Source organism: Mesomycoplasma hyorhinis ATCC 17981 (assembly GCF_000383515.1).
In the GTDB taxonomy this organism is placed as follows: domain Bacteria; phylum Bacillota_I; class Bacilli_A; order Mycoplasmatales; family Metamycoplasmataceae; genus Mesomycoplasma; species Mesomycoplasma hyorhinis.
The window spans coordinates 1-57,671 of the sequence record NZ_KB911486.1 but is presented as its reverse complement, the minus strand read 5'-3'; the positions used below and the strand labels follow the sequence as shown (position 1 = coordinate 57,671).

The following is a 57,671-nucleotide window of genomic DNA, read 5'->3' as shown; positions in this document are numbered from 1 at the left end:
TTATTTATAAAATATGCTTCCACATTTAATGTGGATGACAATAATTTTAGTATAACTAACTTACTAAAACAATTTTTAACAACTAAAAAAGATGAAATTAAAAAAGCATTCAAAGAGTTTACTTTAGAAAATATTAAACAACCTTATATTCATTCACTAATTAATTCAATTATTCACAAAAACTTTAAATCTTTAGGTATTGATTTTAGTGATGATAATGTTCAAACAATACTAGATGTAATTAGAGCTTTACTACAAAAAGATGTTGATAATGAAGTCCATAAAAATGATAGTAGCTACAGACCGTTAAAAACTGTAAATTTAATTTTAGATGAAATTCATAAGTTTTTAATTGCTTATTTAGATAATAAAAAAGATTTTAAAGTAGATTTTAAAACCTCAGATATTATTAATTTAATTCTTGATTTTGCACAAATTGTTGACAATAATGAGTTCAAATCTAGTAATTATGAAAAATTAGCAAGTGTAGTTAGAAAATTATTAAAAAGCGATATTGCCAAAAACCAACTTAAACAATCAATTTCTAGTTTTTCGCAAAAATATAATTCATTATTAAGTAAAGAACTTTATACTTTAGTTGATAAATTAATTGATTCTAATAGAATAAATGATGTTATTAAATTAGTTTTTGATTACCTTAAAAATAACAAACAAGATTTACAAAATGAAGCAGATCATCCAACTGGCCAATCATTTTCTTCTTTATTTGTGAAGTTTTTAACCAACAAAAAAGAAGATCTAAAAAAGATAGTAAAACAATTAATTGAAGAAAATATTGATACAAATGAAGTTAGAAATCTATTTAGAAAAGTCTTTGAAGTAGAACTAAAAGTTCAAATTAGCCCAACAGAAACAGATTTTTTAATTTATACTATTAAAGAATTAATTTCTGGAAAACATAAATTTATAGATGTTAATTCTGCTCTTTCTAACAAAAGTTCTTTTGATATTGTTTTAGATAAAATTTTTGATTTAGTAATCACAAAACTTTCTAATAAACCAGATGCAAAAATTAGTTTTACTTCACAAGAAATGCTTCATTTCTTGAAGGAACTTTTATTAATTATTAATCAAACAAGTTCAACTCAGCAGAAAAATAATTTAGTTTCTTTAGTTAACAAATTACTAAAATCTGAGTTTGTAGATCAACAAATTGCAAAACTAGATTTAAGTTTCTTAGATAAAAACAAATATACAAAAAATACACTATCTCAGACTCAAATTAGACCAATAATTAAAGATATTATTTCTTGAGATAGAACAGCCAAATTTGTTGATTCATTAGTAAGATCAATGAATTTAACTAATCAAGAAATTTCTTCTTTAAAATCTGTTCAAGAATTAATTCCTATACTTATAAGAAAACATAAGCAACTTTTTAAAGACTATTTATATGATTTATTAGCTAAAATTTCAGATTATGATCAAGTTGGAAATGTTTTTGTAAATCTTATAAAAGATCAATTAAAACTTACTCAATTAACAAGAAGCGAAGATAAACAAAAAATCAAAGATTTTGTTAAAAATATAGCTCATGCAGCAAGAGATATCAAACTAGTTAGTTCAATAATTGATAAATTAGTTGTTGAATTTTCAAAAAATAATCAAGAAATTAGTATTTCTAAAATTTCTTCAATATTATCTTCAATTTTTGCTGATAAAAACTTCTTAAGCACAGAAAAAATATTCTCTTTAATTGATGCAATTGAAAATCCGCACCATCCAGATCCTAAAAACCCAAAAATTAAAATTCAAACATTAGTTAATTTCTTAGATTTAATTTTTATAACAGCTTCTGATTGAAACAATCAAAATAACACTAAAAAAGAAAATATTTCGCCAATTTTAAATCACTTTAATACTTTAAATCCAAAACACCAAGCTATTTCTTGAACAGGTCAATTACCTCCAGGAGATTTTGGTAGCGGAACAAAAATAAATCTTAATAAAATTGGAATATTTGTTAAATATATTTATGATGATTTCAAACTCAGACACGTTGGACAGCAAATTAGAAAAGATAACTACCGACGTTATCCAGAAGGTAGAATGATTTACCGACTAACAGCTATTTTATTATTAACTGTTTGAGAAGAATTGTTTAGAGATGCATCTTCAATTGTGCAAGTAAATGGATTTTGAAAAGAAGATTTAAATGCAAAAACAGGTATAGCTGAAGTTTATAAATATCTAACGTCTTCACATGATAATGATATTAAAAATTTAATTAAAGCATTTTATGGAAAATATACACCAACAGGTGGTTGATTATTTAAAAGTTGAAGAAATAACACCAATTATCTAAAAGATGATTTAGTTCCTATGGTGTATTGATCAGGTTCTGCAGATCGTTTTGAGCGTCATGTATATCCAAGAATTAAAGATAGAATAATCCATCAAATTAGAAATGGTCATGATGATAATCATTAGTAATTAAATAATTTTATTTTGCAAAAAATAATATAAAATTAAAAGATATGAAATTTAAATTTATAAATAAAAAGAAAAACTCGCGAGATGATGAACAATTAAAAGATGAATCAACTCCAGTAAAAGAAAACTTCGATGATATCAAGCTCGATGATGACTCTCAAGATTATCAACAAAGACCAACTAATGATTTATACAGACAAAATCTTGATTTTTTATTAGAAAATGATGAAAAAGAAGATTACACAGAACAACAAGATGAAGATATTTTAATTGAACAACCAAATAACATACCCCAAATTTCTGATGAAGAAAGAGAAAAATGATTCAATAATGAATTAGAAGCTCAAATAACAAAAGAAATTGAATGAGATGAACATCAAAAAACCTTAGATGCACATGAGCAAAAACACAACGAGTCTCAACCAACTCATACCCATAATTCCTTTCCACAAACACATACTCATTTAGAATTTGAAAATCATCCAACTTCAGAAAAAGAAGCAAAAGCAGAAGCTAAAAAAGAAAATTGATTAGCTAAAATATTTTCAAAAACTAAAAAGAAAAAAACAGAAATTCAAAACGATATTAATTTATCAAAAGAAGAGCAAGAATTTTTATCAGAAATGTCTAAAATCAATTCTATCGAACATCTAGAAGACGTTGATTCTAAAAAAGACTATAAAGAAAAATTAGTAGCTTGAAGTTCAAACTTTAAAATTTTAAATAGTGATATTATTGCTAATTTAGAAAAATCTGAAAAAAATCCTTCAACAAAACAAGATAGTGGTGACAACCTTTGAGATAAAATGTCATTTTTGTCAAGATCAATTTACAAAACTTTAGCTATCTTATTTGTTTCATTGTTTTGGTTTTTATTTTGAACAATTATGGGTGGATTTCAAAACTATAGAGTAGAAAATTATGTTATTTATATTTCCATTTTATCTATAATTCTGCTTGTTATTCTATTAGGAATTTATATTAACACCATCAAAAACAAAGGTGATCATAGCAAATTAGTTGCTTATTATATTTGGAATTCGATATTTACATTTATTAACTTACTAATTAGAATCTTATTTATCTTTACTCCTTTGTTTATTAATGCATTTATTCAAGTACCAAAATTCCCTAGCGAAGATGCTATTAAATTAATTGGTAAACTTGAAGTTTCAACTTTTGCTCCTTCATTTTGTTTGGTAGTTATTGGTATTTTCTATATTCCTGTTAACTGAAATAGAACATTTAAAAAAGTTATAAACAGCACAGGTATTATTGTTTTAATTACTCATTTATATTTACTCAAAAACTACAAAAATAATCCAAATAAAATTGTTTATACAAGATTAAGAGATAGTTGAATTAGATTAAATAAAGTTTTTGAAAAACCTTTAGGTATTGGTTATCATCCTGCTTTTATTAAAATGACACAGGATTTCAAAGCGCAAAACCTTTCTTTTGAAGAAAAAAGAGCAAAAATAGACCAAGTTAAAAAGATAATTGAAGATGATTTAAAATAACAAAAAAAAACACTTGCAAGTGTATTTTTTTGTTATTTTTTATAGTAAATTAAAGATTTGATTAAGTGCTTGTTTTGCACCATTTTTGATGTTGTTATTTACTAGTTCATAAGATAAATTTTTAGCTATAAAATCAGAAACATATTTTAGAGTTTTGAAACTAATTTTGTTTTTAAAACAAACATGAGCAAGCGCAAAAGCTTCCATATCAAAAATACTTACATTGATGTGTTTTTTAATAAAATTTAATCTATCTAAATCATAAATAAAAGCATTTGAAGAACCTAAGTTGATGTTTTTATTAGTAAAATCAAAATCATTTGTGTAAAACTTTTTTTCTTTAGGAGTTTGTCCAAAATCATATCAAGGAGTTTGTGCATCACAAAGATAAATTTTATCTGGATAAAGAATTGAACCTAAGTCTAAATAAATATCATTACTTCCAACTGCGCCGTAATTATACACTTGAGTAATTTTGTATTTATCAATTAAATATTGACAGGCTGCAGCTGCATTAATTAAACCAATTGCTACTTGGAAGTAATGAATTTTATATTGTTTGTAGTTAAAAATATAACCAATTCCATAAGGTGTTGTAACTTTGTTTGCTTGATTTATGAAGCTAAATTGTTTTAAATCTACAAATTCTAATTCATCTGCAAATAAAATAGCAATATTAACTATTGATTCAGAATTTGTAGATTTGTTGTTGTTCTTCATCAATTTTTCCTTCAGATTGTAATAACTTTAAATTAGCTTCTAAAACGGATTTAAATCCTTGATAAAAGTCTTTTTTTGCTAGTTCTCTAAGTTTTTGCACCCCAGGATATTTTCTACCTCTTGCTAATTTGTCGGCCATATAAACGATTTTGGCATAATCATCCATATCATAAGCTAAAGATGTATGAGACGCAATTGAGTTAGCAATAGTTTTTTTTGCTATTTTATATTTTTTAGTTAACCAAAAATAAGCACTAAGTTGGTGGAGTTTGTAATCAGGGACCTTAGATTGGTCTACATCACATTGTGCTAAAAACTCTCTATGTTTTTCTTTAGATCATGTTTTAGTAATATCATGTAATAATCCACCATAATAAGCTATTTTGGCATCTTTTTTAAGTTGTTTTGCATATTCAGCTGCTAATTGTGCTGTAGCATAACAATGTTTTAAACGTTCTCCATTATTGATATGAAATTTTAATAAATCTTCTATATATAAAAAGTTAGAAGAAATGTATTTGTGTACAGCAGGAAACAATCCACTAAAATCAGAATGACGAATATTAGTTGAAGAAAAATCGTATATTTTGTTATCAAATAAGACTGCGTTATATTTTTTAAGATTTTTCTTATTTATTTTTTTATCTCTTTTAAAAACAATTATTTGACTAAGTTGACAAATTAAATCAATGTCTTTTCATTTGTGAAGTTTTTCTAAATTATCAGAGCCTATTATGAAGTAAAGTTGTGCATTTTTAAATCTGTGTTTGAAAAATTTGATTGTATCAATTGTGTAGCTAATACCCTTTTTGTTAATTTCAAATTCACAAACTTTGGCTTTTTCAGGTAATACTAATTTAATCATATTGTACCGATGTTCACCGCTAACGTAGGATTGTTGCTTGTTTTTGAAAGGATTTTGGTAATTTGGTACAAAGTATAAAGAATCTAAACCAAGCTTTTTAATAGCAAGCTTAGCGATTTTAATATGTCCTTTATGAATAGGATTAAATGTACCTCCAAAGACGGCAATTTTTTGTGGCAGTTCCATATTATTGTCCTCCAATAGCTTCAATATCTAAAGCTAAAGAAGACTTTAAAGACTTCATTTTCTTTGATTTTTCAATTTCTTTTTCAGGATTTTTTAAAAACTTTTTAATATAATAACCAACTCCACCTTCTTTGTTGGTTTTTTTAAGCACAACAGTTGCTTTTCTTTTTAAATCCTGATCTGAGTTTTTCATTGCCACAGAAACTGTTGCTATTTCAAACATCCCAAGGTCGTTAAATCCATCGCCAATTGAAACAACATTATCTAGTTCAATATTGTAATAACGTGTTAGCATAGAAACAACTTTTGATTTATTAACTCCAACTGATGTTATATCAAAAACATAAGATTGACCTTCACCTTTTGATCAAGCGGAAAATTCACCTAAATCTCCATATTTTCTTTCTAGATATGATTTAAGTTCTGCAACATTTGTAGTTAATTTAGTATCTAAAATTACACCTGTTGGTTTAAGAGGAATTTTTTTAAGATCAATTCCAGCTTTTAAGTTAGGAATTTCATTAAATCCAAAAACTTTTTCAAGATTTTCATCTCTTTTTTGAATTTTAGCTCATCCTGGACCTTCAATTGCTAAATTAGTTATTTCTGATCTTAATTTTTTATCACCTAGAATATAAAGCATTTCATTAAGATTTAAATATTTGATTTCAGGAATAAAATTATAGTTTTTTGGATTATGAACATAAGCTCCATTAAAATTTCCAACAATAGTATCCAAACCTAATTGATCATAAATTTTTTTAGTTGATCTTCAAGGTCTACCTGTGATAATGCACACTTTGTGTCCTAATGCTGTTGCTCTTTTGATTTCTCTTTCAGTTTCTTCGTGAATTTCTCCAGTTGCTGAATTAGACAATACAGTCCCATCTAGGTCTAAAACAAACAAGTATATTGATTTATTTGACATAATTTCCTTTATTTTTCTTCATTTTTTATTATTAATTTTATCTCTGGTTGTTTTTTAAAATAAAATTTGTATATTTCGTCTACTAAATTATAACGTTCTGTGTGAAGAACAACTCCTCCTGATAAGAAAGTGTTTAAGTTTGAATCTAGATAAAAAAGATTTGAAATTGGTTTATTAGTTTGGGGATCTTTACCTTCAAATAAAAAGCCAAAAGAGTTTATAAATGCAAGTGAACCATCTCGATTAAAAATACCAGCTCCAGAAGCTCCATGTCCATTGTTTGCATAATAAAATACATTTAGATATTTTTCATCTTTTCCAAAAATAGGTACTGAACTAATTTTTATCCCTTTAAAAGCATTTTTAAACGCAACTTTTTTAGGTCAGAATAAACCTATTTTTAAACTATCATCAAATTCATTTTCTTTTCAAATTTTATCATCTATTTTTACTGAATTTAACTTAGACATATGATCTCAGTATGTTTGAAAATGTTAAAATTTTCTATTTCATTTTTGATTTGTTCTTTTCCTTTAGCACTTAATACTAATTTGGTTTTTGTAATATTGTAATTATTTTCATTATTGGATTTAGTTGATTGTGAGCTTGTGAAGTAATTTTTACTTCTTTTTCCTTCTTTAGTTTGAATAATGCCATTTAATGATCCACTCATATCGAAGAATTTAGGTAGCCAACTTTGTGTTGTTAGTTTTTGTTGCTGATTATTTGTGTTCTTATCTTGATCATTAACAATAGTTGGTAAATTTTCATCAGTGTAAAAAGATAAAATTCATTTAATAATGTCTTCTCAGTCTTTGATATATTGCTTGTAATTGAAGTAATATAAAGAAATATCTTGGTTTTTATTATCAAAATTAGTTATAACTTTAAAATATTTATTAAATAAATTAATTTCAAAATCTAAGGCTTCTTCTTCGGTGAAGGTTTTTTTAGTATTTTTTGTATTTTTTGTATTGTTTTGATTTGAATTAAAAATAATGTTGTACTTATATTTTTCTCATTCTCAAGCAATAAATAAATCATTTGATATTGTATAGAATTTATTTTTAAAGTAAATTTTGAAAAAATCTTTTAATATGTAGTTATAAAATCTTAAATTTTCTTTATTTTTAATATTAAGTGAAGCAAGTTTGGGATCAACATCTTGAAGTTTCATTGCTCGAGTTACGTGTTTGTTAGTAACTAAAAGTGCACTGTTTCCATCTGTGTCTAAAATTGTTGAAGTTCCTATAGAAATTCTTAAATTTCTTTCGTAAATATCTTCAAAGCGAGTATCTTCACTTGGTAATGATTCAAAAGCGATTTTTTCTACTTTGTTTCATATTTTATTATCTTGTGTATGGAAAATAGAATAGAATTCATTATTAATTTCTTTGTTTAAGTTAAAGTATGAATCTTTTTCTTGTTCTGTGTAGGATTTTGCAAGGATTTGCTCTTTATTTGCAGATTTTTTTAGATCATAAACAAATAATTTATCATTTTGTTTTCCTAAAAATGCTTTGTCATTTTCTTGTTCTATAAAACCGGATTCGTAATTAGCTTTTATTTTTTTGTATTCTTCAGGAAAAGTGATGTTTTTATTTATTTGATCAAGACTAACTTTTGAAAAATTACCTTCGTAATGCTTTGTTTCAACAAGTTTTTCAACTGGTTTTTCTTCAGAGTTTTTTTGATTATCAGATGTATTTACTTTGAAGGAATTGTTTTGTGATGTATTGTTGTTTGAATCATTATTTTGATTATCATTTATTTGCGTATTTGCTTGATTTTGTTTGTTTTTTTCTTTTTCTGGCTCTGTTTTAGTTTCTGGTTGTGGTTGTTGCTTAGTTTCTTGAGTTGGTTCAGTTCTTTTTGTTGATTCGCTATCTTTAGTTGTTGAATCATTTGAAATAGAATCTTGATTAGTTGGATTGTTTAGTTTATTTTTTTTTTTTTTTTTGTAGCTTCCTCTTTTGTTGTTGGAGTTTGGTTGTTAGTTTGCTTTTTAGTATCATCTTCGGAAGTAGGTTGCTTAATTATTGGTTCTTTTGAATTAGTATTTTGGTTATTATTAGTTTTTTGCTCAGGATTTTGTTGTTTTGATGCTGAAGCATCTGTTTTTGTTGGTTGAGTTTGGGTGTTTAAAGTATTTAAGGAAGTATTAAAAGAACAACTAGCAAGAACTAGTGCTGGAGATAAAAAAAGAGCTAGGGCTATTTTCTTGAGTTTCATTAACTTAAAATTTTACTATTTTTATTAATTTTTTCAGTATTTTTGAGGATTTATATAAATATCTAGTTTTTCGAAGTGTTCTGGATCGCTCTCAGCTTTTTGTTTTAATCAAGAACCAAATGTATTTGGATTGTTTTTATCATAGGAAATAACATCTCTTAAATGACTTATAAAAGGGTATGCAACATCGGTAGCATTGTTGAATTCATATGAACTACCAAAAGTATCTAATGCTAAACTATGAATTGCTTGAATATAACCTTTTTGATCAACAATTAATGAACCTGAAGCTCCACCTATTAATCCATTTCCACGTGCTGGCCCAGGTTGGTTTAAATCTGGTTTGCCATCGGGTCCGAGAATGTTTAAATAATAATCATTATGATAAGAAATTCTAGATTCTAAAAAGTTAATTTTGTTAATTTTGTAAACAACATTTGTTCTTTGTCTTGGATAAGCTGAAATGTAAAAATTAGTTAAATAATCACCGTTGTTTAGATTTGCAAAATCATTACCAAATTTAAGTGGTTTGAGGTTTTTTCATTTTTCTAAATCTTCTTTGGTTCCTGTTAATCAATCAATAATGTTTTGTTTTTCTTGTTTTTTAGCTGGATCAGTTATGTAAGGAAGTGAAGAAGTTTGATCAAATAAAGCTCTATCGAGAAGTTTAAAAACAACTTTTAAATCAATGGTGGAAATTGCAATATCGATTGTGTCATTAGTGTTGTTTTCTTCTGGATTATCCTTGAATTGTGCAGGTTTTGTTTTGATACTATTAGGAACTCAAACAACTTTTAAAAAACTATCAAAGAAATTAGAAGTTGAGACATTATATTTAGTTTCAAATTCTGTTTTTCCATACAAAGGTCTTTTACTTCATTGTTTTAAAGGTACTTTATAAATTAAATTATTAGTTAATTCTTCGCCATTTTTTAGTGGTCAATTATAAGTTGAGGTTTTTGCCCTTTTTAATTTTTCCTCTCTTGTTTCTTTTGGTTCATTATAATCAACATCAGATCAAATAGAATCAACAACATGTCTATTGGATAAGACATAGTATCTTTGATCATTGTCATCATTTGGTTTTACTTTGGAAATCATTGTATAAGTTCCACGATTTCCAAAACTTCTTATTTGTAAATCATTAATTTCTGGATCGAATTTATTATAAGGAAGAATTCTTTCTAATGAGTTGACAAAGTTATTATCTAATTTTCTAGTTAAAGGATGATCAAAAGAAATTTCTGCTTCTTGAGTGGATTTATCAAATGCATTTGGGTTCTTTTTGAAGGTTTTTGAAGGATCTGGATCAACTAAACTAACTCAATCATCTGGAAAAATATCCACTGTTTTTGGTAATCATTGGTATCTTTTATCGTCATTTGGAATTATTTTATCCTCTTTGTCATATTTAATAGTTTCTTGATTGTATTGACTAGGATAAACATATTTTTGCAAAGTCTTATTTTCTTTGTTATCTGTTATATAAGACAAAGACACAAAGGAATTATTTGGCATTATAAGTTTTGTGTTGGGTTTTTCAACATTGTTTTCTTGTTCAGATTGTGAATCGTTTGTGTTTGAATTTGTTTCTTTTTTGTTATTATCTAATTGATTTTGATAATTTTGATAAAGATTTCTAACATAAGTTATATCGTCACTAAGTTCTGATTTTGAATTATTTAGATAAAAATTTATCTCGTTATTTTCTAGTTTTGCTTCAATTTCATAATTATTTTTAAGTTCAAATTTTGCATATTTTTGTTTTAAAAATTCTTCAAAATTAAAGCTAATTCCTATAGAAAAAGATAATGAATTATATTTATTTTGACTTCCAAATGGCATATAATTTAATTGATTTTTAAACTCAAATTTAGGAACACCTGAAAAAACAGCTCTATCAGTTGCAGAAGTGTGAAATTTATCTAAATCTTCAATATTATCTCGTACATCAACATAGAATCATAAAGTAGGATTTTCAACATTTTTGTCTTTGTTTAAAACTTTTTCAATTTCATTAATATCAATTGTTCAGTAGAATTTGTTGTTCTTTTTTCTTCATTTATCTTCATAAATAAAGTTATAAAATCTATAAAATTTTTCGAATTTATTATTTTCTAGTTTTTTAGTAAAGAAATTTTTATGAACAAATCCATTATTAGGTTCAATAAAGTCTTTAAAATTATAAAATCCTTTAAATTCCACATTTTTTTGCTGAACTATTGGAGTTGAATTAGCAGCATTTGATTCACTAGATTCTGCTGATTTTTTAGAATTTGTTGCATTTGTTGATTCTTGTGTTTGTTTGTTTGTTTGTTGAGTTTGTGTTTGACAAGCAATCAATGTTGTTATACTCAATGGAGCTAAAGCTAGCAAGAGAAGTTTGAATTTATATTTCATTAATTTTTTACATTTCCTTTTAAAAATTCACTAAATTTTGCTTAAATTTTAAATAAAATTGTAAAAAAGGCAATAAAAAAATGGCGATCACGAGAGGATTCGAACCTCTGACCACAAGCTTAGAAGGCTCGTGCTCTATCCAACTGAGCTACGCGACCACGCTCCTATATAATACCACAAAAATTAACATTTAAAAATTTATTTATTTTTATTTTATCTTGTTGAATTTTTAAACATAAAACTTTTTTAATTTATAATTTAAATTAATTTTTTACATTTTTAAAGGACAATTATGAGTTATCAAAAAGAATTAGAAAATTTAGTTTTATCAAATCAAAAATTATCAGGTGTTAAAAAAATCCTAATAATTGATGGAAAAGATCCAAGAGCTATTAAAGCGGCAAAAAATTTAAAATCTCAAGGATTAGTTCATCCAATTCTTCTTTCTGAAACACAGTTTGATTCAGAAGGTGTTGAATTAGAAGTATTATCAGAAGAAAAGATTCAATTATTTGCAAAGGAATTTTTTGAATTTAGAAAAGGAAAAGAAACAGAAGAAGGTGCATTAAAAGCAATGAAAACCCTTCCTTTTTATGCATGTATGTTATTAAGAAAAGGTTTGGTTGACGGAGTAATTGGAGGGCTTGAATTTCCTACAGCAGATATTTTAAGAGCAGCTTTTAAAGTTATCGGTCCAGTTAAAGGAATTAAAACAATTTCTTCAGTTATGATTATGCACAAAAATAATGAAAAATTTATTTTTAGTGATATATCAGTAAATATTTCTCCTAGTTCAGAACAATTAGCTGAAATAGGACATAATGCTACTTTATTTGCTAAAAATTTAGGTTTTAATCCAAATGTTGCCTTTTTATCATTTTCAACTTCAGGTTCAGGTAAAAGCTTAGAAGCAGAAGCAGTAGAAACAGCTACAAAGCTTTATAATGAAAATGCTTCAACAAAAGCTCTAGGTGAAATTCAGTTCGATGCAGCAATGGATTTAGAAATTAGAAAAGCAAAATACAAAGGTGAAATGAATTTAGATCCAGTAAATGTCTTGATTTTCCCTAATTTAAATGCAGGAAATATAGGATATAAAATTGCTCAGCGTCTAGGTGGTTTTGGAGCTATTGGACCAATTATTACAGGCATAGCAAAACCAATAAATGATTTATCTAGAGGTTCAACAGTTGAAGATATTTTCAACACAGCATTAATTACAGCACTACAAGCAGAAGGAACAAAATAATGTCAAGTAAAATTTTAGTTATCAATGCAGGATCATCTTCTATTAAATGATCTATGTTTTCTAAAGAAAATATGCAATTACACTCAAGCGGAATTGTTGAAAGAATTGGAATAGCAGGTTCATTTTTTAAAACAAAATTAGGAAATCAAAGCTGATTAAAAGATCAAGATGTAGTAGATCATAAAGAAGCAATGTCAATTTTAATTAAGATTTGATTACAAAATGCAATTATTCAAGATGTTAATGATATCGAAATTGCAGGATTTAGAGTGGTGCACGGAGGTAGTGAATTTACAGGTCCAACTGCACTTACATCTAAAGAAATTCAAATTATTGAAGATCTTTCAAAATTTGCTCCGCTACATAATCCAGGAGCTGTGCAAACCATTAAAGCAATTCAAAAAATTTTACCTAAAGTAAAAATTTCAGCTAATTTTGATACAGCATTTCACACAAGTATTCCAGCTGTAAACCACACATATCCAATTAACTCACGTTTTGCAAAAGATCATGGCATCAAAAAATATGGTTTTCACGGAATTAGTCATAAATTCATAACTAACAAAATGGAAGAAATATTTAAAAGAGACAAAGTAAATTTTGTTAATTTACACATAGGAAATGGTGCTTCATTATGTGCTATTAAAGAATCAAAATCACTTGATACTTCAATGGGTCTTACTCCTCTTGCTGGAGTTATGATGGGTACAAGAAGTGGAGATATTGATCCTTCCATTCATCAATTTGTAGTAAATGAAACAAAAATGAGTCTTAATGAATTCATAGATATGTTAAATAAAAAATCAGGTCTTTTTGGTGTTTCTGGAATTTCTTCTGATGTTAGAGACTTACTTCAAGCAAGAAAAGATGGAAATAAAGATGCTGAATTTGCACTTGAACTATATACACAAAAAATTGCTGACTACTTAGTAAATTACATTAATAAAATAGGAAAAGACATAGACGGAATTGTATTTACAGGTGGTGTTGGAGAAAATGCAGCTCTTGTTAGAAGTTTAATTTTAAGCAAGATTAATTTTCCTAAATTTAATATCGTAATCGATAAAGTAGTTAATGAAAAACCATTATCTGAATTTGCAGATGTAGAAAAAATTTCAACAGAAGAATCAGATTTAAATGTATTTGTAATTAAAACAAATGAAGAGCTCTTAATTGCACAAAACGCTTTAAAAATCTTCTCAAAATAAAGAAAAAGAAAGAAAATAAAAACCAGAAACGAAATAATTTTCTGGTTTTTATTTTTATTATTTTTATATTAACTTAAAATTTAAAAACAAAGGAAAAATTATGTGAACATTTATAAAATCAGCTGCTGATAAATTTTCTTGATTTGAACATTTAGCACAAGAAATTTGTTTAATTGGAAGGTCTAACGTTGGAAAATCTTCTTTAATTAATGCATTAGCAAATCAAAAAATAGCAAAAACTTCAAAACAACCAGGACGAACTCAGTTAATTAATTTTTTTTATAATCAACAAAAACAAGTAATTGTTGATTTACCTGGATATGGATTTGCAAAAATTTCTATTTCACAAAAATCTTTAATTTCTTCTATGTTAGAAGAATATTTCAAATCAAGAACTAATTTAAAAATAACTTTTGTACTTATTGATTCTAATGTAGGAATTACATCTTTAGATTTACAAATGCTTGATTTTCTAAAGCAACTCAAAAGAAATGTGGTAATAATAGCTACAAAAATTGATAAAATCAATCAAAGTCAAAAATATAAAATTACCAAAGCAATTCAAGAGCTAAATTATGAATGCTTTTTAGTTTCTTCTGCTAAAAAAATAGGAATTAGTCAAATAAATAATTTTATTAATCAACAGCTAAGTTAGTTTTTGCTTTTGCATTAGTTAATTTTTTTAAATACTTAATTTCTTTTGGTGTTAATTTTCGATATTGACCAAGTGATAAATTTGCAAGATTAATAGATGCAAATTGAACTCTTTTTAAATCTAAAACTTCTATTTGAAAATGATCAAAAAGTCTTTTAACATGATGATTTGAACCTTGTTTTAGTTTAACAATGTATTTATTTGTTGCTTTTTTCTTAATTATTTGTCTTGAATTAATTTCATTGTTTAATTTAATTACATTTTTATTAGCAAAATTAATTTGCTCATCACTTAAATCACCATTGGTGTGTACTAAATAAGTTCTTTCAATTTGAAATTTGGGATGTATTAGTTTATTAGCTAATTCACCATCGTTAGTTAATAAAATAATTCCTGTTGTATTAAAATCCAGACGGCCAACAGGAAACAAATATTTTTTTTTAGGAAAGAAATCTATGATTTTTTTACGATTAAAATTATCTTCTCTTGTGCAAACCACTCTTTTTGGTTTGTAAAAAGCATAATAAATATGTTCAGCTTTTTTAAGTATTTGATTATCAATTTTAATTTCATCATCAAAAGAAGCTTTTTGTCCAATTGTTGCTAGTTGATTATTAACAAAAACTCGATTTTGTAAAATCAATTTTTCAGCATTTCTTCGTGAACAATAGCCTGTTTGTGAAATTAATTTTTGAATTTTTTCTTCCATATTTAGTTTTCTTCTATTATTTTTTTAATCGCATTTTTAGCTAATTTGACACATTCAAGTCGATTTAAGTGATTTTTTGTATTAACAAAAACATTTAAATCATTTAATTTTTTGTTTATTTGTTGAGTATCTAACATTTGCTCATAATCAACAAAAAGCTGTTGAATTTGTTCAAATGTTTTATTTTTTATTTGTTTAAGTAAAATGTCGCTCGAAGCTATAAATAGTGAGCAACCCCTGGCTCTAAATTGGCCATCTTCTACAGCATTTTCCTTTATTTTTAAAGCCAAATCTAAATTATCATCACAAGAAGTGCTAAAAGAATTAATAGTTTTTCAATTTGGATTTAATTCTTGAACTTTATTTTTTGGATTAGAATAAGTTTCTAAAATTTTTTTTCTTCTGTAGTTAAAATCGTTATACAAAATCTAAAAACCCTTCGTATTTTTTTAAGTATTGTACTAATTTATCAACATCTTTTTTATCATTGTAAAGTGCTAAAGAAACTCTGACAAAAGAATCTTGATTTAATATTTGAGAAATTAATGGTGCACAAAAAGTTCCACTTCGAACATATATATCATTGTGTCCTAAATAGGAACTAATATCTTGTGCTGGTATGTTGTTAATATTAAATAAAATTATACTATCCCCTCTTTTGCTATAAATTTGTATGTTTTCAATTTGACTTAATTGATCAAAAAGATAAAAAGAAAGTTTTTTTAAATAATTTTTAATATTTGCAATCCCTATAGTTTCTATTAGATTTAGTGCATTTTCAAACTCTCAAATAGCTGATAAATTTAGTGTTCCTGCTTCAAATTTGTTTACATTATTGTAATAATTTCAATTTTGGCTATCAATAATAGTAGAAATTGTTCCTCCACCTGTTTTTATAGGTTCTAAAGTATCTAAAAGCGGTTTTTTTATAGCTAAAATTCCTAAACCTGTAGGTCCGTATAATTTATTTGTACTAAAAGCAACAACATCAAAATAATTAAAATTTACTTCTTGAGAATTAATAGCTTGAGTTGCATCATTTACTACAATAGCCTTGTTTTTTAAAGCTAAATTGTAAATTTTTGCTTGATCAAAAATTATATTTATATTATTAGTTTTTTGTGAATAAGCAATAATTTTTGTTTTTTTATTAATATCTTTTTCTAAATTATTAGATAAAACTATTTTAGCTTTTGTTGCTTTTGCTATATTAAATCAAGGAATTAAATTAGAAGTGTGATTATATTTGCTCAATAAAATTTCATCATTAGCTTTTATTTGTGATTGAATCATTAAAGCAAAGAGATTAATTGACTCAGTAGTTCCTGAAGTAAAAATAATTTCATCTGATTGGGCTTGAATTAATTTAGCGATTTTTTTGCGCACAGTTGCAATTTTTTCTTCAATAATCAAGCCTAATTTAGAATTTTTTGAATGATTATTAATGGCAAATTTTGTATAAAATTCAGCACCTGCTCTAATTACTGATAGTGGTTTTTGCACTAAAGCAGCTGAGTCAAAATATGTAATTGTTTTTAAAATAGGAAATTGTTTTTTATAAGATTTCATTATGTTTTTTTATATCAAAGAATATATTCTGTATTTTTTGATTTTTGTCCTTTAATTGGAGAAGTAATTTTATCAATAAATTTAAAATTATGTTCACTAGCTTGTGATATGCTTCGATCAATTAAAAAAGGATGAAATTGTTCTAAAACAAAACCACCTTTTTCAACGTATTTTGAAGAAGCTTCAAATTGAGGCTTTAATAATACAATCAAATCATCATTAGTTTTTAGAATATGCTCAACAACTTTATAAACTTCTTTTAAACTAATAAATGAAACATCGCAAACTACTTTATCAATTTCAACTTCAAACATTTGTTTTGAAATAGATTTTAAATTAGTTTGTTCTAGAGATTTTATTTTCGAATTTTGCCTTAATTTGTAATCTAGTTGATTTTTACCAACATCTAAAGCGTAAACTAGTTTTGCTCCATAATTTAAACTAACTTGTGAAAAACCACCTGTTGATGCACCGATATCAAGAATAACTTTATTTTCAAAATCTAGTTTAAAAGCTTCAATAGCGGCGAGCAATTTATAAGCACCACGAGAAACAAATTCTTTTTTTTGCTCAATTAGTATTTCATCGCTATCTTTAATTAAAAAACTAGGAGTGAAAACCACTTCATTATTGATTTTAACTTGTCCTGAACGAATTAAAATTTCAGCATTGGAGTAGTTTTTCTCAATTAAGTATTCTTTAATGCTTTTTTTCATAATAATTTATTTAAATTTTTTTAGTAAACTAATAACATATGAATTAAAATCAGAAGAAACATGCACCATTAAAAGTGAAAAATTATTAAAAGAATTTCTTCTTTTTGCTTCATTTTCGAAGTTATTTTTCTTGTTGTGTTTAGTGGAATAATAAATAAAGGTTGCTAAATTAGAAAGAAGCAATTTATGATTTATTTTATAAAGAGTTTGTTTGAAAAAATCAAAAATTTGTTTTTTAAAACTTTCTTCTGATTTAACTAAAACAAGATTAGATTCAAAAAGTAAAATTTCCTCTTCTGAAAGTTCTAAATCAAAAAGTTCATCTAAAAAAACAAAAGGAAATCTCTGTTTTTTGTTTCTAAAACATTTTTTATAATTTGTTCATATTTTAGTGTTCTTGAGTTGTTTTTTTATATACTTTAAGATTTTCTTGCTCATAAAATTGATTTATTTTATCCAATACTGCATTTACAAATTTATATTCTTTATCGGATTCTAAAGTGTAGTCTTTAATCATTTGAACCATTTCATTAATTACAACTTTGTTATCATTTACTAAAAGTTCAAAAGAACCTAATAATAAAATTGCACGAACTAAAGGTAAAATCCGATTCCAACTTCAATTTGAACCCAAAAAGTTGATAATTAATTTTTGAAAAATTTCATATTTTTTTTCAATTGCTTCTAAAATTTTAATTTGTTCTTTTGTTAAGTCATAGTTTTTGAATATTTCATTAGTGTTTATTTTATTGTCAAATAGTTCATAAGAATAAAGCAAACTAATAATTTCCATTCTATGAATTCTGCGTTTACTAAAAGGGTATTTTTTATTTTCTGTTTGCGTCATTTTTGCCTTTTAAGTTAATTCGTCAAAAATATCTTCACCTATATCACTTAGCTTGATTTTGAAGTTTTTTGCCACAATATTTCCAATAGTTGCAAGTGAGTCAATGTGAGTTGATAATCCCCTTTTCATATCTTTAAATTGTTTAGAAAACACTGTTAAAGGAAGCGCTTCTCTTGTGTGATTTGTTCCTGGAAATATAGGATCATTTCCATGATCTGAAGAGATTAGTAGTAAATCATCCTCTTTTAGTGCATTAATTAGTTTTGCTAATTTGATATCAAAATTATTTACATTTTCTGCATAACCGACAACATTTCTTCTGTGTCCATAACTTGAGTCAAATTCTACTAAATTTACAAAAATAAACTCATTTTTACTATCTGTAGTTGCAATATTTATAGCTACATCCATGTTTTCGTTGTCGCTAGCTGGACCATATACTTGATCGATTCCATATCCAGAAAAAATATCGTGAATTTTTCCAACACCAATTGTTTTAATATTTGCTTGCTGAAGTCTGTTCAATACAGTTTCTTGTGGTGGTCTATTAGCATAATCGTGTCTGTTAAAAGTTCTAATGAATTTTCCATCTTCTTTTACATAAGGTCTTGCAATAACTCTAGCAACATTTCACTCAGGTCTTGAAGAACAAATCCTTCTTGCTGCTTTGGCATATTTGTAAAGATTATCTAATCCCATTGTTTTTTCATTACCACAGATTTGTAGAGTTGAATCTGGTGAAGTATAAACAATAATTTTATCATCTTGTTCTTGATCACCTAATTCTTGTAAAATAACAGTTCCGCTGATGGATTTATTTCCTATTATTTTTCTACCATCGAATTCTTTTTCTAGTTCATCTAGTAATTCTCTTGGAAAACCATTGTCAAAATTAGGATTAGCAACTTTGGTCCAAATACCCATCATTTCTCAATGACCTGCAAGAGTGTCTTTGGCATTGGATTTTGCAATGATTTTACCCATATATGCTTGTGGTTCTTTGTTTTTTTTATAATGTCCTTCTAATTTTGCAATATTTGTAATTCCTAATTTTTTTCAAGTTGGAATTTCTAGTAAATTAGTTGTTGAAGCACTATATAAAGTATTTGCTCCTTCATCTTGAAATTCTTTTTGTCTACCGTCGTCACCAATTCCTAATGAATCAGTAACAATTAAAAAAATTCTATTAAATTTAAACATTTTTAATAATTACCCTTCTAAAAGTACTTAAATTTTCCCTTTTTAATAAATTGTTTATATTTTATTACAAATTAAGAAAATGAAAATAAAACAACAAACAGATATAAAAGATTGTGGGATTTCAATAATTCACTTTTTTTCTAAATATTTATATGACAAAGACTTGAAACTTAGCAAAATCAAAGAACAAGCCTTTTTTAATCAGCAAGGAATTTCAATAAAAAATCTTGAAAATTTAGCAAATCATTTTGGAATTATTTTAGATTCTTTTCATTGTAATTTAGCTACTTTGCTTGAGTTAAAAATAAACTCTCCAATTGCTATTTTGCTAAAAAATGAATATTTTAATCATTATGTTATTTTAGAAAAAATAAAAAAAGACATTTTTTATATTCAAGATCCAATAAAAGGAAGGGTTAAATTAACAAAGCAAGAATTTGAAGCAAATTTTTTAAATATTGTCATCATGGCTTCAAAAAATGCTTCATTTTCCTTTACAAAAGAAGAAAAACAGCAATGAAATAGTATTTTTTATTTTTTAAATGATCGAAATAATTGAGCTGTTTTATTTTTGATTTTTATTTCTGCAATTTTAAATTTTATTTCGATTTTTTATCTTAAAACTATTATTGATAAAGTTTTACCTTATAAACAAGTTGATATGTTGTATAAAGTAGTTTTATTTTTTCTTTGGATTTTTATTTGAAAGTTTGTTCAAGATATTATCAAGCAAATTTATATTAAAAAATTACAAATTAAAAAAGAACAATATTTATTTGACAAATTCTTAATTGCTTTAAATAAGGGGATAAATCAACAAATTTATAAATTAGATGCAGCAGATTACTTGAAAAGAATCAATTTTATTCCTACTTTTGCTTCATTTTCTTCACATTTTTACTTTAACATATTCAATGAACTTGTTACTTTTTTACTTTCATTTTTTATTTTGTTATGAATTAGCTGACAATTATTTCTTATTATTTTAGCCATAAGTATTGTATTTTTATTTATCTCTTTTGTTTTTAAAAAATTAATTTCTAAACAAATTAACTTTTTATATGAAACCAATACAGAATCAATTAGTGCTGTAAATGATTTTATTTTTTCTTTGAAGAATCTAAAAAATAATGATTTGTACAAAATGCTTAAAAATAAGTTTGACAATTCTTATTTTAGCTTTAAAAATAAAGAGTTCTCAATTTGAAAACTTAAATTTTCTTTAAGTCAGTTACAAAACTTTTTTCTTGTAATTACACCGATTTTTTTAGTTTATATCACATCTTTTTGAATTTTTGACAATACACTTTCACTTGGTACTTTATTAATTTTTATTTCTTTTTTTAGTTTTTTTATTAATCCTCTAAATTCTATTTCAGAAATGCTTGCTGTTTATCCTTCAATTTCCAAGGAAATAGATGCAATAAATTTCATTTTAAATGTTGAAAGAGAAAAAATTGGTGAAAAGCTTCAAGAAATTAAAAAAATTGAATTTAAACAACTCTCATGTAATTTCATAATTTACAAAAAAATTTTTAGTATAAAAAACCTAATAATTGATAAAAATTTAATTCTTGAAGGGAGAAATGGAGCAGGAAAGTCTTCTTTATTAAGAATTTTAAACTTAGATCAAGATTATAAAGGAGATTTTTTTGTCAATGATTTAAATGTTAATTTTTACAATAAAGAATTTTTAAGAGAGCAAATTTTATATATTAAAAATGAAAATTATTTCCCAAAAACTGATATTTTTTCTTACATTACTTATGCAGAAAAGAAAAAGGTTGAAACTTTTTTAAATAATATTCAAAATTATGATTTGCAACCATTACTTGAACAATGAGACATTAAACTAGATGATATTTTATACGATAATGCAAAAAAATTTTCAAGTGGTCAAAAACAAATAATTAACTGCTTACAACTTTTAACAAAGAATTTTGACTTGATTTTACTAGATGAAGCATTTGAAAATATTTCTCAAGAAAATTTTAAAATCCTAAAAAAAATCATAAAAGATTTTCAAAAAGACGCGATTTTTATTGAAGTATCACATTCAAAACGATATTTATTTTCTGATTCAAGGGTGATAAATGTTGAAACTTTATAAGTTTAGTAAATGATATTGATTCATTTTTATTGCGCTGTTGTTGATTTCTTTAGTTATCTTTTTATATTATTTTTATTGACTTAAATTTCATAATAAAGTAGCTATCAAAATAGAAGTTGACGACTATAAAAAGCTTTCTTTTACTATAAATTCTGATCTTTTATACAAAATAAAAAAAGATGCATATGTTATTTTAAGTTATAAAAAACAAGACTTTTATTTAAAAATCAAACAAATTAATAATATTTCTAATGATATTTTTCAAGTAAATTTATTTTTTAGTTCTAAATTGAATTTTCTCAAACCAAAGACTAGTTACAATGCATTTTTAGTTTTAAAAGAAGTTAATAATTTTGTTTATCTCTTTTCTTAGTTTTCTTTTGTTATAATTTTAAAAAAATATGAAAAGTCAAATAAATTTTTTAAATACAACAAAATATAGATTTAGATATCTTAAGATGTTTAATTTAATATTAAATATTATAGAAAAAGAAGAAAAGTTTCAAAAACCTTTATCACTAGATTTCACTCTAATTGATGATGAACAAATGCGAAAATACTATTTTCAATACAAAGGAAAAGACAGAACTACTGATATTTTATCTTTTCCTTTTGTTAATAGCTTTTCTACTTCATTTATGAAGGAAAAATTTCTTGGTGAAATTCTAATTTCTTATCAAAAAATACAACAACAAGCTAAAGAATACGGACATTCAGTTACAAGAGAATTTTGCTATTTATTTACACATGGTGTTTATCATTTATTAGGTTATGATCACATTAGTTTAGAAGAAGAAAAACAAATGAACAAAAAAGTTGATAAAATTATGAAATTGCTTCAAATAGAAAGATAAATTATGTTTCAAGAATTAGAAAAATTATTAAAAATTACTTATAGTCCATATTCAAAATTTCCTGTTGCTGCTGTAATTAAAGATGCAAAAGGTAATATCTGAAAAGGAGTAAATGTTGAAAATGCAGCTTATCCATCAGGTCTATGTGCTGAAAGAAATGCTTTATTTTCTTCAATAACATATGGATTTATTCCTGGAAAAATTCAAGAAATTCATATCTTAGCAAACACAAAAGAATTTATTAAACCTTGTGCTGCTTGTTTACAAGTTATGATTGAATTAATGGAATATGATGCTGATGTTTATTTATACAGTATCACAGGTGCTGTAGAAAAAAGAAAGTTAGTAGAATTTTTACCTTTAGCATTTAGAAAAGAGTTCTTAAATTAATGAAAACTTGCTTTGTTTCTATTATTGGATTACCAAATAGTGGAAAATCAACAATGTTAAATACCATTTTAGATTATGATCTTTCAATTGTTAGTTACAAACCACAAACTACTAGGGATCAAATTAATGGAATTTATTCTGAAGATGATTTTCAAATAGTTTTTGTGGATACACCCGGATTTCAAAGCGAAAATTCTTTATTTTCCAAGGTTTTAAACAAAAATGCTATTTCTTCACTTGAAGATATAGATCTTGCTTTGTTTTTACACCCTGTTAATAGAAAACTGGATCAAACCAGTATTGAATTAGCTAAAAAAGTTTTAAAACTCAAAAATAAAATTGCAATTTTAACCAAGATAGATTTAGAAGAAGATAATCAAATTCTTGCACAAAAAGCAAACGAACTTAAACAACTCGGATTTGAATTAGTTCTTGGTTTTTCAGAAAAATATCAAGTTAGCAAACAAGATTTACTTGAAGAAATCAAAAAATATTTATATGATAGTGAAAATTATTTTGATGCTGATTTTTTAACAGATAGACCAATGAGGTTTTTAGCTAAAGAAATTATTCGTAAACACTTATTATTAAATATTGAAGAAGAAATTCCTCATCAAGTTGCAATAATTATCAATGATTTTATAGAAAACTATCAAGAAAAAGAACAAATTTATATCAGTGCAATGATATATGTTGCTAAAAAATCTCACATTCCAATAGTAGTAGGACAAAATGGTCGTATGCTTGAAAAAATAGGCAAAGCTTCAAGAATTGAACTCGAAGAAAAGTTAGGTCAAAAAGTTATTTTAATTAACAAAGTCAAAGAATCCCAAAATTGATTAAAAGATGCGAAATTAATCAAAAAAATGGGTTATTAATTTAGAAAAAAAGTGTTATAATTAAGAACATAAAAATGGGGGTGTACTGGCTTCGACATACATAAAAGGATATAAATTGCAGTGGTCTTGTAAACCATAAGACAATTTCTTTACTAAGCGGAAAAGAAAACAAAAAAGAAGATTATTCATTATTAATGAATGCTTCAACTCAATCAAATCTAGCTTTTGCATTTTAAAAAACTAGTAGACCAATTTGCTTCTCACGAATTGTAATCTTTATATTAGAGAATAGTTAAAAATCTGATCACTTTTTAATGAATTTATAGATCACAGGCTTTTTTAATCTTTTTGTTATTTTAGATAAAGAGTCTTCTTAAAAATAACTAAACTGTAGTAATTTATATTTAATTATGCGTGGACCCGGGTTCAACTCCCGGCATCTCCACCATTTTTTATTTTCTGAAAAAATTGGCATTTTATAGTATAATATGCCAAGTGTTAGAAATTAATTTTTTTAGCCAAAAGAATAAACAAATAAGGAAACAATGATACCTAACTTTAATTTTAATTTTCAACAAGAAAAATTACCAACTGTAAAAGAATTATGAGATAGTAAATCAGAAGGTTATAAAAAATGAATCTTTTATTTTTTAGGTGCAATAATTTTTCTTTTTTTATTGAACATAATTTTAGTGATTTTATTAGGAATTGCTTCTGCTAACAACAGGTTGTCTATATTGCCTGCTGAAGCAAATGTCAACTCTGCAAACAACACCAATAGTAATCAAAATTCAGACATTATAGCTCTTCCTGTAATTTCACTGTTTTTTATATTTATATCCTTGGTTTATTTTTTAGTCTCAATAGTTCATTCGTTTAAAGCGAAAACTTTCATTAGACTTGGTGCTACCACAGGTGCGTGAATTATTATCTCAGATGTTTTATTTGTAATTTTATTTATTAGAGTTTTAACACAAATTGTACAAAACTCACAGCAGCTATTTACTGATAGCAATTTTGAAGTTTCATTAATTTTTGTATTTTTAATTATTACTATAATTTGAACTTCATTTACATATGCTTTCTTGTTTAGAAAAATTAATTTCATTAGATATGAATTTATTAATTCATTTAATAATGAAGCATTTCAAGAACAAATGAAAGCAATGCAAAATAATCCAGAAAATTTTGCAAACATCTTTGATTTATTCAATAAACAAAATAATGCATCTAATAATCCATTTGTAAATCCTCAAGGTATGAATCCAAATGGACAACCAAAATCAACTGCAACTCACCAATCAGAAAATTCAAAAGAAGCTGAAGCAAGAAAGAAAGTCGAAAACTTATCTATTGATGATTTATATAGTCTAGCTGAAAAATTAGAAATTTCTAGTTATAAAACAATGCCAACTAAAGAATTGATGGAGACCATAATAAAAATTTTGGCTTCAAATTAGCATATAATAAAAAATGCACCTGAGGGTGCATTTTTTATTACAAATAATACGATATTATTTTTTTTGTAATTCTTTTGATTTATTCAATCTGCGATTGAATTGATCTACTCTACCAGTTGCTCTAACTAATGAACGATCGCCAGTAAAGAATGGATGACAACTTGAACAAACATCAACTGAAAATTTTTCTACTGTTGTTCTAAATGAATATTGAGTATTACATGTAGAACAAGACAATTTTAGTTCTTGAGTTTTTGGGTGTATATCTTTTTTCATAATACCTTTCACATAAAAAGAATGCTTTTTATATTTTAAAATTAATTAGTTTTTAAATTTTAATATATTTTTTAAAAAAAACAAATTAATGTTTACTTTTTCTTTAGATTTGAAGCTTTTATAAAATTATAATTTACTATTTAGTTTTTCTAACTACATTTGAATTGTTTTTATTTTAGATAAAGTCTTATTAGTTTTTATGAATTTATAAACAATGATAACAAAAAATAAGATTTTATAACAACGTTATCAACACAGCTAGATTTTAAAAGATTTTTATGTTGTAAAGTGAATTATTTACATTATTATTGAATTAAGAAATTTATTTTTTATTTTTAAAATATTTAATTTTTTTAATGTTTTTTATAAAATAAATTACAAGTGAATATTGAAATTTTGGAAAAAACACAAACAAAAAACCTTCTTTTCTGAAGGTTTTTCAAATTATAGATATTAAAAATTTTCAGCTGCTTGTTTTATTTCTTCTTCAAATTGTTTTAAATACTCAGCAATGCTTAATTGATTGTTTGGAGCTACTTTTGTACCTGCTAAAACAATTGGTTTGTTATGAATATGCATACCTAAAAATGCAAATGTTTCTCTTAGTGAATTAGCTAAATTTCCTCAAGGATATCAATCTTTTGGAGCACCTTGTGCAAGTAAAAATTGAACATTTTTCACATTTGAAAGTAAACCTGAATATGAATCTGATGCTTTATCATACACAAAAGTTTTATTATTTACAGATATTGCATCAATAAAGTTTTTAGCTGGCGCTGAATAGTGGAAATTAGTCATTGAAGTAGAAAAGACAACTTTGTCTGCCCATTTAAGTAAGTCAATTCACTTATCTGAGTCTGCTTCTTGCCAGAATTTAAATTCTTTTAAATTTTCTCCAGTTAAAGGAGTAAGACCAACTTTTTCTTTATTTAAGTCAAAGAATTTAAAAGTATCATGTGGGTGTTTTTCTTTATAAAATTCAATAAATTTGTCATTAAGGGCTGAAGAATAAGAACCCTTTTTTTCATTTACAGATGCTTTAATAACTAAAATATTCATTATATTTCCTCCTTTATTTTAAAAAGTAAGTGCAGCTTTTTTAAGTTGATCTTCAACTGATTTTAGAGCTTGATCTTTTGATGCAAAATTTTTAGCTGAGAAAAGTGTAATTGTAGGTTGTACGTTTTTTGCCCCTAAAAATTTTCAAGTTCCTGCAATTGTATCTTGCATTTTGTTTAATATTTTTACTCTTTCAGAAAAACCTTGTGATGCTAGAATTTGGACATTTTGAATGTTGTCTAATAATCCAATTGCTTCACCTTTTTTAGAATATTTATATGAAAATGTTTTATCTGCTAAGCAAATTGTGTCAAAAAAGTTTTTTGCATTTGCTGAGTAGTGGATATTAATAACCGGAGCACTAAAGACAATTTTATCAACTGTTTTTAGTTCTTTAATGTATTTATCTGCTTCTACATCTTTTCAAAAAGTTGCAAAGTTTTCGGAGTTTAGTGAAATTTTTCCAATTTTTGTTTTATTGATATCTCATTCTATAACTTCAACATCAGGGTGATTTTCTTTATAAAATTCAATAAATTTATGTGACATTAATTTAGTAGTGGAGTTTTCAGTTAGTGCTGTTTCGATTAATAAAATTTTCATAATATTATTGTCTCCTTTTGTAGTGTATATTTTAAGTATGACACAAAAAAATTTTTATAAAAATATTTTGTAAAATTTATTATTTTTTGAAGCTAAATTAGCACAACATAGCTCATTGTTTACTTAAATCTGCTTTTAAAAATAGGCTAAATTTTATTTTGTTATATAATTTTAAAATAATTTATCAAGATAATGACAAATATAGATGGAGATGAATTATGAAAAAGATTTTTAAACACATTTGAAATTCATTGTCTAAAAATAAAGTTATTTTAATTGGTATTTCGATTTTAGTATTTCTAACAACAGGGATTTTTACCCTGCTTTTTACAATTAATAAATCATATCAATCTAAAATAAACGATTACAGACAAGTTTCAGGGATTCAAGATGCAACAGTTGATTTGGATCTTAACTTCTTCGGAAATGCAAAAGATAATGGTTTTGATACTGAAAAAGATGATGTTTACAAAGTATATAATTCACCAGCTACTGAAGTTAATAAATTTGTTATTGGACAAAGTTATGTAAAGTTAGCGGATTTAATAGGATCTAATAAAAAAGATTCTAATTTTTATATTTCCTCTGCAAGATTGTTGCAAGAATACAAATTGTTTCAAAATAATAAAGATTTTGCAACTAATTTTTTCTTTAACATAGATTCTGATAAAAAAACTTTCAGAGTTTCTAACTTAAAAACAGATAATGAATATTTTCTTAAATATACTCAAAACAACAATGATTTTCAACCTGTTAAAAAAACTTATAAAGTAACTGATCCAAATCATGTTTTTAAATTGGATCGTGATTATTTAATTAATGAAATAATTCTTTTTGATCAAAATTCTAATCCGAAGCAAAACATTATAAGTGTTTCTAATTTGTATTTGAATTTAATTACAAATGAAGCAAGTTTTGACGCAGCTAAAATTTTAGAATGAAAAAAACTTAATATTGCTTATGAAGTTCCGCAAAGCGAAGTATTAAAATTACTTTCATTAAAGAAAGAAAATGAACAAAAAATCCCTGATTTTGCTTCAAAATCAAACAAAAAAATATTAGATATTAATGATTTAGCTCAAGCTAAAACATATTCAACTTCAAATTATTCTGAACCTTATAAATATTATTCATATAACGACAAATTAAAAATAAATCACGATACTATTGTTCAATTAGATTCTTATAATAATGTAGAGTTGTCTTCTTATGATTATTTTATTTTTCCTAAAAGAGAAGACTTTAACTTAAAACCTGAATGATTTTACACAACTAAAATTGAAGTTAGTTATGTAAATCACAAATGAAAATTAAAAGATATTAATAAAAACAATTTCTCAGGAGCTTTTTTATCATATCTAGAAGATTTACAAAAACAACCACTTGAATTTAGTAAAATTGAAAATCTTAATTATTGAGAAAAAGTAACTACAACAACTGTAAATGGCAAAAAATTAGAATTTAAATCTAAATTAATTCCACAAGATTTAACAGTTTTAATCCAAAAAGGACAAGACAAACCAACTTCCATTGCAGAAATTGAACATTTAGGAAATGAAAATAACATCAGACTCTTAAGTGAACAAGAAATTTCTGAACTTTCAAATCCAAATGTAAGAGATTTAGCTTTTTTAAAAATTAAATCTAATGTTGAAATTTTTTCTAAACAATTTATTTTGAATTATCTTAAAACATACAAACAAAAAATAGAAAATCAAGAAAAAAATGTAGTAACAGGTATTGGTCAAAGAGAATACCTAACTACTAATTTTTCTACTACAGATCCTGTAACTAAAAAGCAAAAAAACCAAGTTGCACAATTCATTAACGCTGGTATTTCACCAAATTTTTTCTCAGAAAATCAAAGACAAGATGTAGGTAGATTATTCGAAGAATACAAAAATTTCACAGAACACAAAACTTCGAGATTGTATCTTCCAAAAGATAATTTATTAACTTCTACTTCAGTAATTGAGCCATTTTATGTAGCTTCAATTATTTCTACAATTTTTCAAGGTAATGCAGTAGATAAAAACTACATTGATGTAGATACAACTTTTGAAGATGTTAAATTCTTAAACAAAGATTTAGTAGATGGTGTTCATCCTCAAACTAAGATTGTAAGATTGCAAAAAGTCTTTAGTAATGAACAAACAAATAAAGAATATGGATCAATAAGTTTAGGTGGTAATACTTTTGGAGTTGTAACTAAATTAAACACAGAACATACTTGAGTTTTTGATCCAGATTTAACTTTTGATTCTTTGGTTAAATTTAGTAAATATCTTGAAGATAATAATTTAACATTAAAAGGAAAAATTGGTCCAAATGGTTGATTAAAAATTCATCCAAGGTTTTCCAACAGCTACAATGTTCCTCTAATTTTATACGCACCTTCTAGTGCTGTGATCAACGAATTACAAGCAACTAGAACTGCAAATATTTTATTTAATCAACTAAAAGATGTTTTTGCAACTTCAGAACTAATTGAAAAAAACTTTTTAATTAAATCTGATGTTGATGCCATTATTGACTCATTTATTAGTGCTTTTGAGCAAACAGGTTTATTCCAATTATTTTTAGGAACTAACTCAAATCCTGATTTATTTTCTAAATTTATAGTTTATTCTTTATCTAATGCAACAACTAATGTTAGACCAACAATAATTAATGATCTTTTAGGTTCAATGATTGATAAGTTTATTGATATATTAGAACATCAACCAGTTGATAAAAGAAGTGAATATGTTATTCAACAAATTTACAATCTACAACCAATTTTTAAAAATCTAGGATTGAACTCATTTTCTGAATTTCTTGACTCAGTGCAACCTAAACAACTAGAAACTTTAATATTAGATCCAATTGAAATTTTAAAAGGATTAAAAACAATAGTTTATTCTTTTGATTTTGATACTGCGTTTAGAGAAATGCGTAAATGATACGAAGAAAATTCCAACAAATTAGATTCTGATGGATTCTACAAAACTGTAGGAATTGCTAATATCATAAATCCAATTTTAAAATCAGTTGATACTGAATTTTTAAAAAAAGGTTTAAGCCAAATTGTTTCCCAAATTAATTTTGAAGCTATTTTTTCAACAGATACAGATATAGAAACAGAAACAGGTCTTTATAAAGGAATTTTAGTAAATAAAATAATTAAAAATTTTTCTCAAGAGCTTCAACCAGTTATTTTAAATATTTTTAAAAAATTAAACGGAGCTGGTCCTAATCAAGCACCATATTCAAATATTACTCAAGGATTGGTAGAATTTTTTAACTTTTTTGATTTAAAAGAATTTACTAAAAATTTAGAAAAAACTACTTATTCATTTAAAACTGATATAGATCTTTACTCAGCTGAGTCTAAAAAAATGGAAACTAAGCATTTTAAATCAGATTCATTAAAACTTTCTGATGTAATTGCTTCTTTTGTGCTCACACTTGCTAAAGATAAACAATCACAAAACCAACTAATTGAGATTTTAATAAAAGCATTTAATTTATCAGGTGCTACTACAATTACTTATGGGATTAATTCACCAGCAAATGATGATAAAAAATTAACCTTAGATGAAATACAATCACTTTCTGACATTGTTTCACTGAACCGTCCTGCGTATGTTAAAACTACTTCTAAAGTCTTAATTAATAAAATTGAACAAGTTTTAGATATTAATAAGTTGAACAATGCACTTTCAAAACATAATCTTAACAATAATGTTCAATTAGATGCTAACAATTTTACTTTATCTAATAAAGCATTTGATATAGATTCATTGTCTTTAACAACACCACTTAAAGATTTTTTAGTAAATTATTTTGATATTAAAAAACTTGATAATACAAATTTAATCAATGTTTATTTAAGACTAAAAAGCATTGCTAAAATTTATTCATTACTAGAAATTTCAGCATATACAAAAACTGATGATAACAAATTAGTTAATATTAATAATTCAAAACATCCATTGATTTCTTGAAACTTGTATCAAAAAAGTTTAACAGATCCAAATTTAAAATCAAAAATTAATCCTGAAGATGTTGGAGTTTATTTAAAATATCTTAACTCAATAGGAGATGTTGTTTACGATACAGCTTCATCAGTTGATAGTTATGAAAAATACACTAATAGCAAATTTAATGCCGAACAAAGTTCAAAATACCTTTTTGTTTCAACTATTTACAAACAAGCACTTGCAAGTTCGATTTTAACTCCATTTGAAAAAGATCCAGATTCTTTAGTCAAAGAAGGATTAAGTAATTTTGGCTTTTGAATTAGAATGATCACAGAAAATCCACAATTAAGTAATGAAGAACTAAAACAAGCTTTTAAAATCCTATATGATCTTGCTTTGGATAAAAACAGCTTTCTTTATAAAGATTCTTCAATTGCTTCATTTGATTTAGACGCTAATGTTGAAAATGTATCAACAAGAGGTTTAATAATAGGGCAAATGAGTCAACTCTGAAAAGGAATTTTACAACCATTTAATGTTAGTTTTGAACTTTTCAAAGAAGATAAAGATAAATTTGCTTCTGAAGGTCTTAGAAAGCTTTTTGCTTCAAATCTGTTCAAAAAAGAAGACAAATTCCACAACTCACTAGCAAAATGAATTATTAATAATAAATTTGCCTTTGTGGAAAACCTTGCACTTATTGGTTATTCAAAATCTGAATCATTATTATTAAAAGCACATTATAAAAATGTTGATTATGTTGTAAATGATATATTGCTTAAAAACAATGATTTAAATTACTTTGACAAACAAGTTTTAAACAAACTTTATCACCAAGCAACTACAAGCAATCTTAGTCAATATCTAAGAGGTCTTAATTTAGGTCTTTTAGTTATTAATCCATATTTTAGATCTAGATTTCCGCAAGCTTCTTTATGATTTGCAACTAATACAAAACAAGTTTATGAACAAATTAATTCAGAAGGAACAAAAGCTAATTCAAACCTAGCTTGAGTACTAAGAAACTCTTTACCAAAATACTACTTTTTTAAAGATAAATATCCAAATGACTACATTTCTAAAGTAAGTCAAATGTTTTCACCTACAAATACATTTGTAGGTGATAATCAAAAACCATTGGTGGATTTTAATTCTTCACAAGTAAAAGGTGTTTCTTTAGATTATTCATATATTAATTGAGTGTCCAACAAAGTTTTAATCAGCGCGGATCAAAAACCAGTTGAATTTTTTGAACTTAATTTTAAAAACTTTTTCGATAGATTAGTTAGCAATCTTTTTGTAATTAGAGATTTTGTTAACTTAGTTGTAGCTTATGATAATCGTTCTTTTGTTGCTAAAGTAAATCAGTCATATCTTGATGCAAATCACAAAGCAATTTATGACAAAGCGCTTCCTACTTCAACAGCAAAAATACAAGAATTAATAAAAACATTGGATCAAAAATACATTCTTGATATCAATGGATTGCAATTTATTATTGTAGGAACTGATTCAACTGGTGATTATCTTTATCCTTTATTAGATGAAAATAATCTTCAAATTGATGCACAAAATCAAGCGCTTGTTTTTGTTAATAAATACGGTTTTGATAAAGTAAGAGAATCCAATCGCTCTAGTGTAGTTAAAAAATCATTATTAGTCAAACTAGATCCACAAACTAATATGGAGCAATTCAAAGCAGATACAAATAAATTTTTATCACAAAACTTTTCACAAACTGATATTAAAAAAACTTATTCTATTAACGATTTTGACTTCTTAAATCCAGAAAGATCTCTAAGATTGTCAACGGCTTTAGGTTTTGTTAATAATTTATCTAATATTAACTTATATTTAACCTTTTTCTTATCTGTTTTAGTTTTATTTGCTGTTGTTTTCATTGTTAAAAAATATGTAAATAATAACCACAAAGTTTTAGGAATTTTAAGAGCACAGGGTTATTCATTGTTCGAAATTGCTACTTCATTTACTTCAATTTCTATAGCAACTTCGATTATTGGTGGCTTGTTTGGTTATGTTCTTGGTATTGCGTTACGAAAACCAATGCTTAATCTTTTACAGCAATTTTGAGAATTTAATACTGATTTTACTTTCTTTGAACCTATTTCGTTTGTTATTTCGTTATTTATTCCTTTTGTTTTATTAACAATTACAATTTATATTTCAGTTGTTTGAATACTAAGGCGTAAACCAAATCAATTATTATCCGGTATTACAGAACTTAATACTTCCAAATTTGCAATTTTCTTATCTAGAAAACTCAGAAACAAAAATATTACAACTAAATTTTCTTTTTCATTAATTATTAACTCATTTTGAAAACTCTTTTCACTAATGATTTCAGTTGTTTTAGTTTCTTTTGTGTTGATTTTTGCTTTGTCATCAAGAAATATTTTCCAAAATTCAGTTCAAAACACTTGAAAAAATAGATTTTATAACTTTAGAATCAATTTATTTACTCCATCAAAAGAAGGTGGGCCAATTGTTCCTTATGAATTAGCTCATTTAGATAATCAACTATATGTGCCTGAAGGATTTGAAGGAGAAGTTGATCTAGAAGATACCAAATACTTCCAACCAGGACATGCGCTGATCAAAGGTTCACACAAAGCAAATGGAGAAACTATTCCATACGCTCCACAAGTTCTAACTCGTTCTTCATTAAATATAAAAAGTAGTTCACAAAATAATGGAACCATTTTTGATATCGTTGTTAATAACCTTCCAGAATCTTTAAAAAACAATATTCTCACTATTTCAGGTAAAGCCTTTACTTCGCTTGAAAAAACCCAGGATTTAAAAACTGAAATCCGAAATGGTGCAGAATTTACCTACAAAGGAAAAGCTCCAAATTACGAACCTTACTTTAAATACATTGAAGACAAAGACAATCCTAAAGCATCGCGTTTTTGATATTTTGTTTACAATCCACAAGAACAAGCATATGACTCAGAAGAAGTTACACTAAAAAGTAAATCACGTGATGAATATCGTAAGTTTTTAATTGAAGGATATAAAAAAATTGATCGTGATTTTAGTATTTCATTTGGTGGAATTTTATTTAACCCACAAAAAGATGAATTATTCTCTTACATAGATACTGAATTTAAATCTGAATCAGGGTTAAAAATTTACGGTTATGATAAAGATTCTAAATTTGTCAAAATCGAAAACAACAAAGGCGAAAATGTTTTAAATATACTTGAAAACTACGAAAAACAATCAACAAATTCCAATGTTTATCCTTTAGCTGCAAACTGAGTATTTTTACAAAAACACCATCTAAAAGTAGGTTCTGAAATTGAATTACCAATTTTTAACACAATTACTCGTTATCAAGATAAATTCAATAACAAACCAACAAAAACAGCTAAATTCAAAATTGTTGCTATTTCTAATACTTTTATTAACTCAGAATTAATTTCAACTCGTGATGTTGTTAATAAATTAACACAAATGGATGAGTTTAATCCAATACTTAAAAACTTTGGTTTTAAAGCCTTTAATGGATTAATGTCAACAAACAAACAACCAGAGCAAATTACTTCTTCTATTGGTCTTTATTCTCCTTCTGGTTACTGAGCAGGAACAGATTCAATTGATGTAAATGGAATTTCGAACGAAATAGCAGCTAGATTCTTTAGAGAAATTTTTGCTTATTCAGATAATGCAAGTGATACAACTACTAAACAAGGTCTTTTACAAAAACAAGGATTTACAAAAGATGATCTTTATCGTTTAATTTACCAAAATCAAGATTCTAAAGATGCTCTAAAAGAAAAAATTAGTTTAAACTTTAAACAATTAGAAGATGAAGAATATTTTGATAAATACAATATAGTAATAAGAAATGGATTAAAAAACTTTAATAGTTTATTCAGTGATAACTTATATCAAATTGAAACCCAAGCAATTTCAGCAAAAGATATTGAAACTAACTTCATTAATAACTTTGCTTCATTATTTAGCTCAGCCACTTCAATGATTGTAGTAATTTTCTTAATCGTATCGGTAATTATTTTAGTAGTTATGGCTTCAACGATTATTGCTGAAAACGAAAAAAACATAGCTATTTTATCTGTTTTAGGTTATTCAACATTGCAAAAAGTAAAACTGTTTTTCACAGTATATATACCAATTGTCTTGATCGGATTTTTAGTTTCAATCCCACTTGTTTATGCCTTTATTAGTTTATTTAACAACTACATTATTTCTACTAGCTCCATTGTATTAGCAATTAGTTTTTCAGCGTTGAATCTCTTTATTACCTTAGCAATTATCTTAGTTGTTTTTGCAATCACACTCACTTTTGCTTGATGATTACTCAATCGTAAAAAATCAGTTTATATTCTAAAAGAAGAATAAACTACTTATTTATCTTGTAGCTACAAACATCAAAGCAAAAAAATAAAACCAAGGTAAAAACGAAAACAAAGAAATAACTTATAAAACAAGCACTTTAGTACCAAAGGATAATATGAAAAAGAATAAATTTACATCATTAATAACTAATTTTTTTAAAAACTTCACAAGAAGTAACAAATCTGAAAAAGTAAATGAAATTATTGCTAAGAATCTAAATTCTGATTTTCAACTTTCTAAAAAACAATTAAAATTAGTTCGATGAGCAAATAATCACCCTCTTCCTAAATCCAGCAAAAAAATTAGTAAAAATACAGCTGATAATATCATTGAATTTTTTAAAGTTTCAAAATATTATTTATTTGGTTCTGTAGTTGCTGAAGTTTTTAAAGATATAAGTTTTAGTATCAAGAGAGGTGAATTTGCAATTTTGTATGGAAAATCAGGTTCAGGTAAATCCACAATACTAAATTTAATGTCAGGACTAGATCGAGCATCTGGAGGTGATATTGTTGTTGCAAATGAAAATTTATCTTATTTAACAAATGCCCAATTAACTGAATTTAGAAGAGATAATATTTCCTTTATTTTCCAAAACTATAATTTACTTCAAAGTATAAACGGATACGATAATGTCCAAGTTGGTTCGCATTTACAAAAAGACAAAGACAAAAAAATAGACATTGCCCAATTATTTAAAGAATTTGAAGTAGATGAAATAAAATTTAAATATCCATCACAAATGTCAGGTGGGCAACAACAAAGAATTTCCATTTTAAGAGCATTAGCTAAAAACGGAGAAATCATTTTTGCTGATGAACCAACAGGTGCTTTAGATGAAAAAAATACTGCAATTGTTTTAAAAGTTTTAAAATATATTAATGAAAAATATAAAACCACAATCGTTATGGTCTCACATGATATATCAATGATTCCACTAGCTGATAGAATTATTAAACTAGAAAATAAACAAGCTAATATTATCGAACAAAAAGGTGTAAGTTTCGAAGAATTTTTAAAATTAAAAGATAATCCAGAAAATAAAGCATAAAAGACTAATTTTGTTCAAAAATGAAGTAAAATTACTTAACTTTCAAAAAATAAAATTACAAAATAAAGGATCAATTATGGAAAAAAGTATGTTAAACTCGTTAAATTCAATCAAAGAAAAATACGAGCATTTATCTAATCAATTATTAGATCCAGAAATAGTTTCTAATATTAAAGAATATACAAAAATCAACAAAGAATTAGCTTCGATTGAAAATATTGTTCTTGCATTTAAAAACTATTTAAAACAAGTTTCCATAATTGAAGATTCTAAAAAATTACTCCAAGAAAAAGATGTAGAAATTCATAATTTAGCCAAAGAAGAAATCACTTTAGCTACAAAAAAAATCGAAGAAATTGAAAAAGAATTAGTTGTATTACTACTTCCTAAAGACGAAAATGACGATAAAAATGTTATTGTCGAAATTCGTGGAGCTGCAGGTGGTGATGAAGCAAATATCTTTGTCGGTGATCTTTATAAAATGTATTTAAAATGAGCAGAATCTAAAAAATGATCTGTTAAAGTTTTAAATTCCTCACTAGCTTCTGCTGGTGGATTTACTCAAATTGTTTTTTTAGTAAGCGGTGATAAAGTTTATTCAAAACTAAAATTCGAATCCGGCGTTCACCGGGTACAAAGAATTCCTGAAACCGAAACTCAAGGAAGAGTGCATACTTCTACAACAACAGTTACAATAATGCCCGAAGTAGATGATGATATTCAAGTGGATATCAAAGCTCAAGATCTAAGAATTGATACTTATCGTTCTTCAGGAGCAGGTGGCCAATCAGTTAATACAACTGATTCAGCTGTAAGAATTACTCATATTCCTACTGGTCTTGTTTCTACTTCACAAGATGGTCGTTCACAAATCGCAAATAAAGAACTAGCTTTAAAGATTTTAAAATCTAAAATTTATAATCTAGAAGTCGAAAAAAAACAAGCAATTGAAGGTCAATTTAGAAAACTAGCAGGATCAGGAGCTCGTTCAGAAAAAATTAGAACTTATAATTATCCTCAAGATCGTGTAACTGATCATCGAATCAGCTTTTCAACTTCACTTAAAAATGTAATTGTAGGAAATTTAGATCCAATTATTGATGCTTTATTAGCTGAAGATAAAGCAGAAAGAATAGCAACTAGCTATGAACAAAAACAATAGTTATTTTACTAATAGAAAATCAGCTTTATTAAAAGAAAAACAAAGAAATAATTTAGAACTAATTATCAACCAAAAAGAAGCAAAATTACTAAAAACTAACATTCCAATTCAAAAAATCATTGGATTTGTTTGTATGCAAAATTTGCAACTTAAAATCAATAAAAAAGTTTTAATTCCTCGTTATGAAACTGAGGAATTAATTTTACAAGCATATAAGTACATAAATGGACAATCCACAGTTTTAGATCTTGGATGTGGATCTGGTTTTATTGGTCTTGCTATTGCTAAAAACACCAAAGCAAAACAAGTAGTTTTATCCGACATTGATTCACAAGCAATTTTACAAAGTAAAATTAATGCCAAATTAAACAAATTAAAAGTTAAAATTATTCAATCTGACTTATTTGATAATTTAAAAAAATACAAATTCGATGTAATTATTTGTAACCCACCATATTTGGATTTTGAAAAATCTAAATTAGATTCTTCTGTTTTAGATTATGAACCATGAAATGCTTTATTTGCAAAGCAAAAAGGTAATTATTTTTATCAAAAAATATTAAAACAATACAAAAGTTTTTTAAAACCCAAAGGTGTTATATTATTTGAAATTGATCAAACAAATTTAGAGTTTTTTAATAAATATTATCCAGAATTTAAGCTAATTTATGATATAAATAATAAAGTCAGAATAGCTGTTTATGAAAGTGAGTAAAATGTCAAAAGTAATAGATTTAACTAATAGAAAAATTCGTACAAGATATGCACCTAGTCCAACTGGATATTTACACATAGGTGGAGCAAGAACTGCGTTATTTAATTATTTATTTGCCAAACATTTTTTAGGTGATTTCGTATTAAGAATTGAAGATACAGATGTTGCAAGAAATGTAGTAGGTGGAGAAAAATCTCAATTAGATAATTTATTGTGGTTGGGCATTATTCCAGATGAATACCCAACTAAAGAAAATTCAAAATATGGTTTTTATCGTCAATCACAAAAATTAAAAAGATATTGAGATTTAGCACATCAACTAATAGCACAAAAAAAAGCTTATTTAGCATTTGATTCACCAGAAGAAATTCAACTACAAAAACAAGAACAAGAAAAAAAAGGAATTTTTAGTTTCAGATACGATAGAAACTGGTTAAAAATTTCACAACAAGAAAAGCTAAAGCGCTTTAAAAACAAGCAATTTTCTGTTCGTTTAGCTTTAGAAAAAAATAAAGAATATGCTTGAAATGATATAGTAAGAGGTCCTATTAAAGTCAATTCTAATGACATTGGTGATTGAGTTATTATAAAATCTGATGGGTATCCAACGTATAATTTTGCAGTGGTTGTAGACGATCATGATATGGAAATTACTCATGTATTAAGAGGTGAAGAACATATTTCTAATACTCCAAAGCAATTAGCTGTTTATGATGCTTTTAATTGAAATCATCCACATTTTGGTCATCTTACAATAATTACAGATCAAAATGGTAAAAAGCTATCAAAAAGAGATAAAAGTTTATTTCAATTCATTGAAGATTACAAAAATGAAGGTTATTTACCACAAGCTATTTTTAATTTTTTAGCTTTATTGGGTTGAACTTCACAAGATGCTAAAGAATTAATGAAAAAAGAAGAACTTATTTCAGCTTTTTTAGCTGAAAGACTCTCAAAATCACCTTCTAAATTTGATACAAAAAAACTAGAGTGATTCTCAAAACAATATTTTAAAGAACTAACTAATGAACAAATTAAAGAAAATATAGATATTAAACTTGAAAATATTTCAGCAGATTGATTGGATTTTGCTATTGATACTTACAAAGCAAGTTGTACAACTTATAAAGATTTAGAAAAAGAAATTAACTCATTTGCTCAAATATTGCAAACTTGTCACAATGAAAAAGACCAACAACTTTACGAACAAATTGATGATAGTTTACTCAAAACATTTACTTCATTTATCGATTGGGATAATTTTACTGTTGCAATGTTAGAACAAGCAATTGAATCAACAAAACAAGCTAGCAATTTAAGTGGTAAAAAGCTTCTTTTACCAATTAGAATAGCTACAACTCTTCGTTCTTCTGGACCTGAATTAGCTAAAGTTATTTGATTACTAGGTAAAGAACTAATTTCAAAAAGGCTTGTAAAATGAGAGTAAAATTTTCTTCTTTAATTAAAAGTCCACAAAGTGAAGATCAAAAAATAGCTTTTGAATCTAAACTTGAAAAAGAAGAAGAAATTAGCATCGATACACAAGAACCATTTACTAGTTATACATTTACAAATCCAGAAAACAAAGGTGTATTAAGAATAGAAATCTACAATAATAAAGCACTACTCATTACTGAATTTTCTACAATTGTTCTTGATAAAGAACAAAAACACACTATTGAATATAATACAACTTATGGTCAAATGTTTTTAGAATCATCACTTCAATTGCTTTCAAAAACAGAAAATGAAGTTAATATTCATTATAGTTTATATACTTTAAAAGGTGAATTAGTTGGACAATATTTTGTTGTTTTGGAGATAGAAAACTAAAATGATACATATAGTTTTATACCAACCTGAAATTAGTCCAAATACAGGAAATATTATCAGAAGCTGTTTTGCTACTAATGCAAAATTACATATTATTAAACCCATTGCTTTTGAATTAGAACCAAGATATTTAAAACGGCCAGCAGCTGGAAAGTTATTATCAGATATTGAACACGAAATTCATAGCAATTATGATGAATTTGTTAAAAAATACGGTGATAAAAAAATTTTTTACATCACAAGATATGCAACACAAACTTATTCTGATGTTGATTTTAAACAGATTAGAGATAATAATGAAGATATTTTTTTAATGTTTGGAACCGAATCAACAGGGATACCGAAATCCATTTTATCCAAAAATTTAAACACATGTCTTAGAATTCCGATGCAAGAAAAATCTAGATCACTTAATTTAGCTAATTCAGTTGTTATTGTCATTTACGAAGTATTAAGACAATTAAATTTTGAATCATTATCATTGTATGAAGTTCAAAAAGGAAAATACTTTTTAAATGAAGCAAATTAGTTCATTACAAAATCCAGAAATTAAATTTTTAATTAAGTTAAAATTAAAAAAATATCAACAAATTTACAACGCTTTTTTAGTTGAAAATATTAAAGATTTAGAACTAGCATTAGAATATAAAAAAGTTATAAAAATTTACACAACAAATGCTAATTTACAAATAAAATCCTTTAAAAATGAACAAATAATTCTCATTTCTCATTCAATTATGAAAAAAATTACTTCATATGAATCAGCTTCAGAAGTAGTTGCTTTGTGTAACAAATTAGATGTTGTAAAACTTGAAAACTTTTTGCAACATAAACGAATTGTCATTTTAGAAAATATCCAAGATCCAGGGAATTTGGGAACTATCATTCGTAATTGTTCAGCATTTGATTTTGCTTTAATTTATTCAGGCGTGGATTTTTATAACTCAAAGGTTATTAGTGCTTCAAAAGGTGCAATTTTTAAAACTCCAATTTTAAAAGTTGAAAATTTATCACAAATTTTAGATAAATTGCATCAAAATAATTTTGTTTCCATAGGAACATTTTTATCAAAAAAAGCTGCAAAAATAAAGGATTTTGTAATTGAAAATGAACAAAAATATGCCATTATTTTTGGTAATGAATCCAGTGGAATTTCAGCTGCATTAGAAAAAATAATTCAGAAACAAATTTATATTCCAATCGCATTTGAATCTTTAAATATCGCAAATGCCACTGCTATTTTACTCTATGAATTTTCAACTCAAAATTATGAAAAAAGGAAATAAAAAAATGGCAGAGGTGACAGGAGTCGAACCCGCAACACACGGGGTTGAAGCCCGTTGTTCTACCATTGAACTACACCTCTAAGGCCAAATAGTATTATACTTGATTTTTAAAAACTAAAAAGTTTTTCTTTATCAATTATAATTTTACAAAGAAAGAAAATATGAAAGTTAATTTATTTTGGAAAGTATTTTGATTCATTTTAAAAATATCTTTTATTAGTTTTGGTGGCGGTAATGCAATTATGCCAATTGCTAAAAGATATTCTGTTGAAAAATACAACTGACTCACTTCTGCAGAATTTGATGAAGTTGTTATTATGACGAATTTATTACCAGGACCTAGTGTTATACAAATGTTTTCGTTTGTAAGTATTAAAATGTTAGGTAAATTTAAAGGCATTTTAGCTACTACTCTTGCTTTATTTCCTCATATGCTATTTGCTTTGATATTAATTTATGCTTCAACTTACTTACCACCAAAATATTTACTAGTTATAAATATAGGAATAATGCCTGCTATTATTGGAATACTAATAGCATTTGGAGTTAACTACATAAAAACAAGTAAAAAAGAGTTGTCACTAGCTTTGGTAATTTTAATTTTTGCCTTTACTTTTTTATTTTGTATTTTTGTTCCTGCACCATTTAATTTGCCTGTTATTTCATTAGTAATTATTTTTATAATTTACATACTATTTGAGTTTGTTTATAAAAAAATAAGAAAGAAAAAAAATGATTTTAGTAATAATAACTAGTATTTTTTTACTGATAGTTATTTGCTTAATAGTTTTTGGAGGAGGGCAAGTTTTTATGCCTGTTTTCAACTGATTTTGACTATTTTTAGCAAATCAGTTTGGAACTCGAATAGATGAAAACAGAATACAAGAGATTTTTTCTATCACAAATTCTACACCAGGTGTTGTTTCATTAAAATTTGCAGCAGTTACTGGTTTAGTTGTAGCTAATAATGAGTGGTGAGGAATATTTTTATCTATATTTTTCTACTTTGTTTTTAGTTTACCAGCAATTTTGTTAGTTATTTTAGGTTTAAAAGTTTTAAAAAAGCATAAAAATAATCCTAGGTTTAAGAAATTATTTTCCTTATTTAAACCTGCGATCGCGGCTATTATGATTAGCTTAGCAATTCAATTATTCATTAGCATTTATTTTATTCAAATTTATTTTAATAAATCAATGGGACAATATGTTGGATATAGCGATATTACTTCATTAAAAAACACTTTTTTTACAAATTGAAGATATTATGTCTTACTAGTTTTTGTTCCAGTTTATACACTAGCTTCATTTGTAATGTATCGTAAAAAAGTACCTATTTTCTTTATTTTCTTAACAGGACTTGTTTGTGCATTTATAGTTTTTGAGCCTTGATTAACATAAAAAAGCAAACAAACTATAGAAAAAGTTTTTATTTTGTTCAATTTAAGAATTTAAAAGGAATTTTAATATAATAAAGATATGACAAGGAAGTTTTACAATAAAAAAGAATACTTTGTGGATTTAGAAAAAAAAGAAGTTATTCTTGAAAAAGAATTTCATAGAAAATTACTAAACAAAGAATTTGCTTTTAATACAGGATTTAAAAAAATAGGTGGTTCATCTATCGGAGAAGTTTTAGAAGTTGATGATTATTCTTCAGCCTTTAAAGCTTTTATTAGGCTAGCAAAATTAGATATGCCTATTTTAGATACTAAATACATTGATGCTGGGGTAGCTATTGAGCCTTTAGTAGTAGCTGCGATTGAGAAAAAATTAAAAGTAAAAGTCGAAGTGTTTCCTCCGCAAAAGTATAACTATGATTATTTTAAAGAAGATCCGATAATTGGGGGTATTCCTGATGGATTTATTCAAGAAAAACAACTTATAATCGAAATTAAGACAACAGGTGAAAAAAACTTTGAAAAATGAGGTAAAAACGGTGAAAATTTACCTCCAAAATACTTAAAACAAGCTCAGTTGTACGCTTACTTAAAAAAGGTAGATAGATTTGCTATTGTAGCAACATTTTTAAAAGAACAAGATTATATAGATCCTAAAAACTTTCCTATTGAAAAAAGAAAAATACAAACATATGCTTTTAATGTAAATAAAGAAGAAGTTGAAGATGATATAGTGCAAATTAAAGCTTGATATTTAGAACATACAACTTCTGGTGTTTCTCCGAAATTTAATTCTATAAAAGATGCTGAAATTTTAGAATATTTACTCTGTGAAAATGAAAAACAATGAATGAATTTGCTTGAAAAATGAAGAAAAGAAGGAAAAGTTAAAGTAGAAATTGATTAAATAAAAACCAGTTTTAACTGGTTTTTATTTAATCTTTTTTCCTACTTAATTTATCTGATCAATCTTCAAGTTCTCCTTGAAAATTTTTGTATAAGGCTATGCAACCTGTTGGAACATTTTCTTTATTTAATTCTTTTAAATATTGTTTATATTTGCCACAATCTCATATGCTTCGTATTTCTTCGTTTTTACCTAAATTAAAAATTTCATCTTTGGGTTTATTAAGTAATTCTCTGATTCAAAAATATTGAGAAAAACCAATAATTTCACATCAATTTTTAAAATTATATTCATTTTGTTTAATAACTTCTTGTTCTAAAAAATTTTCTAATGAAATTTCATTTGGTTGTGAGGTAAGAAAATCAGTTACTTTATCTATGTTGTGCTCTGCTCATTCTCTTTGGTCATCATCTTTAATTTCAAAAATTATTTTTTTAATTTCTTTTTCTAGTTCGTATGTATTATCTTGCTTTATTAATCTTTTAATTTTTTCTGTTGAATAAGTAAATTGATGAATATTATCCTTATTGATAATATCTTTACCAAAAGAAGAAATATAATCATTAATTAATCTTTCTTCTCCCATAATTGGAGACTCAAATTTATCAGCTTTTATTGATTTAAATCTTCTTTTTGCTTCTCTAACTAAAACTTCAAGTGCCTTTCTTTCTTTTTCTGTAATCTGCACATTTTCATTTACAAAATCTTGTTCTTCTTTGGTATCAACTAAATTTCTTAGTTGTAATCTGAAATAGTAAATTTTTATTCAGTATAGTAAAAACTGTTCTATTTGACTTTTAATAAGAATCTTATTATCTTGTTCTTCTTCACTTGGAATGCTTTCAAAACAAGGAATATCTCATAAATAAAACAATTTTTTGATTGCGTTAAAGTTCTCGTTTATTTGTTCTACCACTCAAAATATTTTATCTTTATCAAAATCTACAATGGAAACATCTGCATATTTAATGTTTCCATAAATATCAAGAGCATGAATTAAGTTTTTGTACATTTTAAATGGATTATTAAAGAACACAACATTACCATGAGGCTTTATATTGTTTAAAAATACTCTATTAGTTCTTGAAATCGCTTGAATCAAGTGCTCTTCTTCTAAATTTTTGTCAAAGAAAATTGTATTTATATATTTAGAATCAAAACCAGTAAGTAATTGATTCACCACAATCACTAAATCTAAATGGTCTTTACCATCGTTATTAAAATTTGTGCCGTTATCGTTAGAAGAAACTTGATAAGTATCCTTTTTAGCTAATCTTATAGTAAGATCTTTTTTGTAATTTCTAAAAGTTTCTATTGTTCAATTAGTATCAAAAAGATCATTATAGTTTTTTAATATTTCCTCAACTCCATTTTTTTTAAATTCTATTTCTTCGGCATCACCAGTGTACGATTCGTTAGGATCAAATAATGCGCTTACTTTAATTTTCTTATAGAAAGGACCATCTTCTTGACTTAAATATGACTGAAAAATTTTAAAATATGCAATTGCATCTTCAATTCTATTTGTTGCTAAGATAGCGCTAAATACATTTTCTTTAGCTATAAAACTATTTCAAGTTTTTAAAATATCTTTTACTACTAAATGTTTTCAAAGTCATTGTTCATCTTTATTTAGATAATTTGGCTCTAAAAACTTTTCAAATAACTTTTCATTTTTATCAATATCATCGTTATTTTTGTTTTCGAAGTGTAAAATGCTAAAGTAATCTTCGGAAAATTCTTTATCTGACTCTAATATCTGCTTTACTTTTTCTATTTTTGATATTTTTTTATGCTCATTAGCTTCATTTGGATTTCAAAAATCTTTTACAAAATCATAATTTAATTCACTTAAAATATCTTGCTCATATGCATATTTTCAAAAATTATAATCATTGAAAAAGACATACTTAAAACTATAACCCAGAACGTTATTATCAATAATCGCATTTTTCATAGTATAAGTGTGAAGAATTTTTCCGAAGATAATTTGTGAATGTAATTCACCTTTTTTATTAATTTCAAAAATAGGAGTTCCAGTAAATCCCATTCATACTGAATTGTAAAATGTTTTTTTAATATTTGCAGCAGTTTCACCAAAAACACTTCTATGTGATTCATCTAGTATAAAAACTATTCTTTTTGAATTAATTTTTTCTACTTCACTTGGAGAAAGTTCTTTAGCAATATTGTTTATTTTTTGATGAGAACTAATGTGTAATTTTTTACCACTATTTAAAAGAAAATCCTTTAAAGAAGAAGTGTATTTAGAATTAGTTACTTCTTCACTCCAATTTTTTGCAAAGTCGCTATAATTTTGAAATGTCTGATCAGTTAAAGCAATTCTATCAGCTAAAAAGACTACTTTATCTGCATAATTTTTGTCAATTAAAACTTGGGCAGTCTTAAAACTAGTTAAAGTTTTTCCTGAACCGGTTGCATGTCAAATTAATCCACATTTTTTAATAAAGTCTGTTTTATTATTTCAAATAGTATTATTATTCTTTTCGAATTCTCTAGTAATAGCTTCAATAGCTCAGTATTGATATGGTCTTAAAATTTTTATATCCTTATCATCAGAAGCTGAGTATATACCAACCAAATTATGAGATGTTGGAATATTTAAAAAACTTTGAACAATGTCTTTTCAATAAGTTATTTTTTCGTTTTTTTCGTCAGTCCACTTAAAAATAAAGTCTTTATTTACAATATCATCTGCATTATTTTTATTAGATGTATAAAACATTTCATTTTCATCCATTGCTACAAACATTTGAATAAGTGAAAAAATCCCTTGTTTATACACGCCAGCTTTATGATATGACCTTATCTGACCTAATGCATCTATTGCGTAATTATTTTTGCCTTTTAATTCTATTTGTATTACAGGAATTCCGTTAATCAAAAGAACAATATCAAAACGCTTATTTGCTCTTTTGTCTACAACTTGTTGTGCAATTTGATAAATAGTTTTACCTTGATTTACATCAGTTTTTGAAAATATATTCAAATATTTTGTTTTACCATAATCTGGATTAGTCTCTGGTGTTCCAGCATCTCTTGTAATACTTACTTCACCGTTTATGATAAATTGATTTTTTAAACCAACTGTATTTCTTTTATTGACTTTATCTAATATTTGTTCCATTTCTGAATCAGATAGTGGAATCGATTTTAATTCTCCTCTATTTCTAAAATAAATTATTTCTTTTCAATTTTCAATCAAACTTTGTTCATCTTTTCTCTTTAAAACATTATCAGAATATTTTTTTAAAACATCATTTAATTCCGAATTATTAAACGGATCAGAAATTTGTTTTAAAGTAATGTCTCTGTTTTCTCAACCATAATGTTTTAATAAAGAAATTAATTTTTCTTCAAATTTAGCTTCATTTTCTTCTGGTTTATATAACATAATTTCTCTTTTATAAATTTTTATTTCAAAATTTTTATAAGTTTATTTATAGCTATAGAATCTGATTCATTAGCATCAAGTTCTGATAATAAAGTAGCTAAATTTGCTTCATTTTCTTTTATTTCACTGTTTATATTTTCTAAAACATCTTCATATTTTTTGTGTAAATTTTCAAATCTAAAAACAAAATCTAAGATTATTTTTTTAGATTTAGATTTTAGATTGTTTATTATAAGATTGGTTCAGTTTGAAATTAAAATTTCTATAATTTCTTCATTTGTTAATGTTTGAAAAGTATTATAAGTTTGTGAAATTAGTTCTTTATTTAAATCTTTTATTAAATTATTAATATTGTTTTTATTATTTTCTAATTCATCTATTTGTAAGATTAGTGACTCGAGAGAATTATCTTCAATTTGTTGAGTTTTTAGATTTTTGGCTTCTTTTTTTATTTTTTTAGTACTAATTTTTCAAACGTCATCTTTTTCTTTAAAATCAAAGTACATATCTGTTTTATCTTCATCACTTATGGTCTCAATAATTGAATTAATTTCTTCTGAAATTTGATTAACTTGTTCTTCATATTCTTGTCTTTGTTTTAATTTATCAACAAAAAATACTGAACTTATCATATCAGGATGGATAATTTCGTGATCTCAAGATTCTATTTCTTTAACAATTACTGCTTCTTTTAATTTTGTTTTTTTAGAAATTACTCTTTCTTTTTCTATTATTTGTGCTGTTGATTTAATGAAATCTAAAATTTCTTCATCTGTTTTGTCCAAAAATTTATTAAATTCAAAATACTCTAAATAATCGTTAATAACAAGTGATGAATTCATTAAAATTTGAAAAATGTCATATTTATCTAAGAAGCTAATTTCTTCTAATTGATTAAAAACAAAATTAATTATTAGTTTTTCTAATTCAATTTTATTTAGTGTTTTTAATGCATCTCAATTACTAAAATTTGTTTTAAATAGATTATATATTCTTTTTCCTAATGCGTCGTAAGAATTTAAATAACTTTGAACTGAAGAAGAATTAAATATTGTTTCTTGAATATTTTCTGGATCTTTAAATAGATAATAACCTTGTTTTTCTGTAGGTTTTAGTAATTGATTTTTGATATCTAAGAACTTTGTAAAAAATTCATTAAATTCATCTAACTCTGTTTCTGATATATTTCCGTAAATAGTAGAATATAAATCAAATTTTTCTTCTTTTTTGAAATTATCTAAGTATCTAGAAATATTTAAGTTATAGTCATTTTCTCTTATTTCGCTTACATCTACTAATCTTGAAAAATCTTTTAGTTCTATTTTGTTATTTACAGTATCAGCGATTTTTTTAATATGTGAAATTTCTAATTTGTTTTTCTTTCCTTCTTTTACAAACAATTTTGAAGCGTCTACAAATAATATTTGATTTTTTTCGTCATTAGTTTTTCTTTTTAAAATAACAATTATTGTTGAAATTGATGTACCATAAAAAATATCTGATGGTAAACCAATAATAGAATCAATCTCTGCATTTTCAATTAATCTTTCTCTTATTATTTTTTCGTTTCCACCTCTAAATAAAACCCCGTGTGGTAAAACTATAGCAACAATTCCATCTGGACTAATATGGTATAAATCATGTAGTAAAAAAGCAAAGTCAGCCTTAGCTTTAGGTGCTACTGCATAGCTTCTAAATCTTTTATCAGATTCAGCATTTTCTGTATCTCATTTTAATGAATAAGGAGGATTAGAAACAACAGAATCTACTCTTAAAGGTTCTGTTGAATTTATTTTGTCAATAGGTCAATCTTGTTTTAAAGTATCAGCATTTCTTGCATGAATTTCAGAAACATTAACTCCGTGCAAAATTAAATTCATTTTTGTTAATTTGTATGTAGATTCATTAATTTCTTGTGCATAGTAGGTGACTGAGTGTTTCTTTTTATTAAATTTTTGAAAAACTTCACCTATATTTAAAAGTAAAGAACCAGAACCTGATGTTGGATCGTAAATTTTAATATTGTCTTTGTGTTTTAAGTGAAAAGCTACTATTTCAGCCATTAATAAAGAAATTTCGTGAGGAGTGTAAAATTCACCTCCTTTTTTTCCTGCAGATGATGCAAATTTACCTATTAAATATTCATAAACAAAACCTAAAATATCATATTGTCCTTTTTTAACAGGAATATCTTTGATAATTTCAATAAGTTTTTTTAACTTTTTAGTTTGTTCAGCTTCATTTGTACTTAATTTGTATAACTCATCAGATAAAGTTTTAAAAATATTTTCAAATAAATTTTCACTTTTTCCTCTTAAGTTTGAATCAAAAGAGTTAATTGAACGATTTAGTAAACTAGCTGAAAAATTTCTTGCATTATCCTTCATTCAAGAAGAATATAAATACTGATGCTGGATAAAATAACCTAAATTTTTATTTGCAGATTCTTTTATTTCTTCGTATTCATTTTTAGAATAAGGACTTTTAATTGAACTATTATCTTCATAATAATCATCATTTAGTCATTGAATATCTTCGATATTTCCGTTATATTTTAAAAATCATTCTTCGAATCTTTGTGAAATAGTTTTATAAAAAATAAGTTCAAGTAAGAAATTTTTATACTCAGTAATTTCTAATGAACCTCTCATTTCGTTAGCAGCTTCTCAAATTTTGTTTCCAAGTTCTTGTTTTGTAAGTGTTTTATTTGTTTCTATTTGTGTATTTTTCTTTTTTGACATAATTTTTACTCCTTTGTTTAATTTATAATAGAGATTTTGGCTTTAAGATATATTTTATTTCCTTCTTATTTTTTTGGTAAAAATTTTTTTCATATTCATCCAAAAGTTTTAATTCTTCTTCATTATCTTCAAATTTAAGCGAAGACAGTATCTTCCAATCTGTTTTTGAAGGTCAATAAATTTTTAATCTTTTTTTGCCCTGGTAATTGCGGTGTAAAAAATATTGAATGAAATCTAATCGGTATTGTTATCTGGAAAAATAATTTTAACTGAATCATATTCTAATCCTTGAGCTTTATGAATAGAAACTGCATATGCCTATTCAAAAGGTAAATGCAATTTATTTGGTTCTTCATTATTGTATTTTGTAGTAATTTTTACAACAGTGTTTTTGGCATTTTTATAAATGGTTGACTTTAATATTTGTATATTATCAACTTCTGGACTGTTTTCTACTAAATCAATAGTTATACTTAATTCAATATCGAAATAGATTGTTTCATTTTCTGAAATATAAATATTAAGTATTTTACCTTTAGTGTATTGTGGAATAATATAATTATCTTTATCTTTATAAAATAATACAGGATCTCCCTTTTTAAATTTTTTAAAACCGAATACATATAATTTATTATTATTTTTATTTTGTAAATAATTGTTTATATTATTAATTCCAAATAAACCCCCATAATTTAATGTTAAAATTATTTCTTCCATTTGTTCTTCGGATTCTTCTACAAGTAAGTCTTCTAAGTTATTAATAAAATTATTGTTAATTAAGTACATATATATGTCTTTAAGTTGTTGATTTCTTTCAATATCTCTTAATTGCGTTATATTTATAAGATAGTTTTGTAAATGAAGTATGTTTTTATTTTCAATGGATCTTAAAATTACTTCTAATTTTCATAAATTAGTTTCTAAATCTTGAATTTTTAAATACTTTTAAATCAAGTCCCCAAACGAATTGATTCTATTTGTTGATTATCTCCTACAAAAATTAGTTGTTCATATTTTGCTTTTTGGAGTATATCGTTAATGTCATCGTTACTTATTACACTACATTCATCTATTATTATAACATTGTATTTAGTAGAATTGTCTGGGTCTGCTAGTTGTTTTTTAAATGATGATATTGTCAAAAATCGATCATTTGAACTATATTTTCCTATTTTTTGTTTCAAGTTATTTACACATACATTTGTTTGAGCCAAAAAAAGTTTTTTTCTACTTTTTGTGATTTCGCTTATAAATTTTAAAAGTAACGTTTTACCTGTTCCTGCTGGACCATATATAACACCAAGATTTGAATCATTAAAAATATTTAACAAAATTTCTTTTTGTTGATTATTTAAATTAGTAGAGCGGTTATCTTCTATTCACTGTTGAGCAAGTAGCTTATAATTTTCATATGTTGATCTTTTTGCAATCTCTAATATTTTGTTTTTTATTTTAATATATTTTGATGCGAAACCATCAATAAATAGATAATTGTTAAATATTCTTATTTTTTCATTTTCTGCATATGTTTTAGAAACTTTTAAAGCTATTTAGTTATTATAATTATTGATTAGTTTTTGTATATCATTGCTTTTTTCATCTTCTTTGTTTAATTTATAAAAAATCTTATTTTCAGTATGTGAATAGAGTTTTATTTTCGCTGCAAATCGTTCGGCTTTATATTCTTTTTGTTCATCCAAAATAAAATTTAAATTTTTATCTAGTGTTCATAAATTAGGAGGATTAAAATTCAAAGGAAAATCATTGAAAAGTTTAGCTTTTTTATTGATATTATCAAAACAATTAGATGTTGTACTATTTTTGTTATTTTCCGGTAAGAATATTTTAATATTTTTTCCTGTAAAGTTTGACAATATATATTTAATAACTATTATTCACTCATTATTTTTAATTTCTTTATTTAAATATTTCAAAAAATCTAATATAGGAGTATTTGTTTTATTAATTTTGAGTTTATTTTTTAAGTTTTCATAATTACTCTCATTAATTAAATCTAATAAATTTAAACTATATTTAGTTAAGTATGAACAAATTTCTTTTAGTTCTGATTGATTTATCGAAACTTCTTGTTTTTTTTATAGTATTTATGAAATATTTTATGTCGCTTTCTTGGATAACAATTTCATAAGCTGTTATTATATAAAAGTTTAACTGTCTGTCTTGTATTTCTATACTGTCCTCTATATAAGAAATTTTAGAAAAATAACCTAATTTAAAATCGATTTTACTATATGCAATTATATTATTTTTTTTATTTCTATAATCTAAATTATATTCTTCAATAGTTGAAAATGTGACTTTATAGTATAGACCATTTTTCTTTTTTCAAAAAATAGGAGTTTTATCAATTATAAAAATACTTGCAGTTTTTGTATTATTTTTAATTTGCTCATCTAACTTGTCTGCAATTTTTTTGTTATATTCTTTAACGTTTGAAATAACATATTCATTTAATATATCAAAATTTTCAATTAATTTAAGTGAAAATCTATTTCAAGCAATTTCTTTAATTTCACTTAAATAATTTAAAAAATAAAAGAATAATCTTTCAGAAGTATCGTTACTTTTCGCTGAATGTACGATATTTTTAGACAAGTCATCGTAAAAAGATGTCAAAAATTTATAGTCAGGCTGGTGTTTAATTCAATTTTTTGCTTTATTTCATATTTTTTCTTTATTAAATTTTTCTTCTACATTATTATCTTTAATATATATATATATATATATATATATATATATATATATAACTTCCAAATGAATCTACTAATTTCCTAAAATACTGTAAAGCATTTTTTAAATTCTCTACACTGTTTTCTTTACGAATTTTTTCAATATTTCTATCAATATCACTATTATTAATTTTAATTTGCTCAAGTAAATAATTTTTAATTTCTTCTATATCTACTTTATTATTTTTGTTCATATATTCCTTTTAATTATATTTAGATAAGTATAAATTGTTTACTCAAAATAATTTTATGTTATCAATTTTCCTATTTCATTCTCTCGAAAATAACTTTAGCTTTATCTAAAAATAGATTATCAAATTTAGAAAAATTCTCAACTTGATTTATATCATTTTTTTCTAGTTTTAAAATTTTTAAAACTTTTTGCGAAGTATTTTTTAAACATACAGATAATAAAGTGTTAACTGCATAAATTCCATTAATTAAAGTATTTAAAATAACTTCTAATCTATCTTTATTTGTTTCAGATCAAGGCTTTGTTATATCAATATAACCATTTAGTTTCTTTGATAATGAAAACACTTCTTTAAATGCCTTGTCTAATTCATAGTTATCAAAGTGTTTAATATAATTGTTTTTGGTTTCAATTATTGCTTCAAAAATTTGTTTATCTTCTTCTAAAAGTTCTTCTTTTTTGTATCTAACAGGTCTATCAAAGTTTTTAAATATCATTGTTATTGTTCTAGTAATTAAATTACCAAAATTATTAGCAAGTGTGGAATTATAAAATAAAGTTAAATTTTCTTGATCGAATATTCCATCAGAACCTACAGGAATTTGACTAGCAAAAAAGAGTTTAATAACTTCTTTATCATATTGTTCTAGTAATTTAATTGGATCAACAACATTTCCTTTAGATTTAGACATTTTACCTTCATTTGTAATAATTCAACCGTGAGATAAAATTGAAGTTGGTAATTTTATGTCTAAAGATTTTAAAAATATAGGTCAGTAAATACAGTGAAATCTAGTTATTTCTTTTCCTACAATATGAAGAATCTGATCACCATTTTTTCAATATTTTTGATAATCTTGATCATTTTCTAAATCAAAGTTCAAAGCAGTAAGATAATTAAATAAAGCATCTAATCAAACATAAATTGTGTGTTTTTGATCTGATATTACTTTAATTCCTCATTCAAGATCTGTTCTTGTTACTGAAAGATCTTCTAAACCTTTTTCTAAAAAGTTTTTTTCTAATTCATTTTGAATTTTTTTATTAATAACAAAATTAGGATTTTCTTTTCAATAACTAAGTAATCAAGGAGCAAACTTTTTCATATTAAAAAAGTAAGTTTCTTGTTCAAAGTATTCTAATAAATTATCACTTACAGGATGATAGTATTTTCCATTTTTTAAAACAGCTTGTGTTGGAGTTAAAAATTCTTCATCACTTATTGAATACCATCCACTATATTTTCCTTTATAAATTAAACCCTTTTCTAACATTTTTTCAAAAATTTGTGCAACTATTTTTTTGTGTTTGTCTGAAGTTGTTCTTGAAAAAAAATCGTAATCTATATCTAATTTTTGCCAAAGATTTTCAAATTTTTTTACAACTTGATCTACAAAAATTTGAATATCTAATTTATTTTGCTCTGCTTTTTGTTGGATTTTTAAGCCATGTTCATCTGAACCAGTTAACATTTTTGTATCAAAACCCACTAATTGCTTGTATCTTTTAATCACTCAAGCAAGTGTTGTTGTGTATAAATGACCAATGTGTAAATCTCCAGAAGCGTAGTAAATTGGAGTAGTTACATAAAAAGTTTTCTTCATTTTACTTCCTTTTTATAGGTTTGTAGAGTTTTTTTATTTCTTTACGATAAATGTGTAGCTTTTTGTTTTGTGGATGTAAATATAAATTTGGTAAATAATGAGTACCTCAAGTAGCAGCAAAAACAGATTCAATCAAAACAAAAGAAGGTTTTGTATTGATTCTAGCAAAAATAAATTGAATTTTTTTAGGTTCGAATTTATATTTTCTTAATAATTCAATTACATCCACCAATCTTTCAACTGGTAAAACCATAGATAAGATACCTTTTTGTTGAATTATTTTAGAAGAACCCAAAATTATTTGTTCTAAATTAATACTTATTTCATATATTGCTTTTTTTAGTTCTTCACTTATTTGTTTTTTTACATTTTTAGTACCTAATTTGTAATATGGTGGATTGGTAAAAATTAAATCATATTTTCTTTTTTGTAACTTTGTATGTTCTTTTCAAAAATCATTAAAATCTTGAGTTATCAAATTAATTTGTGCTTCTTTTTTGTTCAAAATGACATTTTCTTTAGCTAATTCAATTGCTTTTTGCTGTATATCAATAGCATCTATTAATAAATTTGAATCCCGTTCGGCTACAAAGATTGCAAGAGCTGCATTGTTTGTGCCAATTTCTAATGAGTTTTTTATTTTTTTGTTCAAACTTATAAAATTACCCAGCATTATGGTATCTACTGAGTAATTAAACATTGTTTTATCTTGATAAACAAATAAATTTGAATCAAAACCTAAAGAATTTTTAATTACATTTTTATTTTTTATCATTTTTGTATTCTTTGAGTTTAGGATTAAAGCTATAACCACGTCCAAATTTAGCAATTTTTTTGTTGTTAATCATTGTTGCATCAGCACTAAAATGTACTTTGATTTCAAGCATATATTCACCTACTCCATATGAATCTACTGGCGCATTTTGTGCTTCAAAATCAGCAATTTTTTTAGCATTAAATCCTGAAGAAACAATAATTTTTACATTTTTACCATCGTTTTCATCTAGAGCTTTTCTTAATCTTTTAATTTGTTCTACAGTAACTCCGTATTGATTTTCGCCTTCTTTAAACATTTTATCTTGTACAGCTGCTGAAGTATCTACTCTTACTCCGTAAAGTTTTTTGCCAAAACGTTTTAAGACTTTTAAAGAATCACTAATTACATCGTTGTTAAAATCAACTAGTGCTATTAAGTCAAGTTCAGGAAATAGTTGATGATAGTATTCAAGTGCTTTGACTAAATCTCCTTCAAAAGATTGAATAAGTGCATGCGGTATTGAGCCAAAAATATCTTCTAAATTTTTTCTAGCTCCTGCTTCTGTACTATGTGTTTTTATTCCTGCAACTTCAGCTGCTAATCCATCTATGTGTTGATTTAAATAGTGATCAGCACGATCCGCCATATATATTATGTCTTTACCTTTAGCTGCTTGAATACATTCGTGAGCATTTGTAGCTATTGAAGAAGATCTAGCTAAAATACCATCAATTACACCTTCAAAAACTCCAAAATCTTGATAATGACCTTCAAGTTCTAAAACTACCTCTCTTGGTTGAACAATGCTTCCATCTTCTAAATAACGAATTTTATATTTAGAAGTATCTGTATGATCTTCTAAAAGTTTTAAAACTTCTGTCATACCAGCTAGCATTGTATTTTCTCTCCTTTGAAAAAATTGTAAAACTACAATTGCGTTTGGATTGAATTTCTTAATTACCTCTTCTGCTCTAAAAAAGTAATCGGATATGTATTTTTTAATATTTTCCATGTTATTCCTGTTAGTAAATTATTTATTTAAAATTTTAACTTAATAAAATAATTTTTTTGAAAAATATCCTTTATTTTCTTTATTTTTGTATTTGTAAATATATCTTTAAAAATATCAAAATATATTTTGATAATTTACTATTGTTAAAGGAACTTAATAAAAATTAATAGTATTAAATTTTTTAATATTTAAAAATTAATTAAAAATAATTTATTAATTATAAAAATAAATAATTAAATTAATACTTTTGTAAATTGATTTTAAAAGTAATGATTAAAAAATAAAAGAAAAAAGAAATTGTACAAATAAATAAATAAAATAAGACAAAAAATTAGCTTTAATAAAAATACTACTACTATTATATAAAGAAAACCAAACCTAATTGATATTGAATTAATACTTAGTTAGAAATTATAATTAAGATTACATAAATATTAAGGATTGAATATAGAAATCAAAAATTTTCAAAAATAATTTAGATACAATTTTTTTATCTTTAATTATATTTTTAAAAAAAAATTTCTTGAATTATTTTAAAAATTATTAAATTTGTAAATTTTTTTCATATTTGCAAAAAAAAAAAAAAAAAAAGACTGGGACAATTTTTCTGTAAAACTCTGCAAAGATTTTTACAAATAACAACAATTCACACAAATAATAATCACCTCTTTTATTTTTGCTTTTATTTTAAATTTAAATAAATAATGAATTGAGGAAAAGTGAAAAAATCGATATTTTCAAAAAAATTATTAGTTAGTTTTGGTTCACTTGTTACTTTAGCGGCTATTCCTCTAATAGCTATTTCATGTGGTCAAACTAATACAGATCAATCACAACAACCAGGATCTGGTTCTACAACTGGGGGTCAATCTGGAACAACCACTGGAACTGGCTCAACAACAGGCGGTCAAACAGGATCAGAATCTGGTACTACAACTGGGGGTCAGACTGGAACAACAACAGGTGGACAATCAGATTCAACTTCAACAAGTAAAGAACAAGGATCATCAGATTCAACTTCAACAAGTAAAGAACAAGGATCATCAGATTCAACTCCAACAAGTAAAGAACAAGGATCATCAGATTCAACTCCAACAAGTAAAGAACAAGGATCATCAGATTCAACTCCAACAAGTAAAGAACAAGGATCATCAGATTCAACTCCAACAAGTAAAGAACAAGGATCTTCAGATTCAACTTCAACAAGTAAAGAACAAGGATCTTCAGATTCAACTTCAACAAGTAATATGAATACTAGATAATAAAAAGCCAACAATTTTGTTGGCTTTTTATATAAAATAGATACAAAATTCTTCATTATAAATAAATAACAGTGTCTAAAATATAGATACTGTTATTTTGTTTTTAATTAAATTTGTAAAAAATTTTCTTGAATTATTTTAAAAATTATTAAATTTATAAAATTTTTTCATATTTGCAAAAAAAAAAAAAAA

The 57,671-nt window shown here is 25.1% G+C and carries 48 protein-coding genes, 2 tRNA genes, 1 other RNA gene and 1 pseudogene (1 of these 52 running past the window's edge); 24 read left to right on the top strand and 28 right to left on the bottom strand.

The window, feature by feature from the left end; all coding sequences use genetic code 4:
• Both F801_RS0100830 and F801_RS0100825 read left to right on the top strand, forming a co-directional pair.
• Nucleotides 1-2,451 carry the 3' end of an SGNH/GDSL hydrolase family protein gene (locus F801_RS0100830; protein WP_020104496.1) on the top strand. 3,066 nt of this gene lie to the left of the window's left edge, so only the last 2,451 of its 5,517 coding nucleotides appear in the window; its start codon lies off the left edge, out of view; its stop codon occupies nucleotides 2,449-2,451.
• 47 nt (nucleotides 2,452-2,498) lie between these two features.
• Nucleotides 2,499-3,974 carry a hypothetical protein gene (locus F801_RS0100825; RefSeq protein ID WP_013302124.1) on the top strand — a complete coding sequence of 492 codons (1,476 nt, stop codon included), beginning with the start codon at nucleotides 2,499-2,501 and terminating at the stop codon, nucleotides 3,972-3,974.
• A 39-nt stretch (nucleotides 3,975-4,013) separates the two neighbouring features.
• Here F801_RS0100825 and F801_RS0100820 read toward each other — a convergent pair whose 3' ends face one another.
• The 6 genes and pseudogenes from F801_RS0100820 to F801_RS0100795 all read right to left on the bottom strand — a co-directional run bounded on the left by F801_RS0100820 (nucleotide 4,014) and on the right by F801_RS0100795 (nucleotide 11,463).
• Nucleotides 4,014-4,694, bottom strand: coding sequence for a phosphorylase family protein (locus F801_RS0100820; protein WP_015084124.1), 681 nt, complete (start codon nucleotides 4,692-4,694; stop codon nucleotides 4,014-4,016).
• Nucleotides 4,651-5,745, bottom strand: coding sequence for a nicotinate-nucleotide adenylyltransferase (locus F801_RS0100815; protein WP_014335501.1), 1,095 nt, complete (start codon nucleotides 5,743-5,745; stop codon nucleotides 4,651-4,653). Before F801_RS0100815 ends, F801_RS0100820 begins: the two co-directional genes overlap by 44 nt.
• Nucleotide 5,746: 1 nt before the next feature.
• Entirely contained in the window at nucleotides 5,747-6,673 is a 927-nt protein-coding gene (locus tag F801_RS0100810) for a Cof-type HAD-IIB family hydrolase (RefSeq protein ID WP_013302127.1), read from the bottom strand.
• An 8-nt stretch (nucleotides 6,674-6,681) separates the two neighbouring features.
• A pseudogene (locus F801_RS04530) lies at nucleotides 6,682-8,905 on the bottom strand (ligand-binding sensor domain-containing protein).
• Between the two features lie 24 nt (nucleotides 8,906-8,929).
• Complete coding sequence (locus tag F801_RS0100800) at nucleotides 8,930-11,305, bottom strand: hypothetical protein (RefSeq protein ID WP_020104493.1); 2,376 nt, start codon at nucleotides 11,303-11,305, stop codon at nucleotides 8,930-8,932.
• Between the two features lie 81 nt (nucleotides 11,306-11,386).
• Nucleotides 11,387-11,463: transfer RNA gene (locus F801_RS0100795), tRNA-Arg, on the bottom strand.
• A 134-nt stretch (nucleotides 11,464-11,597) separates the two neighbouring features.
• On the opposite strand from F801_RS0100795, the gene F801_RS0100790 reads away from it, so the two are divergent.
• From F801_RS0100790 to yihA, 3 genes are all read left to right on the top strand, one after another.
• The gene (locus F801_RS0100790) at nucleotides 11,598-12,554 is read left to right on the top strand and encodes a phosphate acetyltransferase (protein WP_014335499.1); all 957 of its coding nucleotides are present in this window, start codon (nucleotides 11,598-11,600) and stop codon (nucleotides 12,552-12,554) included.
• On the top strand, nucleotides 12,554-13,762 hold the full coding sequence (locus tag F801_RS0100785) for an acetate/propionate family kinase (protein WP_015084127.1): 1,209 nt from the start codon (nucleotides 12,554-12,556) through the stop codon (nucleotides 13,760-13,762). Before F801_RS0100790 ends, F801_RS0100785 begins: the two co-directional genes overlap by 1 nt.
• A gap of 100 nt (nucleotides 13,763-13,862) precedes the next feature.
• Nucleotides 13,863-14,417 carry a ribosome biogenesis GTP-binding protein YihA/YsxC gene (gene yihA / locus F801_RS0100780; RefSeq protein ID WP_013302132.1) on the top strand — a complete coding sequence of 185 codons (555 nt, stop codon included), beginning with the start codon at nucleotides 13,863-13,865 and terminating at the stop codon, nucleotides 14,415-14,417.
• Here yihA and F801_RS0100775 read toward each other — a convergent pair.
• The 7 genes from F801_RS0100775 to F801_RS0100745 are packed head-to-tail and all read right to left on the bottom strand — an operon-like array spanning nucleotide 14,398 to nucleotide 19,458.
• The gene (locus F801_RS0100775; protein ID WP_020104492.1) at nucleotides 14,398-15,126 is read right to left on the bottom strand and encodes a pseudouridine synthase; all 729 of its coding nucleotides are present in this window, start codon (nucleotides 15,124-15,126) and stop codon (nucleotides 14,398-14,400) included. The two genes, yihA and F801_RS0100775, sit on opposite strands and share 20 nt — an antisense overlap.
• A 2-nt stretch (nucleotides 15,127-15,128) precedes the next feature.
• Nucleotides 15,129-15,551, bottom strand: coding sequence for an iron-sulfur cluster assembly scaffold protein (locus F801_RS0100770; RefSeq protein ID WP_013302134.1), 423 nt, complete (start codon nucleotides 15,549-15,551; stop codon nucleotides 15,129-15,131).
• The gene (locus tag F801_RS0100765) at nucleotides 15,544-16,695 is read right to left on the bottom strand and encodes a cysteine desulfurase (protein WP_020104491.1); all 1,152 of its coding nucleotides are present in this window, start codon (nucleotides 16,693-16,695) and stop codon (nucleotides 15,544-15,546) included. Before F801_RS0100765 ends, F801_RS0100770 begins: the two co-directional genes overlap by 8 nt.
• Nucleotides 16,695-17,411: a TlyA family RNA methyltransferase gene (locus tag F801_RS0100760; protein ID WP_020104490.1), complete on the bottom strand. Its 717-nt coding sequence runs from the start codon at nucleotides 17,409-17,411 to the stop codon at nucleotides 16,695-16,697. Before F801_RS0100760 ends, F801_RS0100765 begins: the two co-directional genes overlap by 1 nt.
• A 6-nt stretch (nucleotides 17,412-17,417) precedes the next feature.
• A complete protein-coding gene (locus tag F801_RS0100755) occupies nucleotides 17,418-17,849 on the bottom strand; it encodes a hypothetical protein (protein ID WP_013302137.1) in 432 nt (143 codons plus the stop codon).
• Nucleotides 17,800-18,258, bottom strand: a complete 459-nt coding sequence (locus tag F801_RS0100750; protein ID WP_013302138.1) for a transcription antitermination protein NusB — start codon at nucleotides 18,256-18,258, stop codon at nucleotides 17,800-17,802. The genes F801_RS0100755 and F801_RS0100750 overlap by 50 nt, the downstream gene beginning before the upstream one ends.
• 9 nt (nucleotides 18,259-18,267) lie before the next feature.
• A complete protein-coding gene (locus F801_RS0100745) occupies nucleotides 18,268-19,458 on the bottom strand; it encodes a phosphopentomutase (protein ID WP_020104489.1) in 1,191 nt (396 codons plus the stop codon).
• Between the two features lie 79 nt (nucleotides 19,459-19,537).
• On the opposite strand from F801_RS0100745, the gene F801_RS0100740 reads away from it, so the two are divergent.
• The 7 genes from F801_RS0100740 to F801_RS0100715 all read left to right on the top strand — a co-directional run bounded on the left by F801_RS0100740 (nucleotide 19,538) and on the right by F801_RS0100715 (nucleotide 25,111).
• Entirely contained in the window at nucleotides 19,538-21,568 is a 2,031-nt protein-coding gene (locus F801_RS0100740) for an Mbov_0121 family peptidase domain-containing ABC transporter (protein WP_020104488.1), read from the top strand.
• Entirely contained in the window at nucleotides 21,552-21,941 is a 390-nt protein-coding gene (locus F801_RS0100735; protein ID WP_014335491.1) for an MAG1140 family protein, read from the top strand. The genes F801_RS0100740 and F801_RS0100735 overlap by 17 nt, the downstream gene beginning before the upstream one ends.
• 28 nt (nucleotides 21,942-21,969) lie before the next feature.
• A complete protein-coding gene (ybeY, locus tag F801_RS0100730; RefSeq protein ID WP_013302141.1) occupies nucleotides 21,970-22,422 on the top strand; it encodes an rRNA maturation RNase YbeY in 453 nt (150 codons plus the stop codon).
• A 3-nt stretch (nucleotides 22,423-22,425) separates the two neighbouring features.
• The gene (gene cdd / locus F801_RS0100725) at nucleotides 22,426-22,812 is read left to right on the top strand and encodes a cytidine deaminase (RefSeq protein ID WP_013302142.1); all 387 of its coding nucleotides are present in this window, start codon (nucleotides 22,426-22,428) and stop codon (nucleotides 22,810-22,812) included.
• On the top strand, nucleotides 22,812-23,690 hold the full coding sequence (gene era / locus F801_RS0100720; RefSeq protein ID WP_013302143.1) for a GTPase Era: 879 nt from the start codon (nucleotides 22,812-22,814) through the stop codon (nucleotides 23,688-23,690). Before cdd ends, era begins: the two co-directional genes overlap by 1 nt.
• A 37-nt stretch (nucleotides 23,691-23,727) precedes the next feature.
• Nucleotides 23,728-24,099: a transfer-messenger RNA gene (gene ssrA, locus F801_RS04210) on the top strand.
• A gap of 97 nt (nucleotides 24,100-24,196) precedes the next feature.
• The gene (locus F801_RS0100715; protein ID WP_020104487.1) at nucleotides 24,197-25,111 is read left to right on the top strand and encodes a Rho termination factor N-terminal domain-containing protein; all 915 of its coding nucleotides are present in this window, start codon (nucleotides 24,197-24,199) and stop codon (nucleotides 25,109-25,111) included.
• Between the two features lie 54 nt (nucleotides 25,112-25,165).
• On the opposite strand, the gene rpmE is transcribed toward F801_RS0100715, so the two are convergent.
• From rpmE to F801_RS0100695, 3 genes are all read right to left on the bottom strand, one after another.
• Entirely contained in the window at nucleotides 25,166-25,387 is a 222-nt protein-coding gene (gene rpmE / locus F801_RS0100710; protein WP_013302145.1) for a 50S ribosomal protein L31, read from the bottom strand.
• A 453-nt stretch (nucleotides 25,388-25,840) separates the two neighbouring features.
• Nucleotides 25,841-26,446: an FMN-dependent NADH-azoreductase gene (locus F801_RS0100700; protein WP_020104485.1), complete on the bottom strand. Its 606-nt coding sequence runs from the start codon at nucleotides 26,444-26,446 to the stop codon at nucleotides 25,841-25,843.
• 18 nt (nucleotides 26,447-26,464) lie between these two features.
• Nucleotides 26,465-27,049 (bottom strand): FMN-dependent NADH-azoreductase, encoded by a 585-nt coding sequence (locus F801_RS0100695; protein ID WP_014335488.1) that lies wholly within the window; start codon nucleotides 27,047-27,049, stop codon nucleotides 26,465-26,467.
• Nucleotides 27,050-27,267: 218 nt separating this feature from the next.
• On the opposite strand from F801_RS0100695, the gene F801_RS0100690 reads away from it, so the two are divergent.
• The 8 genes from F801_RS0100690 to F801_RS0100655 all read left to right on the top strand — a co-directional run bounded on the left by F801_RS0100690 (nucleotide 27,268) and on the right by F801_RS0100655 (nucleotide 41,441).
• A complete protein-coding gene (locus F801_RS0100690) occupies nucleotides 27,268-35,397 on the top strand; it encodes an FtsX-like permease family protein (protein WP_020104484.1) in 8,130 nt (2,709 codons plus the stop codon).
• Nucleotides 35,398-35,509: 112 nt separating this feature from the next.
• Nucleotides 35,510-36,445, top strand: a complete 936-nt coding sequence (locus F801_RS0100685) for an ABC transporter ATP-binding protein (RefSeq protein WP_013302149.1) — start codon at nucleotides 35,510-35,512, stop codon at nucleotides 36,443-36,445.
• Between the two features lie 76 nt (nucleotides 36,446-36,521).
• Nucleotides 36,522-37,607, top strand: a complete 1,086-nt coding sequence (prfA, locus tag F801_RS0100680; protein ID WP_027332462.1) for a peptide chain release factor 1 — start codon at nucleotides 36,522-36,524, stop codon at nucleotides 37,605-37,607.
• Nucleotides 37,591-38,322, top strand: coding sequence for a peptide chain release factor N(5)-glutamine methyltransferase (gene prmC, locus F801_RS0100675; RefSeq protein ID WP_020104482.1), 732 nt, complete (start codon nucleotides 37,591-37,593; stop codon nucleotides 38,320-38,322). Before prfA ends, prmC begins: the two co-directional genes overlap by 17 nt.
• A gap of 1 nt (nucleotide 38,323) precedes the next feature.
• The gene (gltX, locus tag F801_RS0100670; RefSeq protein ID WP_014335485.1) at nucleotides 38,324-39,769 is read left to right on the top strand and encodes a glutamate--tRNA ligase; all 1,446 of its coding nucleotides are present in this window, start codon (nucleotides 38,324-38,326) and stop codon (nucleotides 39,767-39,769) included.
• On the top strand, nucleotides 39,760-40,155 hold the full coding sequence (locus tag F801_RS0100665) for a hypothetical protein (RefSeq protein ID WP_014335484.1): 396 nt from the start codon (nucleotides 39,760-39,762) through the stop codon (nucleotides 40,153-40,155). Before gltX ends, F801_RS0100665 begins: the two co-directional genes overlap by 10 nt.
• Before the next feature lies 1 nt (nucleotide 40,156).
• Nucleotides 40,157-40,684, top strand: a complete 528-nt coding sequence (locus tag F801_RS0100660; protein ID WP_014335483.1) for a tRNA (cytidine(34)-2'-O)-methyltransferase — start codon at nucleotides 40,157-40,159, stop codon at nucleotides 40,682-40,684.
• Nucleotides 40,671-41,441 carry a TrmH family RNA methyltransferase gene (locus tag F801_RS0100655; protein WP_014335482.1) on the top strand — a complete coding sequence of 257 codons (771 nt, stop codon included), beginning with the start codon at nucleotides 40,671-40,673 and terminating at the stop codon, nucleotides 41,439-41,441. Before F801_RS0100660 ends, F801_RS0100655 begins: the two co-directional genes overlap by 14 nt.
• 5 nt (nucleotides 41,442-41,446) lie before the next feature.
• Here F801_RS0100655 and F801_RS0100650 read toward each other — a convergent pair.
• Nucleotides 41,447-41,521: transfer RNA gene (locus F801_RS0100650), tRNA-Trp, on the bottom strand.
• A gap of 81 nt (nucleotides 41,522-41,602) precedes the next feature.
• Between F801_RS0100650 and F801_RS0100645 the strand changes: the two genes are divergently transcribed.
• The 3 genes from F801_RS0100645 (at nucleotide 41,603) to F801_RS0100635 (ending at nucleotide 43,745) form a co-directional block, all read left to right on the top strand.
• Nucleotides 41,603-42,196: a chromate transporter gene (locus F801_RS0100645; protein ID WP_014335481.1), complete on the top strand. Its 594-nt coding sequence runs from the start codon at nucleotides 41,603-41,605 to the stop codon at nucleotides 42,194-42,196.
• Complete coding sequence (locus F801_RS0100640; protein ID WP_014335480.1) at nucleotides 42,174-42,839, top strand: chromate transporter; 666 nt, start codon at nucleotides 42,174-42,176, stop codon at nucleotides 42,837-42,839. The genes F801_RS0100645 and F801_RS0100640 overlap by 23 nt, the downstream gene beginning before the upstream one ends.
• A gap of 78 nt (nucleotides 42,840-42,917) precedes the next feature.
• Nucleotides 42,918-43,745 carry an MAGa7180 family putative nuclease gene (locus F801_RS0100635; RefSeq protein WP_014335479.1) on the top strand — a complete coding sequence of 276 codons (828 nt, stop codon included), beginning with the start codon at nucleotides 42,918-42,920 and terminating at the stop codon, nucleotides 43,743-43,745.
• A gap of 28 nt (nucleotides 43,746-43,773) precedes the next feature.
• Here F801_RS0100635 and F801_RS0100630 read toward each other — a convergent pair whose 3' ends face one another.
• The 11 genes from F801_RS0100630 to F801_RS0100570 all read right to left on the bottom strand — a co-directional run bounded on the left by F801_RS0100630 (nucleotide 43,774) and on the right by F801_RS0100570 (nucleotide 56,217).
• A complete protein-coding gene (locus F801_RS0100630; protein WP_014335478.1) occupies nucleotides 43,774-47,160 on the bottom strand; it encodes a type I restriction enzyme subunit R domain-containing protein in 3,387 nt (1,128 codons plus the stop codon).
• A gap of 20 nt (nucleotides 47,161-47,180) precedes the next feature.
• Nucleotides 47,181-49,901 (bottom strand): type I restriction-modification system subunit M, encoded by a 2,721-nt coding sequence (locus tag F801_RS0100625; protein ID WP_015084138.1) that lies wholly within the window; start codon nucleotides 49,899-49,901, stop codon nucleotides 47,181-47,183.
• 234 nt (nucleotides 49,902-50,135) lie between these two features.
• On the bottom strand, nucleotides 50,136-50,186 hold the full coding sequence (locus tag F801_RS04525) for a hypothetical protein (RefSeq protein ID WP_372237453.1): 51 nt from the start codon (nucleotides 50,184-50,186) through the stop codon (nucleotides 50,136-50,138).
• Between the two features lie 33 nt (nucleotides 50,187-50,219).
• The gene (locus tag F801_RS0100610; RefSeq protein ID WP_014582519.1) at nucleotides 50,220-50,687 is read right to left on the bottom strand and encodes a hypothetical protein; all 468 of its coding nucleotides are present in this window, start codon (nucleotides 50,685-50,687) and stop codon (nucleotides 50,220-50,222) included.
• Nucleotides 50,688-50,836: 149 nt separating this feature from the next.
• On the bottom strand, nucleotides 50,837-51,256 hold the full coding sequence (locus F801_RS0100600) for an AAA family ATPase (protein WP_080563483.1): 420 nt from the start codon (nucleotides 51,254-51,256) through the stop codon (nucleotides 50,837-50,839).
• 195 nt (nucleotides 51,257-51,451) lie between these two features.
• A complete protein-coding gene (locus tag F801_RS0100595; protein ID WP_014582518.1) occupies nucleotides 51,452-51,835 on the bottom strand; it encodes a hypothetical protein in 384 nt (127 codons plus the stop codon).
• A gap of 100 nt (nucleotides 51,836-51,935) precedes the next feature.
• A complete protein-coding gene (locus F801_RS0100590; protein ID WP_196227755.1) occupies nucleotides 51,936-52,517 on the bottom strand; it encodes a helicase in 582 nt (193 codons plus the stop codon).
• Nucleotides 52,518-52,626: 109 nt separating this feature from the next.
• Nucleotides 52,627-52,845: a hypothetical protein gene (locus F801_RS0100585; protein WP_020104480.1), complete on the bottom strand. Its 219-nt coding sequence runs from the start codon at nucleotides 52,843-52,845 to the stop codon at nucleotides 52,627-52,629.
• Between the two features lie 70 nt (nucleotides 52,846-52,915).
• Entirely contained in the window at nucleotides 52,916-54,448 is a 1,533-nt protein-coding gene (gene metG, locus F801_RS0100580; protein WP_014335477.1) for a methionine--tRNA ligase, read from the bottom strand.
• 1 nt (nucleotide 54,449) lies between these two features.
• Nucleotides 54,450-55,223, bottom strand: coding sequence for a tRNA1(Val) (adenine(37)-N6)-methyltransferase (locus F801_RS0100575; protein ID WP_014582517.1), 774 nt, complete (start codon nucleotides 55,221-55,223; stop codon nucleotides 54,450-54,452).
• The gene (locus F801_RS0100570) at nucleotides 55,210-56,217 is read right to left on the bottom strand and encodes a nicotinate phosphoribosyltransferase (protein WP_014335476.1); all 1,008 of its coding nucleotides are present in this window, start codon (nucleotides 56,215-56,217) and stop codon (nucleotides 55,210-55,212) included. Before F801_RS0100570 ends, F801_RS0100575 begins: the two co-directional genes overlap by 14 nt.
• A gap of 719 nt (nucleotides 56,218-56,936) precedes the next feature.
• Here F801_RS0100570 and F801_RS0100565 point away from each other — a divergent pair.
• A complete protein-coding gene (locus tag F801_RS0100565; protein WP_027332460.1) occupies nucleotides 56,937-57,479 on the top strand; it encodes a variable surface lipoprotein in 543 nt (180 codons plus the stop codon).
• Nucleotides 57,480-57,671: the final 192 nt, after the last annotated feature.